The sequence below is a fragment of the Nonomuraea sp. NPDC049714 genome (assembly GCF_044465295.1).
GTDB lineage: Bacteria > Actinomycetota > Actinomycetes > Streptosporangiales > Streptosporangiaceae > Nonomuraea.
This window is the reverse complement of record NZ_JBITLM010000011.1, coordinates 281,997-339,667: the sequence shown is the minus strand read 5'-3', so window position 1 is coordinate 339,667 and position 57,671 is coordinate 281,997. Positions and strand designations below refer to the sequence as shown.

48 protein-coding genes (2 of these 48 cut by a window edge) are annotated in these 57,671 nt (G+C 70.1%); 26 read left to right on the top strand and 22 right to left on the bottom strand.

Going from position 1 to position 57,671, the window contains the following annotated elements:
- Positions 1-27 carry the 3' end of a cytochrome P450 gene (locus ACIBQX_RS36645; RefSeq protein ID WP_397012809.1) on the top strand. Its footprint begins 1,203 nt before the window's first position, so only the last 27 of its 1,230 coding nucleotides appear in the window; its start codon lies beyond the left edge, outside the window; the stop codon is at positions 25-27.
- Positions 28-58: 31 nt separating this feature from the next.
- Here ACIBQX_RS36645 and ACIBQX_RS36640 read toward each other — a convergent pair whose 3' ends face one another.
- Positions 59-1,315 carry a M24 family metallopeptidase gene (locus ACIBQX_RS36640; protein ID WP_397012807.1) on the bottom strand — a complete coding sequence of 419 codons (1,257 nt, stop codon included), beginning with the start codon at positions 1,313-1,315 and terminating at the stop codon, positions 59-61.
- Position 1,316: 1 nt separating this feature from the next.
- The gene (locus tag ACIBQX_RS36635) at positions 1,317-2,327 is read right to left on the bottom strand and encodes an SDR family NAD(P)-dependent oxidoreductase (protein ID WP_397012805.1); all 1,011 of its coding nucleotides are present in this window, start codon (positions 2,325-2,327) and stop codon (positions 1,317-1,319) included.
- Positions 2,328-2,605: 278 nt separating this feature from the next.
- On the opposite strand from ACIBQX_RS36635, the gene ACIBQX_RS36630 reads away from it, so the two are divergent.
- The 3 genes from ACIBQX_RS36630 (at position 2,606) to ACIBQX_RS36620 (ending at position 7,131) form a co-directional block, all read left to right on the top strand.
- Positions 2,606-4,627, top strand: coding sequence for a SpoIIE family protein phosphatase (locus ACIBQX_RS36630; protein ID WP_397012803.1), 2,022 nt, complete (start codon positions 2,606-2,608; stop codon positions 4,625-4,627).
- A gap of 213 nt (positions 4,628-4,840) precedes the next feature.
- Positions 4,841-6,304, top strand: coding sequence for an MFS transporter (locus ACIBQX_RS36625; protein ID WP_397012801.1), 1,464 nt, complete (start codon positions 4,841-4,843; stop codon positions 6,302-6,304).
- Positions 6,301-7,131: a carbohydrate deacetylase gene (locus ACIBQX_RS36620; RefSeq protein ID WP_397012799.1), complete on the top strand. Its 831-nt coding sequence runs from the start codon at positions 6,301-6,303 to the stop codon at positions 7,129-7,131. Before ACIBQX_RS36625 ends, ACIBQX_RS36620 begins: the two co-directional genes overlap by 4 nt.
- 13 nt (positions 7,132-7,144) lie before the next feature.
- Here the strand turns inward: ACIBQX_RS36620 and ACIBQX_RS36615 are convergent, their stop codons facing one another.
- The 7 genes from ACIBQX_RS36615 to ACIBQX_RS36585 form a co-directional block, all read right to left on the bottom strand.
- Positions 7,145-8,608, bottom strand: coding sequence for an MDR family MFS transporter (locus tag ACIBQX_RS36615; RefSeq protein WP_397012797.1), 1,464 nt, complete (start codon positions 8,606-8,608; stop codon positions 7,145-7,147).
- 238 nt (positions 8,609-8,846) lie between these two features.
- A complete protein-coding gene (locus ACIBQX_RS36610; protein ID WP_397012795.1) occupies positions 8,847-9,869 on the bottom strand; it encodes an NAD-dependent epimerase/dehydratase family protein in 1,023 nt (340 codons plus the stop codon).
- 106 nt (positions 9,870-9,975) lie between these two features.
- Complete coding sequence (locus tag ACIBQX_RS36605; RefSeq protein ID WP_397012793.1) at positions 9,976-10,308, bottom strand: DUF3140 domain-containing protein; 333 nt, start codon at positions 10,306-10,308, stop codon at positions 9,976-9,978.
- Positions 10,305-10,550: a DUF2945 domain-containing protein gene (locus ACIBQX_RS36600; protein ID WP_397012791.1), complete on the bottom strand. Its 246-nt coding sequence runs from the start codon at positions 10,548-10,550 to the stop codon at positions 10,305-10,307. The genes ACIBQX_RS36605 and ACIBQX_RS36600 overlap by 4 nt, the downstream gene beginning before the upstream one ends.
- 140 nt (positions 10,551-10,690) lie before the next feature.
- Complete coding sequence (locus ACIBQX_RS36595) at positions 10,691-12,781, bottom strand: hypothetical protein (protein WP_397012789.1); 2,091 nt, start codon at positions 12,779-12,781, stop codon at positions 10,691-10,693.
- Positions 12,778-12,990 carry a hypothetical protein gene (locus tag ACIBQX_RS36590; RefSeq protein WP_397012787.1) on the bottom strand — a complete coding sequence of 71 codons (213 nt, stop codon included), beginning with the start codon at positions 12,988-12,990 and terminating at the stop codon, positions 12,778-12,780. Before ACIBQX_RS36590 ends, ACIBQX_RS36595 begins: the two co-directional genes overlap by 4 nt.
- A 256-nt stretch (positions 12,991-13,246) precedes the next feature.
- A complete protein-coding gene (locus ACIBQX_RS36585; protein ID WP_397012785.1) occupies positions 13,247-16,591 on the bottom strand; it encodes a family 16 glycoside hydrolase in 3,345 nt (1,114 codons plus the stop codon).
- 176 nt (positions 16,592-16,767) lie between these two features.
- Between ACIBQX_RS36585 and ACIBQX_RS36580 the strand changes: the two genes are divergently transcribed.
- Complete coding sequence (locus tag ACIBQX_RS36580; RefSeq protein ID WP_397012783.1) at positions 16,768-16,917, top strand: hypothetical protein; 150 nt, start codon at positions 16,768-16,770, stop codon at positions 16,915-16,917.
- A gap of 233 nt (positions 16,918-17,150) precedes the next feature.
- Here the strand turns inward: ACIBQX_RS36580 and ACIBQX_RS36575 are convergent, their stop codons facing one another.
- Positions 17,151-17,771: a hypothetical protein gene (locus ACIBQX_RS36575; protein ID WP_397012781.1), complete on the bottom strand. Its 621-nt coding sequence runs from the start codon at positions 17,769-17,771 to the stop codon at positions 17,151-17,153.
- Between the two features lie 690 nt (positions 17,772-18,461).
- Here ACIBQX_RS36575 and ACIBQX_RS36570 point away from each other — a divergent pair.
- Together ACIBQX_RS36570 and ACIBQX_RS36565 are read left to right on the top strand one after the other, a co-directional pair.
- Positions 18,462-19,403: a carbohydrate ABC transporter permease gene (locus tag ACIBQX_RS36570; RefSeq protein ID WP_397012779.1), complete on the top strand. Its 942-nt coding sequence runs from the start codon at positions 18,462-18,464 to the stop codon at positions 19,401-19,403.
- 11 nt (positions 19,404-19,414) lie between these two features.
- Positions 19,415-20,296: a carbohydrate ABC transporter permease gene (locus ACIBQX_RS36565; RefSeq protein WP_397012777.1), complete on the top strand. Its 882-nt coding sequence runs from the start codon at positions 19,415-19,417 to the stop codon at positions 20,294-20,296.
- A 56-nt stretch (positions 20,297-20,352) separates the two neighbouring features.
- Here ACIBQX_RS36565 and ACIBQX_RS36560 read toward each other — a convergent pair whose 3' ends face one another.
- Positions 20,353-22,311 (bottom strand): carbohydrate-binding protein, encoded by a 1,959-nt coding sequence (locus ACIBQX_RS36560; protein WP_397012775.1) that lies wholly within the window; start codon positions 22,309-22,311, stop codon positions 20,353-20,355.
- A 58-nt stretch (positions 22,312-22,369) separates the two neighbouring features.
- Complete coding sequence (locus ACIBQX_RS36555; RefSeq protein WP_397012773.1) at positions 22,370-23,761, bottom strand: DUF4832 domain-containing protein; 1,392 nt, start codon at positions 23,759-23,761, stop codon at positions 22,370-22,372.
- A gap of 146 nt (positions 23,762-23,907) precedes the next feature.
- Here ACIBQX_RS36555 and ACIBQX_RS36550 point away from each other — a divergent pair, with 146 nt between their 5' ends.
- From ACIBQX_RS36550 to ACIBQX_RS36540, 3 genes are all read left to right on the top strand, one after another.
- On the top strand, positions 23,908-25,266 hold the full coding sequence (locus tag ACIBQX_RS36550; protein WP_397012771.1) for an ABC transporter substrate-binding protein: 1,359 nt from the start codon (positions 23,908-23,910) through the stop codon (positions 25,264-25,266).
- 79 nt (positions 25,267-25,345) lie between these two features.
- Positions 25,346-26,839 carry a glycoside hydrolase family 36 protein gene (locus ACIBQX_RS36545; RefSeq protein ID WP_397012769.1) on the top strand — a complete coding sequence of 498 codons (1,494 nt, stop codon included), beginning with the start codon at positions 25,346-25,348 and terminating at the stop codon, positions 26,837-26,839.
- Positions 26,840-26,883: 44 nt separating this feature from the next.
- Complete coding sequence (locus ACIBQX_RS36540) at positions 26,884-28,044, top strand: ROK family protein (RefSeq protein WP_397012767.1); 1,161 nt, start codon at positions 26,884-26,886, stop codon at positions 28,042-28,044.
- Positions 28,045-28,048: 4 nt separating this feature from the next.
- On the opposite strand, the gene ACIBQX_RS36535 is transcribed toward ACIBQX_RS36540, so the two are convergent.
- The 4 genes from ACIBQX_RS36535 to ACIBQX_RS36520 all read right to left on the bottom strand — a co-directional run bounded on the left by ACIBQX_RS36535 (position 28,049) and on the right by ACIBQX_RS36520 (position 30,558).
- A complete protein-coding gene (locus ACIBQX_RS36535) occupies positions 28,049-28,435 on the bottom strand; it encodes a VOC family protein (RefSeq protein WP_397012765.1) in 387 nt (128 codons plus the stop codon).
- A complete protein-coding gene (locus tag ACIBQX_RS36530) occupies positions 28,401-28,724 on the bottom strand; it encodes an ArsR/SmtB family transcription factor (RefSeq protein ID WP_397012763.1) in 324 nt (107 codons plus the stop codon). Before ACIBQX_RS36530 ends, ACIBQX_RS36535 begins: the two co-directional genes overlap by 35 nt.
- Positions 28,725-28,789: 65 nt before the next feature.
- Complete coding sequence (locus ACIBQX_RS36525; protein WP_397012761.1) at positions 28,790-29,440, bottom strand: response regulator; 651 nt, start codon at positions 29,438-29,440, stop codon at positions 28,790-28,792.
- Positions 29,437-30,558 carry a sensor histidine kinase gene (locus tag ACIBQX_RS36520; protein WP_397012759.1) on the bottom strand — a complete coding sequence of 374 codons (1,122 nt, stop codon included), beginning with the start codon at positions 30,556-30,558 and terminating at the stop codon, positions 29,437-29,439. The genes ACIBQX_RS36525 and ACIBQX_RS36520 overlap by 4 nt, the downstream gene beginning before the upstream one ends.
- Before the next feature lie 111 nt (positions 30,559-30,669).
- Here ACIBQX_RS36520 and ACIBQX_RS36515 point away from each other — a divergent pair, with 111 nt between their 5' ends.
- From ACIBQX_RS36515 to ACIBQX_RS36495, 5 genes are all read left to right on the top strand, one after another.
- Positions 30,670-31,614: an ABC transporter ATP-binding protein gene (locus ACIBQX_RS36515; protein ID WP_397012757.1), complete on the top strand. Its 945-nt coding sequence runs from the start codon at positions 30,670-30,672 to the stop codon at positions 31,612-31,614.
- The gene (locus ACIBQX_RS36510) at positions 31,611-32,375 is read left to right on the top strand and encodes an ABC transporter permease (RefSeq protein WP_397012755.1); all 765 of its coding nucleotides are present in this window, start codon (positions 31,611-31,613) and stop codon (positions 32,373-32,375) included. Before ACIBQX_RS36515 ends, ACIBQX_RS36510 begins: the two co-directional genes overlap by 4 nt.
- Before the next feature lie 73 nt (positions 32,376-32,448).
- The gene (locus tag ACIBQX_RS36505) at positions 32,449-32,574 is read left to right on the top strand and encodes a hypothetical protein (RefSeq protein WP_397012753.1); all 126 of its coding nucleotides are present in this window, start codon (positions 32,449-32,451) and stop codon (positions 32,572-32,574) included.
- Positions 32,565-32,765 (top strand): hypothetical protein, encoded by a 201-nt coding sequence (locus ACIBQX_RS36500; protein WP_397012751.1) that lies wholly within the window; start codon positions 32,565-32,567, stop codon positions 32,763-32,765. Before ACIBQX_RS36505 ends, ACIBQX_RS36500 begins: the two co-directional genes overlap by 10 nt.
- Positions 32,766-32,830: 65 nt before the next feature.
- On the top strand, positions 32,831-34,936 hold the full coding sequence (locus tag ACIBQX_RS36495; RefSeq protein WP_397012892.1) for a hypothetical protein: 2,106 nt from the start codon (positions 32,831-32,833) through the stop codon (positions 34,934-34,936).
- 226 nt (positions 34,937-35,162) lie between these two features.
- Here the strand turns inward: ACIBQX_RS36495 and ACIBQX_RS36490 are convergent, their stop codons facing one another.
- A complete protein-coding gene (locus ACIBQX_RS36490) occupies positions 35,163-36,836 on the bottom strand; it encodes an FAD-binding dehydrogenase (protein WP_397012750.1) in 1,674 nt (557 codons plus the stop codon).
- A gap of 45 nt (positions 36,837-36,881) precedes the next feature.
- A complete protein-coding gene (locus tag ACIBQX_RS36485; protein WP_397012748.1) occupies positions 36,882-37,616 on the bottom strand; it encodes a GntR family transcriptional regulator in 735 nt (244 codons plus the stop codon).
- A gap of 100 nt (positions 37,617-37,716) precedes the next feature.
- Here ACIBQX_RS36485 and ACIBQX_RS36480 point away from each other — a divergent pair, with 100 nt between their 5' ends.
- The 8 genes from ACIBQX_RS36480 to ACIBQX_RS36445 all read left to right on the top strand — a co-directional run bounded on the left by ACIBQX_RS36480 (position 37,717) and on the right by ACIBQX_RS36445 (position 46,659).
- Positions 37,717-39,009, top strand: coding sequence for an MFS transporter (locus tag ACIBQX_RS36480; protein ID WP_397012746.1), 1,293 nt, complete (start codon positions 37,717-37,719; stop codon positions 39,007-39,009).
- 61 nt (positions 39,010-39,070) lie between these two features.
- Entirely contained in the window at positions 39,071-40,477 is a 1,407-nt protein-coding gene (locus ACIBQX_RS36475) for an acyclic terpene utilization AtuA family protein (protein ID WP_397012744.1), read from the top strand.
- Positions 40,470-40,793: a DUF4387 domain-containing protein gene (locus tag ACIBQX_RS36470; RefSeq protein WP_397012742.1), complete on the top strand. Its 324-nt coding sequence runs from the start codon at positions 40,470-40,472 to the stop codon at positions 40,791-40,793. The genes ACIBQX_RS36475 and ACIBQX_RS36470 overlap by 8 nt, the downstream gene beginning before the upstream one ends.
- A 393-nt stretch (positions 40,794-41,186) precedes the next feature.
- A complete protein-coding gene (locus ACIBQX_RS36465; RefSeq protein WP_397012741.1) occupies positions 41,187-42,170 on the top strand; it encodes an SDR family NAD(P)-dependent oxidoreductase in 984 nt (327 codons plus the stop codon).
- Positions 42,171-42,352: 182 nt separating this feature from the next.
- Positions 42,353-42,730 (top strand): MerR family transcriptional regulator, encoded by a 378-nt coding sequence (locus ACIBQX_RS36460; RefSeq protein WP_397012890.1) that lies wholly within the window; start codon positions 42,353-42,355, stop codon positions 42,728-42,730.
- A 54-nt stretch (positions 42,731-42,784) separates the two neighbouring features.
- Positions 42,785-43,528 (top strand): class I SAM-dependent DNA methyltransferase, encoded by a 744-nt coding sequence (locus tag ACIBQX_RS36455; protein ID WP_397012739.1) that lies wholly within the window; start codon positions 42,785-42,787, stop codon positions 43,526-43,528.
- Positions 43,529-43,691: 163 nt separating this feature from the next.
- Positions 43,692-45,572, top strand: a complete 1,881-nt coding sequence (locus ACIBQX_RS36450) for a serine/threonine protein kinase (protein WP_397012737.1) — start codon at positions 43,692-43,694, stop codon at positions 45,570-45,572.
- A 181-nt stretch (positions 45,573-45,753) separates the two neighbouring features.
- Positions 45,754-46,659: an alpha/beta fold hydrolase gene (locus tag ACIBQX_RS36445; RefSeq protein WP_397012735.1), complete on the top strand. Its 906-nt coding sequence runs from the start codon at positions 45,754-45,756 to the stop codon at positions 46,657-46,659.
- Positions 46,660-46,675: 16 nt separating this feature from the next.
- On the opposite strand, the gene ACIBQX_RS36440 is transcribed toward ACIBQX_RS36445, so the two are convergent.
- Positions 46,676-47,254: a TetR/AcrR family transcriptional regulator gene (locus tag ACIBQX_RS36440; protein WP_397012733.1), complete on the bottom strand. Its 579-nt coding sequence runs from the start codon at positions 47,252-47,254 to the stop codon at positions 46,676-46,678.
- Positions 47,255-47,382: 128 nt separating this feature from the next.
- Between ACIBQX_RS36440 and ACIBQX_RS36435 the strand changes: the two genes are divergently transcribed.
- A complete protein-coding gene (locus ACIBQX_RS36435) occupies positions 47,383-48,411 on the top strand; it encodes an aldo/keto reductase (protein WP_397012731.1) in 1,029 nt (342 codons plus the stop codon).
- Between the two features lie 26 nt (positions 48,412-48,437).
- Here ACIBQX_RS36435 and ACIBQX_RS36430 read toward each other — a convergent pair whose 3' ends face one another.
- Genes ACIBQX_RS36430 through ACIBQX_RS36420 form a run of 3 tightly spaced genes read right to left on the bottom strand, consistent with a single transcriptional unit; the run spans position 48,438 to position 56,187 of the window.
- Positions 48,438-49,034 carry a TIGR00730 family Rossman fold protein gene (locus tag ACIBQX_RS36430; protein WP_397012729.1) on the bottom strand — a complete coding sequence of 199 codons (597 nt, stop codon included), beginning with the start codon at positions 49,032-49,034 and terminating at the stop codon, positions 48,438-48,440.
- Positions 49,031-52,219, bottom strand: coding sequence for an amino acid adenylation domain-containing protein (locus tag ACIBQX_RS36425; RefSeq protein WP_397012727.1), 3,189 nt, complete (start codon positions 52,217-52,219; stop codon positions 49,031-49,033). Before ACIBQX_RS36425 ends, ACIBQX_RS36430 begins: the two co-directional genes overlap by 4 nt.
- On the bottom strand, positions 52,216-56,187 hold the full coding sequence (locus ACIBQX_RS36420) for an amino acid adenylation domain-containing protein (protein WP_397012725.1): 3,972 nt from the start codon (positions 56,185-56,187) through the stop codon (positions 52,216-52,218). Before ACIBQX_RS36420 ends, ACIBQX_RS36425 begins: the two co-directional genes overlap by 4 nt.
- A gap of 208 nt (positions 56,188-56,395) precedes the next feature.
- Here ACIBQX_RS36420 and ACIBQX_RS36415 point away from each other — a divergent pair, with 208 nt between their 5' ends.
- Together ACIBQX_RS36415 and ACIBQX_RS36410 are read left to right on the top strand one after the other, a co-directional pair.
- Complete coding sequence (locus tag ACIBQX_RS36415) at positions 56,396-57,655, top strand: MFS transporter (RefSeq protein WP_397012723.1); 1,260 nt, start codon at positions 56,396-56,398, stop codon at positions 57,653-57,655.
- A protein-coding gene (locus tag ACIBQX_RS36410) for a tryptophan halogenase family protein (RefSeq protein WP_397012721.1) crosses the window boundary here: on the top strand, positions 57,652-57,671 show its beginning. The gene runs 1,531 nt beyond the window's last position; only the first 20 of its 1,551 coding nucleotides appear in the window; its start codon is at positions 57,652-57,654; its stop codon lies beyond the right edge, outside the window. The genes ACIBQX_RS36415 and ACIBQX_RS36410 overlap by 4 nt, the downstream gene beginning before the upstream one ends.

Genomic DNA, 57,671 nt, shown 5'->3' with positions numbered 1-57,671 from the left:
CCCGTGCGCCTGCGCGCCGTCGAGTAGGGCGGTCCCGCGACCCCGGGCCCTCGGCGGATCACCTCGGGCCGGCCGCCCGCAGGATCCGCGCCGTGTACGGGTTCAGCTCGATCGGCTCGTCCTCGCCGACGATCACCGTGCCGCCGAGGTAGGCCAGGTGGCGGCCGAAGACGTAGTTGGGCTCGAAGGCGAAGGTCATGCCGGGTTCGAGTGCCAAGTCGCCGTTGACGGTGGGGTGGTCGGCCTCAGGAGGGTACGCCTCGGCGCCGGCGACCCGGCGACGGGCGTCGGCGGGGAAGCCGCTGAGCGTGATCGCCGGATTGAGCCCGTGCACCGCCGGGCCGAACGCCCAGCCGTCGGCCGCGTCCAGCGGCTCGCGCATGGCCTCGACGACGTCGCCGAACGTCCGGCCGGGACGCAGCGCGCGCAGTCCCGCGTCGTAGGCGGCGCGGGCGACCTCGGCGGCGCGCAGCAGGTTCGCGTGCGGCTCACCGATGGTGATGGTGACCTGGTGCTGGGTGTGGCGTCCGCCGAAGGCGCAGAACACCTCGGCGGAGATGATGTCACCGTCCCGCAGGACGCGGGGGGCCTGCGGGCGGTAGCCCCACTGCGGCAGGCCCGAGGCGAGCGGATCGGGGCCCGACCAGAAGTGCATGGCCGCGGGAGTCGTTCCGCGCGCGTATCCCGCGGCCATGCCGGCCGCGTACACCTCGCTCTCGGAGACCCCGGCGGCGGCGGTGTCGACCATGGCCCGCGCCATGGCGTCGCCGATGCCGGCCGAGTGACGTACGACGGCGATCTCCTCGGGGCCCAGCACCATCATGAGCCGGGACAGAGCCATGGCCACCGGCCTGAACTCGGCGCCGGGGAACTCCCGCAGGATGGTGTCCCACAGCCGGTACGGCACGATGCCCTCGGGGTGCCACGGCGGAGAGGCCTCCAGGCCGAGGACGCCGATGATCCCCTTGGTCAGGCCCAGCTGGTCGAGCGTGCCGGCGACCGCGCGGGAGTCGCGCCGCGATCGGATGTTCCGCGGCGGGATCCAGGTGACGTCGCCCCTGCGCGTGGACTCGAGGTGGTCCATCGCGAACATCTCCATGGGGAACAGCGCGATCGGTTCGCCGTCCCGGGGGAAGACGACCGTCGTCCCGGCCCGGCCGTTGGTGAACCACAGGTCGTAGGCGAACGGCGCCGGGCCCGCGTCCTCGTGCTCACCGAAGACGAGCAGCGCGTCGAGGCCCTCGCGCTCCATGAACGCGCGCGCCAGGTCCCATCGGCGATCACGCTCGGCCATCGAGAAAGCCGGTACGGCCATGTCACTCTCCCGCAAGTTCGGATGCCGCGGACCCGGACAGGGCGGTCAGCTTCACGCTGTCGTCCCACAGCTCCTCGGCGCGGGCGGTGTCGTAGGACTCGTCCGACGAGGGGATGGCCTCGCGCTGGTGGAAGTACTTGCCCGTGATGCCGGCCGGCTCGGGAGAGGTCGCGAGCCAGGCGAGCGCGCCGCCCGACTCCTCGATGGTGTAGATCTTGTCCGTCAGGAACCGGCGCAGCAACGGCCGCACGCGGGGCAGCACGTACGTGGCGGCGAATCGGACCGGGGCGGAGTGGTTGCGCTGCAGGCTGGTCCCCAGCACGAGACCGGGGTCGTAGGCGTTGGCGGTGACGCCGTCGGGCAGGCGGCGGGCCAGGGCGTAGGTGAAGTAGACGTTGGCCAGCTTCGACGTGGCATAGCGGCGCTGACCGAAGGCGAAGGGCCCGTCGGAGGCGGCGCTGGGCCCGAGGTCGCCACGGGCCAGAGCGGGCACGCCGGTCCACGCGGGAGCGGGCAGCCCGGCCGTCTCCGCCGGGTCGTGGGTGCCGCTGGCCACCACGACCACCCGGGCGGGCGCCTTCAGGGCCGGCAGCAGCTCGTTGACGAGCAGGAAGTGGCCGAGGTGGTTGATGCCGAACGTGGACTCGAAGCCGTCGGCGGTCCTGGTCACGGTGGTCCCGGCCTGCACTCCCGCGTTGCACACCAAGGCGTACAGCGGGGGAAGCCCGCCCGAGGTCAGCCGGTCGGTGAGCTCGGCCGCGAAGGTGCGGACCGAGGCGAGGGACGCGAGGTCCAGTGACATCGCCTCGACCGTATGGGCCGCACCCGCCGCGCGGGCCAGCCGGTCGACCGCCGCCCGCGAACGGCTCGCGTCCCGCGAGGCGATGACGACGTGCCACGGCCCGTCGCGCGAACCGAGGACCGCGGCGGCGCAGCCGAGACCGATGCCGCTGTTTCCCCCCGTGATGACGACCGTCCGGGCCGGGCCCCGGCCCGTGGATGAAGATGACATGCGTGGCTCCTGTTTTCGCTGTTGCCGACCGGCGGAATCAGGAGCAACTGTGCGCGCCGCCGCCCGCCTGAACCAGATCCAGCTCATCCCCGGACGATCCGTCCCTGGGTCCGTACCTCGATCCGATGCCCTGGCCGAAGTCGTGCCCACCTCGGCGACGACCCGGCCGCCGGTGTCGGCGCGCAGGCGGGCGAGAGTCGGCACGGTCAGGAATCGTCCCAGGTCAGCGGTGCTTATCCTGACCGGAAGAGCTCGCTCAACGCAGGATGGATGTCGTCATGACCACACCTGAGAGCATGCCGATCAGCGCCCCCACGGCGGTCCTGGTGATCGACACCCGGGGCGACGTGATCGGCTGGACACCGGGCGCGGAGGAGCTTCTCGGCTACAGCGCGGCCGAGGTCCTCAACCGCTCCGGCGCGCTGCTCATCATGCCGGAGCGCGCGGCGGCCTGGGACGCGGGGTACGGCGGCCAGGAGACCTGGTCGGGATTCGCCGAGTTCCGCCATCGCGACGGCACCAGGATCCTCGGGCACGTCGAGGGCACCCGGCTGGTCACGCCGGGGGAGGAGCCGGCCTGGCTGGTGGCGGTGACACCGGCCACCGCGGGCGCCTCGGGACGGGCGTGCTCCTGGGTGGAGCCGCTCATCAGGCGTACCCCGGTGGCCATGGCCATCTGGGACCACGACCTGCGCTGCGTATGGCTGAACACGGCGGCGGAGCGCCTGCGGACGGTCTTCCCCTGGTACCGGCTCGGCCGATCCCTGGCCGAGCCCCTGCCGGGCACGCACACCGAGGCCATGCAGGAGACGGCGCGCCAGGTGCTCGCCAGCGGTGTCCCGCACCTCGACCGCGAGACTCGCTGGACCTCACCCGACCGGCGCGAGGACCGTACGTTGTCGACCTCGCTGTTCCGGCTCGAAGGCGTGGACGGACGGTCGCTCGGCGTCTGCACGCTGACCATGGACATCAGCCACAGCCGGTCGCGCGACCGGCTCGCCCTGCTCCGCGACGCCAGCGTCCGCATCGGCAGCACACTCGACGTCAGGAAGACGGCGCAGGAGCTGGCCGACCTGGCCGTGCCCGTCCTCGCCGACTACGTCACCGTCGACCTCGCCGAATCGGTCTTCCCGCACGCCGAACCCCTGCAGCGGCTGGCCGCCACGGAGATGAGCATCCCCGTGTTCCGCCGTGCGGGCGTGGCCTCGATCCACGACGGGAGCCCCGAATCCCTCTGGCCGCTGGGGCAGGCGGTGTTCGTGCCCCCGTCGTCGCCCTTCACCGAAGTCCTCTCCTCGGGCCGCGCCCACTTCGAGCCGGTGCTGAACACCTCTTCCGGCACCTGGCTCGACCAGGACCCGGACCGGGCCGCGGTCATTCACGACACCGGCATGCACACGCTGATCATCGTCCCGCTGCAGGCCCGCGGCGACATCCTGGGCGTGGCCGTGTTCGTCCGCACCGACAACCCGGAGCCGTTCACGAGGGACGACCTGATCCTCGCGGAGGAGCTCGGCGTCCGCGCGGCGCTGAGCCTGGACAACGCGCGCCAGTACACCCGTGAGCGCACCGCCACGCTCGCGCTGCAGCGCAACCTGCTGCCGAGCAACCTGACAGGCGGCGACGCCGTCGACCTGGTCTCGCACTATCTGCCCTCCGATGCGCACGACGGCGTCGGCGGTGACTGGTTCGATGCGATCCCGCTGCGTGACGGCCGGGTCGCGCTCGTCGTCGGGGACGTGACCGGGCACGGGATCAACGCCGCGGCGACCATGGGGCGGCTGCGCACCGCCGTGCGCACCCTCGCGTACCTCGGGCTGCCGCCGGACGAGCTGCTCGTCCACCTTGACGATCTCGTGGTACGGCTGGCGGAGGAGGACGCCGGCCCCGACGGTTTCCCGGACGCCGCGGGAGCCACCTGTCTGTACGCGGTCTACGACCCGGCCACCCGGTGCTGCACCATGGCCGCCGCCGGGCACCCGCCCCCCGCGACCGTCACCCCTTCCGGCGCGGTCACCTTCCACCGGCCGCCCAGCGGCACCCCGATCGGCCTGGGGCTCGGCTCCTACCGATCCCTCGACCTCGAACTCGCCGAAGGCAGCCTGATCGCCCTCTACACCGACGGCCTGATCGAGACCCGCGAGGCCGACATCGAAGCCGGCATCGACCGTCTCGGCGGCGTCCTGGCCCGCGCCGCCGCGCTCCCGCTGGACAAAATCTGCAGGACGGTCATCCGGGGCATGGTGGGCGACACCGGCGCCGAGGACGACGTCGCGCTGCTGGTGGCCCGTACCCGTTGATCAGATGATGATCGCCTCCGGCCCGGCCGTGGGTCGTGCCGGCCTCCGATCTGGCCCCATCGGCCGGCACTGACACGTTCTTGACCATTGACATCATGTGACATTTGTCGGCATCTTCTTAGGCGCGCCGAGGCTCCGCGTCACCCGCTGTTCCCTTTCGCGTGCGAAGGTGACGCCGCGTACAGCGTCCGCATCGGCAAGGAAGGTGATCGCGTGTCCCAGCCGGATACGGCCTCCACCCAGGGGCGCACTCCCGCGTGGCGCTACGCCATCGGGATGCTGGGCACGTCCATCCCGATCAACATGATCAAGGGATCGATGATCCTCTTCTACGTGGACATCCTCGGACTGGACGTCCGCGCGTACGGCGTGGTCATGGTGATCTACGCGGTCATCGACGCGATCGACAACCCGCTGCTCGGCCACCTCTCCGACCGCACCCGAACCCGGTTCGGCCGGCGCCGCCCGTGGCTGCTGGTCGGCGCGCCGATGCTCGTGGCCTGCATGGTCGCCTTCTTCTCCGCGCCGGCCTCGCTGGAGGGCATCGGCCTTCTGCTCTGGTTCGCCGTGTTCGCGATCCTGTGCGAGGCCTTCGACTCGATGCTCAACGCGAACTACGGCGCGCTGCTCCCCGAGCTCTACCCGAGGGAGCGCGACCGCGCCGTCGCCAACGGGCTGCGCCAGGGCTTCCAGCTCGTGGCGCTGGTGATCTCGCTCGCGGTCACCCCGTTGCTCACGACGAGCGTGTTCGGCACCGAGGATTCCACTCAGGGCTTCCAGATCACGGCGATCATCTATGGCGCGATCGCGCTCGTGGTGATCGTGTTCATGGCGCTCGGCGCGCGCGAGCGCCCCCGCTACTCCACGCGGGAGCGGCCGTTGCTGCTGCGGAGCGTGTGGTCGATCGTGCGCAACCCGATGTTCTGGACGGTCGGGCTCACCGGCGCCTGTTACGGGATCGCCATGGCGCTCGTGCTCTCGGGCATCCAGCTGTACGTCCGCTACTCGCTCGAGCTGCCCGTCGGGAACGCGCTCTACCTTCAGGGCATCGTCATCCTGGTCACGGCGGGCGGCCTCGTGGTGTGGACGCGCGTCGTCGCCCGCCGCGGCGCCCTGTGGGCCTGGCGGCTCGCCTTCACGGTCCTCGCGGCCGGCTTCGCCGCCTTGTTCTTCGCCACCGACCTGGTCACCGCGATCGCCGCGGGGGTGCTCGTCGGGGCCGGCTGGTCGGGCATGCTCGCGACGAACGATCTCATCGTCGCACGGGTGCTGGACGCCGACGCGGCCCGCAACGGGGAGCACCGCGAAGGGCTCTTCCTGTCCGCGTTCGGCTTCTTCGGGCGGCTCAACGGGATCGTGACCGGACTCGCGCTCACCTCGCTGGGCGTGTTCTTCGGCTACAACTCGGGCGACGACCCCGGCACCGACCCCGGGCTCGCGTTCCGGGTGTACCTGTGCGTGTACCCGTTGGTGCTGACGGCGATCGGCGCGATCGCCGCGCGACTCGTCACGGTCCCGCTCGAACCGCCGCCCGAAGCCGCCGAGCCGGTCGAGCCGCCACCCCCGGGCCCCGCCGACGAGCCGGTCGAGCCGCCGCCTCCGGGCCCGGTGGACGAGCCGGTCGAGCCGCAGCCCGCGGGCCCGGTGGACGAGCCGGCCGGGGAGCGCCCCCGATGACCCGCCGCGTCGTGATCACCGCCGACGATCTCGGCCGCGAAGCCGGGACGACCGAGGTCATCGTCGCCCTGCTCGCCGAGGGACATGTCACCGCGACCACGCTCATCTGCGTCTCGCCCGCAGCTGAGCGAGCCGCGAGCCGGGTCCGCGAGCTCGGCGTGGTGCCGCGCCTGCACGTGACGCTCACGAGCGAACGCGGGCTGCCACGCTGGCGGGCCCTCGACGGCGCGGCGAGCCTCGTCGATCCGGACGGCACACTCAGCGACGATCCGTTCGCTCTCGGCGCCCGCGGCGAGGCCCACGATGTCGTACGGGAGGCCGACGCGCAGCTGCACTGGATGCGCGAACGGAATCTCGTGCCCGTGGCGGCCGACTCCCACGCCGGCACCCTCTACGGCCTGCACGGCAGGTCCTGGCTCGCCGAGGCGCTTGACTGGTGCGCGCGCCACGGCTTCGCCTTCCGGCTGCCCCGTGACCCGGAGCCGTACGTCGGCGCACCGCTCCCGCCGGGGCTCGCGGCGGCGCACGAGCGCGCCGTGGCCCTCGCCGACGCACTGGGCGTGTCCATCCCGCAGACGATCGCCACGAACCGGCGCACGGCGTCCGAACTCGGTGCCTATGAGCGGCTCCGGGACGACTACCTCCGCCGGCTCGCCGCCCTCCCCGAGGGCACGAGCGAGCTGTTCCTGCACCCGTCCAGTGAGGACGCGGTCACGGGACCGGACGGTGTGGTGCGGACCTGGGAGGCGCGGCTGCTGCGTGACCCGGTGTGGCTCGACGCCCTGGAGAGCGAGGGCGTCGAGGTCGTCGGAGGCTGGTGGCCCTGACCCGTCAGCCCGTTCAGTGACCGATGCCCTTGAACTCGCCGGCGTTGGCCGCCCGGGCCGGGAGGAGCAGGGCCGTGATGACCACGGCCACGGACAGCACCGCGCCGATGATGAACGCCAGCCGCATGCCGTCGAGGGTGGCGAGCGTGTCGGCGACTCCAGCAGAGGTCAGGGCGTCGGCCCGCGCGCTCATGACGGTCACCACGAGCGCGGTGCCGAAGGCCGCGGCGACCTGCTGCAGCGTGCTCAGGATCGAGCTGCCGTGGGAGTAGAGGTGCGGGGGGACCGCGCCGAGCCCGAGGGTGAACACCGGCGTGAAGGTCGCCGCCAGACTCACCATCAGCAGCGCGTGCAGACCGAGGATCTGCCAGTAGGGCATGGTCATCGAGACCTGGGTGAAGCCGGTGAGCGCGAGCATGATCCCGATCGCGCCGGGGATGACCAGCACCCGGCCGCCGTACTTGTCGAACAGGCGGCCGACGGTCGGGCCCAGCAGCCCCATCGCGAGACCACCCGGCATCACGAGGAGCCCGGTCTCCAGGGCGCTGAGCCCGCGGACGCTCTGCAGGTACAGCGGCAGCAGGATCATCGAGCCGAGCATCGCCATGAAGGCCAGCGACATCAGGATCAGCGCGACCGTGTAGGTGCGCTGGCGCAGGGTGCGCAGGTCCAGCAGCGGCACACCGCGCTTCTGCAACGACAGCTGGCGGACGACGAAGACGGCGATGGTGACCAGCCCGGCCGTCACGATCGCGACGGCGACGCGGACGTCACCGCCCTCGAACCGGCTGAGCCCGTAGACCAGGCCGCCGAAGCCGGCGGCGGCCGACAGCACGCTGAACCAGTCGATGCTGCTGGCCTGGGGCTCGCCGATGTCCTCCAGCCGCTTCAGACCGCCCCACGTGATCAGCGCGGCGATGGGGAGCACCACGACGAACAGCATCCGCCAGGACCCGAACTGGAGGATCACTCCCGAGACCGCCGGGCCCATCGCGGGCGCGACCGACATGGCCAGGGTGACATTGCCCATCACCCGGCCCCGGTCCTCCTCGGGCACCACCCGCATCAGCGTGGTCATCAGCAGCGGCATCATCACGGCCGTCCCGGCCGCCTGGATGATGCGGGCGCCCAGCAGCACCTCGAACGACGGCGCGACGATCGCCAGCGCCGTGCCGAGCAGGAACAGGCCCATCGCGGTGGCGTACGCGCGGCGGGTGGTCACCCGCTGCAGGAACCACCCGGTGGCCGGGATGACCGCGGCCATGGTCAGCATGAAGGCGGTCGAGAGCCACTGCGCGGTCTGCTCGCTGATGTGCAGTGCGCTCATCAGCCCCGGGATCGCGTTGATCATGATCGTCTCGTTGAGGATGACCACGAATGCGGCGAGCACGAGCAGCCGGATCACGGCCGGAGTGCGGCCCTTGGCAGCGGGCGTGGCCGCGGGCTTGGCGGGTGAGTCGAGCTGAGGGCTGGACACGGTACCTCGATCGGGGTTGGTGGGCGGAGCGTGATCACGGCTGGGGTGCCGGCCTTCGGTCGCACAAGGCGTTGTGGTCATGGACAGACTGACCTGTCCCACTGACAAAACTCATCGACCGCGCCCCACATTGCGGCAAGTGACGCGAAATGTCACCAGATTTTCATCGGCGGCCGGGCCGGGAAGTCGCTCCGTGACCTGGGCACGCGTCCACGCGTCGCTGCTCGCGCCGGGCGCGTCAGATGCCGGGAGTCCCTGGTGGGAGGAGGCTGCCGGCGGTGTCGAGGAGGGTCTCCTCGACGGGCCGGGTGCGCCAGCCGAGGACCTTGTCGGCCTTCGAGGCGTCGATCAGCTCCCGCCGGCCCAGACTGGCCCGGAGTTGCGCCATGAGCGGATTGCCGCGGGCGGTCAGGCGTACGAGGAAGTCGGGCAGCCGGCGGGTCGGGACCTTGGCCGCTCGGTCGCCGAGGCGGTCGCGCAGCAGCGCGGCGATCTCGTGCATCCAGCGGAACTCGCCGGCGGCCAGGAACCGCTCGCCGGCCGCCTCCGGAGCCGTCATGGCCCGGATGTGCAGATCGACCAGGTCGCGCACGTCCACGATGGACCAGCCGATGTTCGGCAGGCCGGGCATCCTGCCGGCGAGCAGCCGCCGGACCATCTCGACCGACGATCCGCCGCCGTCCTGGCCGAGAGTCGGCCCCTGGATCATCGAGGGCAGGATCGTCACCAGTTCCAGCGTGGTCCCGGTGGTCGCCACGAAGTCCCACGCGTCGCGTTCCGCCAGTGTCTTGGAGCGGGCGTACCGGTGGGCCGGTTCGTCGGGCGGGTTCGCCCAGACGGTCTCGTCGGCCACCATGCCGTCGCGGTCGGGCAGCGCGGTCGCCGCCGAGGAGGTGAGCACCACCCGCCGTACTCCGGCCCTGTGGGCCGCGTCGAGCACGCGGCGGGTGCCTTCGCGCGCGGTGCGTACGAGATCCTGGGAGCGGTCGGTCACCAGGGGGGAGGCGACGTGCAGCACGTGGCCGACGCTCTCCATGGCGGCATCCCACCCGTGGTCCGCGGTGAGGTCGGCCTGGACGAAGGACAGCCTCGTGGGATCGACGCGTTCGGCTACGGCGTCGCGGACCCGGCGGGCGCGGGCAAGGTCACGGACGGTGGTCCGGACATGGTGGCCGCGCTCCAGCAGGCCGGTTGAAACCCATGAGGCGAGGTATCCGGTGCCCCCGGTGACCAGCACGAACGAGTCATCATTCGGAACCACCCTGGCTGTCCGTTCCCTATTCGTTGAGAAACTAATTGACTTTTTTCAGCATAACATCGAAGGGTGATCACCGCTGCGCTGCCGCGCCTTCCGAACGCCGGCAGGCTCATTTAAGGGGATCGTGACCCCAGTTCATCAGCGAATAACGCCATTTCGTCTCCCGGACGTCACCGGCGGGGCGCTGCGCCAGGTGCCGGTGTACGTAGCCGATCACCTTGCGCATGTGCGCGTAGTCCTCCTCGGTGAGGGACGACTTCTTCGCCTGGAGCAGCCCGACGATCCTGCGGCCTGACTCGTGCCCGGTGGATTCGCCGCCGTCGCTCTTCTGGCCCGCCGCCTTGGACTCATCGGTGGCCAGCCAGCGCTCCAGCTCCTTGGCGGTCATGTTCACCGCCTCGCCGAACTCGGCCGCGACCGCCCGCTCCTCCTCCTCGGTCATCCCGAGCCCTTGCCCTTCCCCTTGTCCTTGCGCAGGGCCGACGGCCTGTGCACGGCCTTCTTGCCGCTCTTGTCGCTGCGCACCACGTACTGGGGTTCGTCGGGCGAGGCGGCCACGGTACGGCCGGCTTCCTCCTGCCTCCTGGTGATCTTCTTCTCGACCTTGCCGTGAGCGGTCGATCCATGGCTTCGCCAGGTGACCTCGTCGCCCACCGAAGGCTCTTCCTTCCGCTTCTTCGTCATGCGCCGTGCACTACCCTGACCTGCGTTCACACGCCCCAGCGCGGCCCCGGAAACCCCCATGTTCCCCTATGCGTACAGCTATGCACGCACCCTCGGCGCCCCTGTCGGATCCGATGTCCACACGCGTGCGCTGTCAAAGGTCAGGGCAGGTTGAGCGGAGTGGTCACGACCAGGTCCCAGTCGTTGTGGTCCGCGACGTCCATCCAGGCGATCGTCGGGCGGCCGTGGCCGTCCAGTGCCATCGCCAGGCCGTCACCGCCGCCCCGCCGGATCGTCGTGACCGGGGTGCCCGAGCAGCGGGTTCCCGTGCAGGTGGCGAGGACGATCCGGTCGCGGTCGAGGTCCTGGTAGGCCACCAGTGCCCGGCCGGACCGGTCCAGCACCATCACCGGCCCCGCGTTGCGACCCGGCTCCGACAGCGTGGCGGTGTCGGCCTCCGGGCACTCGCGGGTGTGGCAGTCGAGCAGCTTGATCACGCCGTCGGTCACGTCCCGGTAGGCGATCAGCGGCCGGCCGTCGGCCCGGAGCACCATGGCGGCGCCCGCTCCACGAGCACGGTCGCCGAAGCCTTCGCGTACGGGCCGCCCCACGCGTGCGCGGGCACAGGCGGGGTCGGCGCAGGCGATCACGGAGATCGAGCCGGTGTCACGGTCGAACCGCAGCGCCACCAGGCGGTCGTCGGGATCCACGCTCGCGATGAGGCCGGGTTCGTCGTTCGCGTATCTGTCGCCGGGAAGCCTGGCGACCTCCTTCGTACGCGGGCGGGCGCAGCCCGGATCGTCGCAGATGGTGATCGTGAGCACTTCCGTGTCGATGTCGCTCTCGTCCGAGGGGAGCTCGTGAAGGCGGGCGACCAGCAGGCCGCCGCCGGGCCGCGCCGCCAAGGCGACCGCGCCTGGCTCTCCGAACGAGGTCACCTCCGTGACGGGCTTGCCGTCAGGGGCCCGCAGGCAGCCCTTCTCATCGCATGTCAGCAGGCCGAGCCGGATGGGCCACTTCTCTTCGTCCCGTACCAGCCCGTCCTCGTACACGCCCTCCTGCCCCCACGTCGACACGACGAGACGGCCGTCCGCCAGCCGGGTGCCGGTCGCGGTGAATCCGCCGGCGACGCCGACCGGCTCGGCCCAGCTGAGCCGTGTTCGCGCGCAGCCGCTGTCCAAGCAGGTCAGCAGCTTCGCCGCGGCGGAGTCGTCCATGAGCATGACCATGCGCCCGCCCGGCCCCGCGTACAGGGCCCGCAGGTCCGTGGTGTCGATACGTGGCTTCGGACGCCCGTCCTCCTTGAACGTCTCGGAGTCCCGGTCGCGTGACCAGCCCTCCGTGACCGCCGTCTCCGCGACCTCGATCCAGCCGGCCGGGTTGATCAGCACCGCGCCGCCGTACACCAGGCCGGGCAGGAGCAGTGCCGCGAGCACCGGCAGCGGCCTGGCCCGGCGTGGCGGGCTCGGCGGAAGCCGGTCGGCGATCTCCTCGAACTCGGCGATCGACCCCTTGACGACCAGGCGGCGCAGGAACATGCGGGTGATCACGGCCGCCTGGAACGGCACGGCGGCCAGTGCCAGCGCCATGCCGGCCGCGACCGGCGCGATGGGCAGCCCGGACACCGCCCAGCTCACCGCCCGGGGGACCAGCGCCGGGTAGATCACGACGCCGAAGGCCAGCGTGAACGGGATCACCCGGGCGCCGCCGCCGGTCAGCCGGTACGCGCGAGCGAGCGCGCCCATCGCGGACCGTCCTTCCAGGACCACGCCCGGCACGGCCAGCAGGCACGGCATCGCGCACAGGGCCGCCGCCGGCACGGCGAATGCCATGACCTCCGCGTCAAGCCACACCAGACCGCCGAACCACGCCACCAGGGCCGCCGCGAACGCCAGCACGCCGACCAGGACGAGCAGCGTCAGCGCGGGCCAGCGCCGGAGCGCGGCCCGCATCGCGCCGGAGGTGGAGACGGGCCGGCCCACCAGCAGCCCGGTGACGAGCACCACCGTCGCGGACACCGCCACCGTCTGCCCGGCCACCGAGACGACCAGCACCGCCGCCGACCACACCAGCAGGGGTGTTCCGGGAGCGCCGACGAGCTCCACGTCGCCGTTCACCACCGCCGCCGACCCGTCCACGAGTACGGCCAGCGCCGACGCGGCGAGCAGGCCGATCGGCAGGAACACCAGCAGGGCGGGCGCCAGCAGCCGGATCAGGTTCCGCGCCGCGAATGCGTAGGCCGGCCGGATCACGCCGTCCGCCGCACCTCGTCCCGAACGTCCGCGTACCGATGGTCCGCGTTGCGACCATCCGAGTGGTGAGCGTTCACGATGCCGCCCTCAGTGCTCTCACCGGGCAACCGGCTCAGCGGGCCGAGCAGGATCAGCAGCTGTAGCCAGAGGCGGGCTCGCGCCAGCCTGACCGGTCCCGGCTCGGCGGGCTGGTGGTCAGGCCCGGACATGGAGGCCTCCAGCGCGCCAGGGGTATGACATGAGCCTAGAAGTGGTCCCGTGCCGTGAATAAGCGGCAGACCCGTCCGGCATGAGATCGAACCTCTGATGACACGCGCCGGTATCCCGTGGGCGAACGCCGGGACGTCGATGCCGGTCGGTTCCGCGTCCTCCGGTCGACGGGAGTCCTGCCGGACGCGGGTGCGGAGATGCGCATGGCCCGGCAGGCCGCCCAGGTGGGACGGGTCTGCCGGGCCACGGATGACGTCAGGAGACGGGTTCGATCCACACGTTACGGAAGCGCGGGTTCTCGCCGGGATCGCCGTGGTCCTGGAGGCGGATCCCGCCCGACGCCGCGCTCTCCGGGATGTGGTCGCCGGTGCCGCCGTCGATGGCCACGTCGTCGTGCACCACCGCGCCGTTCCAGACGACCGTCACCCGCGCGTCGTCGACCTTCGCTCCCGCGCTGGTGTAGCGGGCGGCGCGGAAGGTGATGTCGTAGGTCTGCCACGTTCCGGGTGCGGTGGCCATGTTGCGGTCGGGCGCGCGCTTGGAGTAGATCGAGCCCGCCTCGTTGGCGGCCGGTGTGGTGTCACCGGACGACTCGAGGACCTGCACCTCGTAGCGTTCCTGGAGGAAGATGCCGCTGTTGCCGCGCTGCTGCCCGGTCACGTCCGGCGGGTAGTCCGGCTCGTACCACTCGGCGTGCAGCTTGAAGTCGCCGAACGTCCGCCGGGTACGGATGTCGCCGCCGTAGGACTCCATGGAGCCGTTCTCGATCGGCCAGGTCGCCGTCCCGCCGCCTCGTTTCTCCCAGGCCGCCAGGTCGGAGCCGTCGAACAGCGTGATCCGCTCGGCCTTCGACGCGGTGATGTGGTCGAGGCTGAGCTGTCCCGCGTCGCCGGAGTCGTACCTGTAGGCGATCTTGTTCGTGCCACGCCTCAGGTCGAGCGGCTCGGTCTGGACGGCCCAGGCGTCCCAGCCGCCGGTCGGGGCCAGCCGCACCCGCCTGACCTTGGTCCCGTTGACGTACACGCTCACCGACGTGCCGGTCTCCGCCGCGTAGCGAAGGCCGACGTTGTGCGTGCCGGACTCATGCGTTCGTACGGAGAACGTCGTGCTCGCGCCGGCGGTCGTGTAGCCGCCGACGAAGCCCTTGCCGGTGTAGCCCTGGTGGTCCGTGCTCACCTTCGCGCCACCGCGCAGCGAGGCCTGCTCCGCCTCCAGCACCGGTCGTTCGGCCACGGTGATGGAGTCCAGGTTGACGTTGCCCACGTCGCCGCTGTCGTACTTGTAGGCGATGGTGTTGGCGCCCGCCCGCAACGTGAGCGGTTCGACCCGGGTGGCCCACAGGTCCCACGTCTCCGTGGTGGGCAGCGGGACCTGCCTGACCTTGGTCCCGTTGACGTACACGCTCAGCGACTTGGCGCCGGGCGCGGGGTGGGGGCCGTTGGAGTAGCGCAGGCCCACGTGGTAGGTGCCGGCCTCAGCCGCCCGTACGGCGAACTGCGTGGCCGCTCCCTCGGTCCAGTAGCCGTCGACGAAGCCGCTTCCCGAGTAGCTCAGGTGGTCGGTGTTCAGCTTCGTGCCGCCGCTGAGCGAGGCGCTCTCCGCCTCGTAGGTGACGTCCGTCGCCGGGGCGCCGACCATCGAGTTGAGCGTGTACCAGGCTTCGGTGCTCCACAGCGGCTGCCCCGACGCCGAGCTGAACGGGCGCGGTGACCGCAGGTGCACCACCCGGCCTGGCTTCAGGCCCGCGATCGTGAGCTTGACCTTCTTCCCGCCGTCGGTCAGCTTCGCGGAGGTGACGGTCAGCGGCTCCTCGTCCACCTTGGGGCCGCCGTAGGTGGAGGCCGCGACGTACCGCCACTGGGTGGCCTGGTACTTGGCCGCCAGCGACGTGGCGGTCTCCGCCGACAGCGGCTGGGTGTACTCCAGCTCGAAGCCGCCCTCCGTCGCGCGCATCTTCCGGATGTCGAACGCCTTGCCGTCGCCCGGGGTCAGCTTCTGCAGGCCGTAGGTGAGCTTGCCCGGCTGTCCCCAGTTCCCGCCGGCGCCCAGACCGCCGGTGTAGACGGCGCCGTCGGGGCCGAGGCTGATCCGGTTGACCCCTGCTTCGAGTCCCTGGGTGTAGCGGAAGACCGCGCCCTGGTACTCGCCGTTGACCTTCTCCAGGTAGGCGCGCTGGAGTCCGCCGTAGGTGACGTCGCCGAACAGCATCTGGCCCGCGAACGCGCCCCGCTTCATGACCAGCGGGGTGCTGGGGGAGTTGGCGATCTCGTTGTGCGGCAGCCACAGCACGGGCGGGCTCACCGGGTTGCCGTCGAAGCGGCCGTCAGGATTGGTGTAGTGGTTGAAGAACCGGTCCTTCTTGACGTGCACCAGTTTCGAGGCGGGCAGCCAGCCGCCCTGGTTGTCCGTGACGAACAGGTCACCCCCCGGGCCCCAGCCGATCCCGTTGGGCGTGCGCAGACCGCCGGCGAGGTACTCGACCTTGCCGGTCGCCTTGCTGACCTTGATGGTCGTGCCCCTGTCCGGCGCCGGCTGCGGGTCGGTGGAGTCGCCGCCGTAGTTGATGGCGACGGAGAGGTTGAGGTAGAAGTGGCCGCCACGGTAGAGCAGCCCGAACGCGAACTCGTGGAAGTTGCCGCCGAACGGCCAGGTCGCCACGGTCCTGAGGTCGTCGGCCACCTCGTCGCCGTCGGTGTCGTTCAGCTCCACCAGCCGGGACTTCTCCGAGACGTAGAGCTTGCCGTCCACGTACTTGATGCCCTGGGGCTCCTGCAGCCCTTCGGCGATCTTCTTCGTGGTGACCCGCGCGGCCGAGGTCGCGCCGGTCACATTGTCGAGCAGGTAGACCTCGCCGAGCTTCTTCTCCGAGCCGCCCCACGTGGTGATCGCCAACCGGCCGTCAGGCAGCCAGTCCATCGCGGTCACCTGCGGCTCGAAACCGGCCGGGCGCAGGTCGGTGAGGGTGAGGTCAGGGTGTACGGCCGCCAGCGGCAGCCCGTCGCCGGGGGAGTCACCGCCGCTCTCGCAGTCCTTGCGCCCGGGGGCGGTGACTCTCACCACGTCCGCGTCCGTGCTCAGCACCGAGTTCGGCACGAGGGTGAAGTCGGCCGATCCCGGTGGCTTCCATTCCAGCTTGAGCTGCTGGCCGTACAGGTGCTCGAAGTGGTCGACGCGCAGCGCGTGGTAGCCGGTGCTCAGGGTGATCATGCCGTCGAGGGCGATCGGCCCGTGCCGGCCGTCGTTGGTGATCACGACCGAGTCGTCGATGCTCAGCCGGGAGCCGTCGTCGCTGGTGAGCCGGAACTCGTACGTGCCCGCGGTGGCGATGTCGATGTTGCCGACGGCTTCGGTGACGAACATGTCGGCCAGGCCGAAATCGGCGTCGGAGGTCCAGTCGATCGTGGGCATCAGCTTGTCCACGTTGGGGGTCTGACCAGGCTTGAGCGTGCAGAGCTTGGACAGTTCGACCTGGACGTCGTAGGTGCGCAGGGTGATGCCCGGTTCCTGCGGCGGCACCGCCGCCGCGTGCGCCTGAGCGGGGGCGACCAAGCAGGAGAGTGCGGTGAGCAGGGAAACGGATAACAGGGGCAATTTCCGCATGATCTAACTCATCTCGGCGGGGGATGGGGGTGCGGCATCGATGGCTCGGCTGTGATCCATCGGCGGATGCCGGGTGTCATTCGCTGCTGTCGAGGGGGGTAATGCTGTTCTGCGCCGTAATATATGGCGAGATCTTCGACTTGCCCATAGCCTTTCGCCGAAAATCGGAGGAAGTCATGACTTGTCAGGACGGAAGGGTGCGGCACCTGGAGGCGATCGAGCGCGACGGCAGGCCGGTCCGCGTGCTGGGCGTCCTTGCCCACCCGACCGCGCCCTGGGTCGGCCTGGATCCTCGTGATGGGTCCGAAGGCGGGCGTGCGATCTGATCCGGGACGCTTCGGATGACGTCGGCCTCCACACCGTGGCGTCATGGAGGAACGCGGGTGCGGTCCACGATCGTCAATCTGAACGCACGGCTGACGGGATCTGCTTCGGCGGGATTTTGCGCCGAGGCTCACCGGCCGCTTGAACTGACCGGACGTGGGTTTCGGCAGGCGCAAATCCTCTGAGGCCGACCGTCCGCGGACTCGCAACCGGGCGGGGCGTTCACGTCACCGGTTCAAACTTTGCGCCCCACGATGGCACATGCGGCAGTCGCGATGGGAATGATGATGCACACGGCCACTTGCGTAACTTTCAGGAACAACGGGAGCCCATCCCATCGGATGGCCATGCCCAGCGCGAAAATGAAGCAGATGATGGTGACGAAATAACCTTCGTCCAGTTCGCCGAGGAGCAGGGCGCACCCCGCGACGGCTGCCAACACGGTGATAATGATCATTCCGCTTGCCAGCCAGGCGCTGATGGTCGACCAGCTGTCGGACCACCAACTCCAGACAGGCCAGCGCTCCATCCAGGGCATGAGTAGCCAGACCACGCCGAGAAGGATGCCCAGGGGAGTGAGCAGGCGAAGCGCCTTCCACGCCCTGAGTGCGACCGTTCTCGGACCGAAGGCCACCACGAAGACGATCGAGATCGAGAGTGCGACGAACCATCCAGGTGCGTCCGCCCTTATCTGAAGAAGGCCCGCCCAGAGGTCGCTCAGCCACGCGGTGATGCTTACCGATGTATTCCCTGGAGCCGTTTCTCCCCTGAGAAACCAGACTTCGCTGACATCGAAGCTCACTATCCCCATCAGGTCGGCGATGAGGCCCAGGCAGGTGATCGCGAATGCGCCCACAGCGAGACGCCGCATGCCACCCGCGCCCGGACGTTTTCCTTGGGGAGGTGCTCCTTTCTGGTCACTCCGCCGCGCTCCATCGCCGTCCCCTGGCGGGGGGCCGTACTCGATCATGAGCTACCCCGTTGCGATCAAGTCAACAATGGTGTACCGGCGCCCGATCGTAACCGAACCATGTGTGTCTCGCTGCGCAAGTGGGAGTCAATATCAATCTTCGCAGAAGGCAACATCACCAAGGGAGACACATCCCGCAAGATTACTCGGTTATCAAATCGGAATTTCTATTTGAAAACCATTGAAAAGGCCATATCGCTTTTGTCGCATCCGGCCGAGCACGGCAGGGCGGACCACGAGGATCAGCCGTCCGCCGACAGCGCTCGTCCGGATGCTCGTCCGGATGCTCGCCCGGGTGCTCGTCCGGGTGCTCACCAGGGTGCTCGTCCTGGTGCTCATGACGGTCCCTGGTCAGGAGCCGGGCCTCGTCCGTCCGGCCGCGCAGGCCGGCGGGGCCGCGCGCAGGACCAGCCGACGGCGGTGCGGGAGCGGCGCCTCCCGCTGTCGACCATGCGACCGCCGTACCCTCTCATCGGTACATATGATTAGCTCTTGACAAACTAACGCTAGCCCACATCATTATTACCGATGGCCGGCCGTGGAACGCCGGTGAGTGGCCGGCGACAAGGAGCACGTATGCACGCGGTTGGGACACTTGACCCCGGGACCGACCGGCGTTCGCGGCCTCGCGGCGGCGGCCCGCGTAAACGGGGCGACGATCGCCTGGTCGGCTGGTTGTTCCTGCTGCCGGTGATCGTCGGCTTCGTCGTCTTCTACGCCTACCCGACGGTCCAGGGCGTGTGGTATTCGTTCACGGACTACAGCCTGCTCAACGACCCGTCGTACGTGGGCGGCGACAACTACCGGCAGCTGGTCGACGACGACCAGTTCTGGAACGCGCTGAAGGTCACGGGCTACTACGTGGTCGTGAACATCGTCGCGCAGACCGTGATCGCGCTGGGGCTGGCGGCGGTGATGCACCGGCTGACCCGGTCGGTCGTGCTGCGCGCGACGCTGCTCGTGCCGTGGCTGGTGCCGAACGTGACGATCGGCCTGTTGTGGGCGTGGCTGCTGGATCCCGACCTCGGCTTCGTCAACCACCTCCTCGGCCTGACCGGGCTCGACATCACCCTGTCGTTCAACTCCCCGACCTGGGCGATGCCCCTGGTGGCCCTGGTCAACAGCTGGGCCTACACCGGCTACACCGCGCTGCTGCTCTACGCCGGGATGCTGCAGATCCCGCAGCACCTGTACGAGGGCGCGGCGATCGACGGCGCGGGCGAGGTGCGGATGTTCCGCTCGATCACGCTGCCGCTGCTGCGGCCGATCCTGGCGCTGGTGCTGGTGGTGTCGTTGATCGGCTCGTTCCAGATCTTCGACACGGTCGCGGTGGTGTACGGCGGCAAGGCGCCCATCCCGGAGACCCGGGTCATCTACTACTACATCTACCAGCAGGCCTTCACCTACTTCCACATGGGATACGCCGCCGCGGTGGCGATGGTCCTCGTGGTCATCCTCGGCGTGCTGACGGCCGTGCAGATGCGGATGCTGCGCGCGTCGCGCTCGGACCTGGGCTAAGGAGTCTTCGGATGTTCCCCGGATTGAAGATCGGCAGAGGCGCCACCTGGCTCGCCCTCATCGCCGCGGTCGTGCTCACCGTCTTCCCCTTCTACTGGATGGTCCGTACGGCGCTCACGCCGGCGGCCGATCTTTACCGCGACTCGACCGCGCTGTGGCCGCAGAACCCCACGCTGATCAACTTCTCGCGGGTGCTGGGCCTGGTCGGTCCCGAGGAGGCCAGAGCCGCCGGCGGGTCGGGGGCGCAGATCAACTTCCTGCGGTACACGATGAACTCGCTGATCTACAGCGGGCTGATCGCCGTCGTGCAGACCTTCTGCTGCGCCATGGCGGGCTACGCCTTCGCCCGGCTGCGTTTCCCGGGCCGGGACCTGATGTTCGGCGTCATCGTCGCCGCGCTGATGGTGCCGCCGATCTTCACGCTCCTGCCGAATTTCGTCCTGGTCAAGGAGCTCGGGGTGCTGAACACCATCCCGGGCATGGTCCTGCCCAGCCTGCTGATGACCCCGTTCGCGGTGTTCTTCCTGCGCCAGTTCTTCCTGTCCATCCCCAGGGACGTGGAGGAGGCCGCGACGCTCGAAGGCATCAGCCGGTGGGGGATGTTCTGGCGGATCGTGCTTCCGATGAGCCGGGGCCCGCTGGTCACCATCGGGCTGACCACCATCGTGTGGAGCTGGAAGGACTATCTGTGGCCGTTGCTGGTGGGCAAGGGGGAGGCCACCCGCGTCCTCACCGTCGGCCTGGGCGTGTTCCTCCAGCAGTCCCCGAACCGGGCGCCGGACTGGACCGGGCTCATGGCGGGATCGGTCCTGTCCATCCTCCCGGTGCTCCTCCTGCTCATCTTCCTCGGCAAGCGGCTGGTGCAGTCGATGAACTTCTCCGGCATGAAGTGACCGGATGACGCGGGAACCCCCGGACCGGTGACCGGTCCGGGGGTCATTCACGGGTTTCAGCCTCCCGTGATGGTGATCTTGTCGATGTCGGGGGCCCAGTCGCCCGGGTTGGCGATGGTGATGGTGTTGTTCCCGGCCGCGAGGGTGACGGGCAGGGTGCGGACGCCCACGGTGTTCCAGTCGGCGGTGGCCGGGAAGCTGGCGGTGGTCGCCGTCCCGTTGTTCACCCTGATCGTCGCCGTACGGGGCAGGGCGGAGAGGTAGGAGATCGCCAGGGTACGGGTTCCGGCGGTGCTGGCCGCGACCTGGTTGAAGGTGAGGGCCGCGCCGTTGCCGATGTAGCCGACCTTGGAGCCGCCCGAGCACCCCGAGCAGGACGCGGTCACGGCGCCACCGGTCAGGGTGTTGGCCGGACTCTCCGCCTCCACGCTCGGCGTGGTCGGTCCGCCCGTGCCGACGGTCATGGCGCCGAGGCCGAGCCACCCGTCGGCGTTCTGGGCGGCGTTGGCGAACCGCAGCTTCTTGGCGTTGCCGCTGACGGCCTCCAGCGGGTTCTTCACCCGCATGACGAGCTGGTACCCGCCGTTGGAGACACCGGACAGGTCGACGGTGGTCGCGAAGTACTGGGGGTAGCCGTGGTCGCGGTAGGTGGGATCGGAGCCCACGCCCCAGTCGGGGAAGGCCCTGATCTTACGGGGCATCACCGTGCGCAGGTCCCAGGTGGTGTCCCAGGACTTGACCACGCCGCCGGCGCTGTCCTTCAGGCCCAGCGTCACCGTCCACGGGTAGTAGAACGGGGCCACGCCGTCGTGGCTGATCTGGACGCCGACCTTCGCGGTGCCGGTCACGGCGTTCTGGTAGTAGGCGTTGGTGACGCTGAGGTTGTAGCCCATCAGCCGGACGGCGGCCGCGACCTTGGGATCGGCCGGGCTGTACCCCGCGCTCTGCTCGTTGATCTTCCAGGTGGCGTGCTCCAGCTCGATGCAGGCTTTCATGTCGTCCACCTGGCCCGACCCGCCTGGCCAGTAGGAGAAGGCCTGGGACTGGATCTCGGGACGGACCTCGCCGCCGATCGAGTCGGTGATCCACTTGTTCTCCACGCCCTGGTCGAGCGTCCGCTGGAGCTGGGAGTAACTGGCGCCGCCGAGCGATTGGGGCAGGGTCACCCCGGCGAGCGGGCTGCCCTCGCGGTAGCAGAACGAGTCGTCGTGGTAGCCGATGCGGAGGTTCTTGGTCCCGGATCCGCCGGAACCCGGATACCGGACTTCGAGCTTGGTCGTGTCGAAGGCGTTGTCGTACGCCTGCAAGATCTGCGCGCCGTGGGCGTCGGTCGGCATGTAGTTGGGGTGGCCGTCACCGCTGGTGTCGGTGTCGTACGGCCAGGTGTGCCATTCGCCCCAGAGACCGACGAGGCCGGTGTGGATGAAGCCGATGCGCGGGTCGCCGTCGTAGCGGGCGCCGAACGCGGCGATGAAGTCGCTCAGGGCGGTGAGCAGGTAGGCGTTGTCGTAGTCAGGACTGGTGGTGCCCCAGTAGGAGTTGGTCCGGTAGTCGACGTGCCCGTCGAAGCAGCGCGGGATGGCGTTGGCCGGATGGCTGCCGCTGCCGCCGGGATATTCCATGTAGAACCGCATCGCGACCTGGTTGCCGTAGGACGCGCTCTCGTTGAGGGCGTCGTCGACCAGGGACCAGTCGTAGGAGCCGCAGGTGGCGGCGTTCGTCATGACCTCGGAGAGCCCGAAGTAGGTCCAGGTCAGGGAGTGGGGGTAGCCCTGGTTCTGGTCGGCGCCCGGGCTGTAGAAGCGGGCGAAGCCCTTCAGCGGGTTGTCCACCGGGCCGTCGGCCGGGGCGAGCGGGTGGACGGTCAGGGACGGGTCGGGGACCGCGGGAGCCGGGGGTCTGGGCGGCGGTCCCTGCGGGGCCGCCGCCGCGGGCGCCGCTGACGACAGCGTCAGCAGTGCCCCGACGGCGAGGGCGAGGGCGGCACGGCAGGACCGCGCCAGGAGGGGATGCATGAGGTGGTGACCTCCGTTGAGGGGTGGATGGGGGGTCCCCCGAGGGTCGGGTCCGGGTTCAGGAGATCCGGGTCCGGCCGAGTGTGAGCCAGCCGGGAACGGTGGTGTCCTGGCCGGCGTTGGCGAAGCGCAGCGGCATGCCGCCGCGCAACGGGTTGGCGGCCCGCAGGACGAGCGTGTACTCGCCCTTCCGCAGGCCCGCGGTTCGCAGGGTGGAGGTGAGCTCGGCCGGGGCGCCGGGCATGATGCCGGTCAGCTGCCACGACGTCGTCCAGTTCCTGGCGATCCGGCCGTCGCGGCCGACGGCGGCCACCTGGAGGGGCCAGTCGTAGGAGAACGGGGCGACGCCGTCGTTCTGGATCCGGAGGGCGAGATCGAGGCCGTGGCGGCGGTGGCCGGTCCGCACCGCGGTGGCCCGCAGCCGGTAGCCCAGCGACTTCGCGCCGGCCAGGGCCTGGTCGTAGGCCGCGCCCGTGTAGCCGGGGGTGAAGGCGTAATGGTTGAGCAGCCAGGAGGCGTGAGTCTGGGCGACGCTCGTGGCGAAGTCCTTGTCGCCGTCGCCGGGGCAGTCCATCGGCGTGTTGAACAGGCAGCCCTGCAGCTCGGGCCGCAGCTCGCCGGCGACCGTGTCGGTCTTCCACTTGTCGGTCGTGCCGGCCTGCTCCATCAGGTCCATGAAGTGCCAGCCGGGCCCCGGCAGGGTGGAGTAGGCGAAGGAGTCGTCGTGGTAGCCCAGGTCGTGCGCCTTGTTGTCGGCGCTGGGGTAGCGGACCATGAGCCTGGTCTCGTCGAAGGCCGCGTCGAAGGCGTTCAGGACCCTGAGCTGCCCGGCCTGGGAGGCGAACCAGTTCTCCGTGCCGGGATCCCCGTTGTGCGGCCAGGTGTGCCACTCGCCCCAGAAACCGAGCAGGCCGAGCTGGACGAACCCCACCCGGGCGTCGCCGTCGTAGCGGTGGCCGAGCGCGGCGATGAACCGGTCGAGCGCGGCGGCCAGGTTCGGGTCGTCGTAGTCGGGCGACACGCTCTGCCCGTTGTTGCCGAAATCGTCGTACGGGCGGGTCAGCAGGCCCTGGTCGAGCAGGAACTGCGGAATGCCGCTGGGTTTGCCCGGATAGTCGAGATAGAAGCGGAACGCCGCCTGGTGGCCTCGGGCGGCGATCGCGTTCAGCTGCTCTTCCAGCTGCCGCCAGTCGAACCGGTGGGGACCGGTCATCACCGCGTTCAGCGGCAGGTAGAACCACTCCATCGAGTGCGGGAACGTCGTATAGGCGCCCGCGTAGGGGATGAAGCCCTTCAGCGGATTGGCGTCCGGAGCCTCCGCCGCCGCCAGGTTCCGCCAGCCGGGCTCGGTGGCCGCGGTCGAGCTCGCAGCGGGTAACGCCGTCGAGACCGCGGTCAGGACGGCGAGGACCGCCATCCGCGCGGCCCGGTTGATCGGAGAGTGACCCATCGAAGCCTCCACATGACGTCCGCCAAGGCCTTTATGAGCCAACCTTGACAAATTTTCGATGAGCCACATCATTATTCGAGAGAGCGAACAAGGCAAGAGGGAACTTTTCCAGCCCTCAGCCCCACCCCCCAGGAAGAGGCACCTCGATGATCAACAGGAAGCGGGCCGGCGCGGCGCTGCTGTGCGGGCTGCTGGCGGGCACCGTGCTCACCGCGTGCGGCGGCTCCGAGACCGGCGAGCCGGCGAACGGCCCGGTCACGCTCGACTACTGGCTGTGGGACGACAACCAGCAGGCGTCCTACCAGGCCTGCGCCGATGCCTTCCACGCCGCGAACCCGAACATCACCGTCAAGATCACTCAGACGGCCTGGGCGCAGTACTGGCAGAACCTGACCACGCAGCTGGCCGCCGGCGAGGCCCCCGACGTGTGGACCAACCAGGTGTCGTACTACCCGCAGTTCGTGTCCAGCCAGCAGATCCTCGACATCCAGCCCTACGTCGACGCCGACAAGGTTGACCTGAGCCAGTACCAGGACCAGCTGACGGACCTCTGGACCAAGGACGGCCACCGGTACGGGCTGCCCAAGGACTGGGACACCGAGGCGATCGTCTACAACAGCGAGATGCTCGACAAGGCCGGCGTCAAGCCCGCCGACCTGGCCGACCTCACCTGGAACCCCGCCGACGGCGGCAGTTTCGAGCAGGTCATCGCCAAGCTCACCGTCGACGACAAGGGCCGCAACGGCCTGGACCCGGCCTTCGACAAGGACAACGTCAAGGTGTACGGCTACCAGCCGGAGTGGAACGACGGCTCCCAGGGCCAGAACGGGTGGGGCGAACTGGCCGCCGCCAACGGCTTCACCTACCTGGACAAGAACCCGTGGGGCACCCGGTACAAGTACGACGACCCCAAACTGATCGAGACCATCGGCTGGTACAAGGCGCTGACGGACAAGGGATACGCGCCCCGGTTCGACAAGCAGTCGACGCTCGGCATCGACGCGGTGATGAACTCCGGCAAGGCCGCGCTGACGATCGCGGGCTCCTGGACCATCAACACCTACCTGGGCGCCGACGCCAAGCAGAAGTTCGCGCTCGCGCCCCTGCCCGTCGGCCCGGTCGGAGTCCGCAAGAGCGCCATCAACGGCCTGTCGGACGCGATCTGGGCGGGCACCGAGAACAAGGACGCCGCGTGGAAGTGGGTGAAGTACCTCGGCTCGGCCGACTGTCAGGACGTGGTCGCCGGCAACGCCGTGGTGTTCCCCGCGATCAAGACCTCGACCGAGAAGGCGCTGGCCGCCCACCAGGCCAAGGGCCGTGACGTGCAGGTGTACGTCGACTACACCAAGACTCCCGGCGGCACGTTCCTCCTGCCGATCACCGACCACGGCACCGAGATCAGCCAGATCGTGCAGGACGCCCTGCAGTCGGTCATCCTCGGCCAGTCCGCCCCCGCTGAGGCGCTGACGAAGGCCAATCAGCAGGTCAACGGCCTGTTCGGCTGACCGTTCCATCATCTGCCCCGTTCGGCGGGAGCCACGCTGAGCATCCCGCCGGACGGTCACCGCTGCTAGAAGGAGAACCATGCCCCTGCTCGTCGACCTGGCCGGCCGCGACTTCGCGGTCGAACTCACCGGTTCCGAGCCCCCCGAGCCCGTCGAAGGCGGTCTGGTGCTGCCGCCAGGCCGGGTCGCGATCCTGCACGGCCTCGGCGACGCCCTGTTCTACCGCCACGGCCAGAACTCCTGGAGCCCGTGCGGATGGCGCCGCCTCAGCGAGCCCCCGTTGCGGATCGCCAAGCCCGAACGGCGGCTGACCGCCGACGACACCGTCTGGGACGACCCGGCCCGGCACCACTCCTCCGCCGTGGCCGCGCTGCAGGGCGCCGACGGCCAGGTGCTGCTGCTGGGCTCTCTCGGCCTGGGCACCCCCCGGCTGGCCGCCGACCACGACACCCTCGCCGGCTGGTGCGAGGACGATGGGGCTCCCTGGTTCCTCGCCTACGGACCCGAGCAGGAGGTCTTCGCGCACTACACCGCGCGGCTGGCCGAGCGGCTGGGCAGCAGCGACCGGCGCGCCGGCAACGTGTGGTGCACCTGGTACGCCTACTACGAGGGCATCACCGAGCAGGTGCTGAACAAGGACATCGCCGCCCTGGCCGGTCTGCGGTTCGACGTCGTCCAGATCGACGACGGCTGGCAGCGGGCGGTCGGGGACTGGCTGCCCAACGACAAGTTCCCCTCCGGCATGCGGGCCCTGACCGAACGGATCACCGACGCCGGGATGGGCGCCGGCCTGTGGCTCGCCCCGTTCATCGTGCTGCCCACCTCGGCGACGGCACGCGAGCATCCCGAGTTCCTGTTGCGCGACGCCGACGGGGAGCCGGTCGTCGCCGGACACAACTGGGGCACCGGATACTGGGCGCTGGACCTCACCCACCCCGGTGTCCAGGAACATCTCACCCGGCTGATCCACCGCGTGGTCCACGAGTGGGGCTTCACCTATCTCAAGCTGGACTTCGTCAACGCCGGGGCCGTCCGGGGCGTCCGGCACTCCGGGGCGCCGCGCGAGCAGGCCTACCGGGACGCGCTCGCCCTGATCCGGCGCGTCGCGGGTCCGGAGGTCTACCTGCTCGGCAGCGGCGGCCTGCTGCTGCCCTCGCTCGGCCTCGTCGACGGGATGCGCAGCGGCCCCGACGTCGCCCCGCTGTGGACCAACTACGCCACCGACGACCCCTCGGACGCGATGGCCTACAACGCCGTGGTGAACACGCTGCACCGGCTGTGGCAGTCGCCTCTCCTCCAGGTCGACCCCGACGTGGTCTACTTCCGCAGCCGGCTCAACCTGCTCACCGACACCCAGATGGGCTGGCTGCACGACCTGGCCGCGATCTGCGGATTCAAGGCCGTCTCCGACCCGCCGTCCTGGCTGAGCCCGGACGAGCTGGAGCGGATGGCCGCATACCTCGCCGAACAGCCCGAGATCACCAGGGAGGGTCGCTACAGTTTCGCCATCGATGGCCGTACCGTCGACTTCACCGCCGCGCTGCACCTGGGGCAGCAGTACCCGATCTCGTGACGGGCGGCTAGAATTTCGCTTCAACGCAGCATAATTGGGGGGTCATGGTGGCCGAGGTGGCCGGAGCCGATGTCAGCAGGCTCCGCGAGCTCAACTCGCTCAGCATCGTCCGGGCGATGCGGGGGCAGCCACCGGCGACCGTCACCGAGCTCGCCGCCCGCACCGGCCTGTCCCGGCCCGGCACCGACGTCGTGGTCCGCGGGCTGGTCACCGACGGGTGGGTGAAGGTCGTCGAGCCCGACGGCAGCAGCGTGGGCCGCCCGGCCCGCCGTTACCGCTTCAACGCCGGCGCCGGACACGTGCTCGGCGTCGACGTCGGCGGCCACAAGATACTCGTTCTCCTCGCTGACCTCGAAGGACAGGTCCTGCGCAGCCACCGGCTGCCGGTCGACCCGGACGCGGACCCGGCCGCGCGGCTCGACGCCGTCGACACCGCCATCTCCCAGTGCCTGACGGCCGCCGGGATGCGGCCCGACCAGATCTGGGCGGTGACGGTCGGGGTGACCGGCCCCGTCGACGCGACCGGCCGTACCACGCTGTTCACCCCGCTGCCGGGCTGGGCGAGCGTTTCCCCCGCCGAGCACCTGGCGAACCGGTTCACCTGCCCGATCCTGGTCGAGAACGACTGCAAACTCGCCGCCGTCGCCGAGCGCTGGCAGGGCGCCGCGCAGGACGCCGACGACATCGTCTACCTGCTGGCGGGCATGCGCACCGGTGCCGGCCTCATCCTCGACGGCACCCTGCGGCGCGGCTACGGCGGAGCGGCAGGCGAGATCGGCGCGCTCAAGGCGGTCCGCTGGCTCTCCGCCCCCTCCCACATCGAGAACTGCCCCGGCGTGCCCGCGGACATCCATCCGAACGACAAGGCCGCCTGGGTCTTCGAGCGTGCCCGCGAAGGCGACCGCGACGCCAGAACCGCGCTGCGCCGCTACGTCAAGGACCTGGCCATCGGGGCCGCGGCCCTCGTGCTGACCCTGGACCCGCAGGTCGTCATCCTCGGCGGCGGCTACTCCCGCTCCGCCGACCTCCTCATCGATCCCCTGGAGCAGGAGCTACGCCGCCTCTGCCTGCGTGTCCCCGAAATCAGGGCCTCCGACCTGGGCGCGGACAGCGTAGCCCTCGGCGCGCTGCGCGTCGCCCTGGACCAGGTCGACGCGCGACTGTTCACCGACGGGATGCCCGCACCCCTCACCGCCCACGCCTGAGGCCCTACTTGCTGTGCGCGATCTGGATCAGGTTGCCGCAGGTGTCGTCCAGGACCGCCGTGGTGACCGGGCCCATCTCCAGCGGCTCCTGGGTGAAGCGGACGCCGAGCCCGCGCAGCCGCTCGAACTCCGCTGCCACGTCCTCCACGGCGAAGGAGGCGGCCGGGATGCCGTCCTCGACCAGCGCCTCCTTGTACGGCTTCACGGCGGGATGGCCGTCGGGCTCCAGCAGCAGCTCGGTCCCGTCGAGGTCCTCCGGCGAGACCACGGTGAGCCAGCGGTCCTCGCCCAGCGGGACCTCGGTCTTCTTCACGAAGCCGAGCACGTCGGTGTAGAAGCGCAGGGCCTTGTCCTGGTCATCGACGAAGACGCTGGTCAGGTGGATTCTCATGAGGTTTCTCCGATTTTGTCGGGTTGAGCCACCGGGTGACGATGAGCTCAAGGGGTTCGGTGTTCAGGTCGTGGAACTTGTAGCGGCCCTGGCGCCGCGATCGGACCAGACCCGCGGATTCGAGTACGGCCAGATGCTGACTGATCGCCTGGCGGGAAAGGCCCAGACCGTGCTTGGACGCCAGCCGCGCGCAAATCTCGAAGAGGGTCTGGCCGTCCCGTTCCACCAGCTCATCGATGATGTGCCGGCGGGTGGGGTCGGCCAGGGCCTTGAAGACATCATCCGCCATGACCCCCACAATAGGCAAGTCGTCACTTGCCTATCAAGACCCGCGCCCCACGGCCCGGGGTCAGGTCAGTCGAGGATGTCGGCGTGCAGGGCGCGCAACACGGCGTTCGTCCGGTCCCGTGCCCCGAGCTTGAGCAGCACGGCCGACACGTGGTTCTTGACCGTGCCCTCGGCCAGGAACAGCGCCCGCGCGATCTCGCGGTTGCTGTACCCCTCCGCGACCAGCCGGAGCACCTCCAGCTCGCGCTCGGTGAGCCGCTGGATCGCGGGCAGGCCGGACTCGTCCGGCGACGGGCGGCGGCGTACCGCGCGTAACAGCCGGTCGGTGATCGACGGCGAGATCAACGTCCCCCCGCCCGCCAGCACGCGGATGGCCCTGGTCAGCCGCTCCAGCGTCACGTCCTTGAGCAGATAGCCGCCCGCCCCCGCCCGCATCGCGTCCAGGACGAGATCGTCGTTGTCGAACGTGGTCAGCACGAGCACCGGCGGCACGTCGCCCGCCCACTCGCGCAACGCGGTGAGCGTCCAGATCCCGTCGTGGCGCGGCATGCGCAGATCGAGCAGGACGACGTCGGGGGCGTGCTCCTCGATCGCCGCCAGCGCGGACATGCCGTCGTCGGCCTCTCCCACCACCTGGATGTCCTCGGTCAGGTCGAGCAGGCTGCGGATGCCCTGCCGCACCAGGGTCTGGTCGTCGACCACGATCACGCGGATCATCGGGCCGGCACAGTAGCAGGCACAGTGGCGGTCACCCGGAACCCGTCGCTGCTGTCGAGCCGCACGTCGCCGCCGATCGCGTCGACGCGCTCGCGCAGGCCGCGCAGGCCGTTGCCGAGCCGTAGCTGCGGGCTGCCGCGCCCGTCGTCGACCGAGGTGAGCCGAACGGCCCGGTCCGGCGTGCTCTCGATCCGGATGCTCAGGGAGGTCGCGCCGGCGTGCCGGACGGTGTTGGTGATGATCTCCTGGACGACCCGGATGAGGGTCAGGGTCACCTCCTCGGAAGGGCGTACGTCGTCGTCGATCCGCACGCCGATGTCCAGTCCGGGGATGTCGCGTACCACGGCGTTCAGAGATTCGCGCAGGTCGGGGGCGTCGGCGCGGAGCTGACCCACGGTCGCGCGCACGTCGCGCAGCAGGTTGCGCGCCACCCCGTCGGCGCGCTCGATGTGCGTGCGCGCGGCGGGGCCGTCGTGGTGCCGGGCCACCTCCAGCTCCAGGGTGAGCGCCGTGAGCTGGTGCCCCATGAGATCGTGCAGTTCGCGGGCGATGCGCAGGCGTTCGTGGGCGCGCGCGGTGTCGGCCAGGACGACGCTCGCGGCCCGCAGCTCCAGATGCGCCTCGGCCAGCTCGCGGCGCAGCCGCTGCTCCCGGATGATCGCCAGCGAGCTGAGCAGCGTCGCCGCCTGGATCAGCAGATACAGCAGCGTGTGCAGGCCGACCTCGGCGTTGGAGGCGCCGGCGAGGCTCGCGGTCGCGGCGATGACGGCGGTGTTGAGCGCGATCACCAGCGGCCCCGCCCACCTCGGCGCGACGTAGGCGCCCATGGCCGCGGTGAAGACCAGCAGGATCGGCAGCCACCCGGCGCTGGACGCGGTCAGGACGGTCAGCCAGCCCAGCACGACCGACGCGCCGTAGCAGGCCCAGGCCACCCTGGGGCGGCGATCCTCCCAGGCCGCGGCGGCCAGCAACGTGGTCAGCAGGGCCGCGAACAGCACCCCCCACACCGGCAGGGGCACGCGCGTCTCGGCCGCGCCGAGCAAGGTCGGTGTGCCCACCGCGACACACACCAGCAATACCGCCAGGCCCGCCCACGTGTCCGGCTCAATTCGCCGCATACCGCCACTGTAGTGGCGTTTCCCGGCACGCCCGGGTGCCGAAAGTCATGGGTGCCGATGCTGACCATCGGCACAGGCGTCCGGGGCTCGGCCCTTTCTAGGGTCGACGGCATGCCTGCGACACCACCGTCCGCCGCCGTCGAAGCGGAACGACTGCACAAGCGCTACCGCTCCAAGGTCGCCGTCGAGGAGGTCAGCCTGTCGGTCGCCACCGGGGAGATCTTCGGCATCCTGGGACGCAACGGCGCCGGCAAGACGACCACCGTCGAGCTGATCGCCGGGCTCAGACGGCCCGACCGCGGCACCGTTCGTGTGCTCGGCCTGGACGTCCGGCGCGACCGGGCCCGGCTGCGCCAGGTCCTCGGCGTCCAGCTGCAGGACGCCACCCTGCACGCCGCGCTCACCGTCACCGAGCTGGTCCGCCTGTACGCGACCTTCTACCGTGACCCGTCGCCGGCCGGCGAGCTGATCGAGTCGGTCGGCCTGACGGCCTCCGCCCGCACCCGCTTCGAGAGCCTGTCCGGCGGCCAGCAGCAGCGGCTGTCGATCGCGCTCGCCCTCGTCGGGCGGCCCCGGGTGGTGATCCTCGACGAGCTCACCACCGGACTCGACCCCGAGGCGCGCCGCCAGATGTGGTCCACCGTCGAGCGACTGCGCGAGTCCGGCGTGACCGTCCTGCTCGTCAGCCACGCCATGGAGGAGGTCGAGCGGCTGTGCGACCGGGTCGCGCTGCTCGACGCGGGGCGGGTCGTCGCCCTGGACTCGCCGGCGGGGCTCATCAGGCGGGCCGGGTTCGCCCAGCGGATCACCTTCCACGCGGTCTCGCCCGTGCCCGACGGGCTGCTGGAAGGGCTCGCCGGCGTGGAGCGGGTACGCGCCGACGGCGGCCGGGTCGTCGTCGAAGGGCGCGGCGACCTGCTCCAGACCGTCAGCGTCGCCCTCGTCCGCGCCGGCGTCGTGGCCACCGAGACCCGCAGCGAGCAGGCCGGCCTGGACGACGCCTTTGTCGCCCTGACCGGCCACCGGCTCGACACCGAGGAGGAGACCGTCCGATGACCGACGTCGCCGTGCACCGCCCCGGCCCCCGGGCCTTCGCCGAGCTGCTGATCTGCGAGCTCAAGATGGTGGCCCGCGACACCGCCGGGCTGATCGTGCCTATCGGCCTGCCCATGCTCATCCTGGTGATGAACGCCTCGGCCGCCGGCCGGGAGACCGTCGCGCACGGCCGCACCGCGCTCGACGTCTTCGTGCTGCCCCTGGTCTTCACGATGGTCGCGGCCACGACCGGGATCGTCAACATGCCGAGTTTCCTGGCCTACTACCGCCGCAGCGGCATCCTGCGCCGCCTCGGCGTGACGCCGGCCTCGCCCACGATGGTCCTGGTCGCCCAGGCCGTGGTCGGGGTGCTGCAGATCGCCGTGGGCATCGCGGCCGCGTGGATCCTGGCCATGCTCGCGTTCGACGCCAACCCGCCCGTGCGCGTCGGCGCGGCGATAGGCGTGCTGGCGCTGACGGTGGCCGCCATGTACGCTGTCGGGCTGATCGTCGCGGCGCTGTCGCCCACGCCGAACTCCGCCGTGGCCATCGGCCTGACCGTCTTCTTCCTCCTGGGAGCCACCGGCGGCATGTTCGGCGGCCGTGACAGCCTGCCGGAGGCGATCGCCGTGATCGGGCAGTGGCTGCCGTTCGGCGGCGGGACCCAGGCCCTGTCGGCCGCCTGGATGGGCGCGCCCGTCGAGGCCGCCCACCTGATCGGCCTCGGGTTCTGCGTGGTCTTCGGCACGGTCGTCGCGGCGGTGTTCTTCCGCTGGGACTGATTCCCAGGTGGTCCGATCCGAGGTGTCCGATCGGGGCGCCGGCTCCGACGTCCCGGGTACATCCGGTCCTCAGATGGGAGCACAGGTCATGGGCAAGGTGATCGGGAGCGCGACGGTCTCGCTGGACGGCTTCATCGCCGACGAGTCGGACCGGGTGGGTCCGCTCTTCGACTGGTACGACAACGGGACGTGCCCTTGAACGGCGGCCTGCTGGGCCAGGCCCTGACCGCCGGCCTGGCGGACGAACTCCAGGCGGACCTGGTCCCGGTGGTGTTCGGCAAGGGCGTACGGTTCTTCGGCTCGTACGACGGCCCACCGGCGCTCCTCGGCGACCCGGAAATCGTCCAAGGCGACCGGGTCACCCATCTGCGCTTCGACGTCCGTCGCTAGCGGCGTATCGGCCGGACTTCCCGATCATGGGGGTGTTTCGCCGGTATCGTGCGCTCGTGAACGATATGGAATCCCTTGTCATCGCCCGGCGGCTCCGCGTTCCCGTCGGTGCGGCCCCTGCCGGTCCCACGCCCGGCTGGGGGGAGACCGCCGCCCGCCAGCTCGACGCGGCGCTGCTCAGCGTCGGCTTCGCCTGCTCGCCGGCGCTGCTCGAACGGCTGTCCGGGCTGCGCGGCGAGACCGTGGTCGACCTTGGCGTTCGCGTCCTGGCCGCCGTTCGCGAGCTCGTGGGCGACCACGTTCAGCACAACGCGTACTTCATCGACTTTCCCGAGAACGTTCCCGACACCCTGGAGTTCTGGGCCGGCCTGCTGGGGGAGGTCCTGCTCGACCCGGTCGCCGCCGCGCGCGTCCAGCCGGCGACGCTGAACCTGCTGACGCTGCCGGGTTACGGTCGCTACCAGCACGGCTACGCCGACCTGCTGGCCGCGCACGCCGAGCTGCTCCCGCTGGCGGGCGACCGGGTGACCGTGCTGGACCTGGGCGGGAGCCTGGAGGAGGAGGCGCGCGAGCTCTACTTCTCGCTGGCGGGTTCGGAGTCGCCGCTCGCCGAGGAGGACCTCGTGGTGCTGCGCGCCCTGGCCGGGTTCTGCGCCGACGAGCCGGAGCGCGTCCCGGTGCGTGAGAACCGCGCCATCGTCAACGAGGTGCGCCTGGCGGCGGGACGGCCGCTGCTCGTGGACACGGTGACCGACGTGCTGCGGCTCGCCTGCGGGGTCTCCGGCGGCGACGTCACGCTGTCGGCGCCGACCAGGTTCCGCTCGTTCCGCCGCGCCGAGCGCCGCGTCCTGCTCCAGGCGCTGGACGCCGTCGCCATCCCGGCCAAGCTCGGTGACGTGCCCCGCCACCGGGAGCAGTGGAAGCGGCTCGGCGAGCGACTGCACCCCCACGAGTACCCGCGCCTTCCTCGGGCCGCGCACGTCTTCGAGGTGGCCAGAGGGGTGCGCCGGGCCGCGAGCCTCGACGGGCGCGTCGAGGCCGCCCTGTCGGCGGGCCGCACCGGCGACGCGGTCGCGCTCCTGGAGAAGACGCCGGGCGCGCTGCTGCGCCGCCTCGACCACCTGCTGCGCACGGGCCACTCCGCGTCGGCCGTGCTCGACGCCGCGGAGAAGGCCGCGACGGGCGCCTCCGGCCGCGTTCTGCTGTCGCTACGCGAGCACCTGCAGAACCGCCTCGCCCCGGTCTCCGGCCGCGTCTTCGTCAACCGGCACGGCAGAGCGTGGGCGGCCCCCGACGCCCGCGCGCCGCTCGGCGAGCAGGTCCTGGCGCGGGCGGTCGCCATGCTGGACGAGGAGATCACCCGCCGCCTGCCCGACCCGGGCGAGCTGGTCATCGATCCCGACGTGCTGGACGTCGCCCTGCCCCTGTCGGGCAAGGCCGTCGTCCCCGGCCTGGGCATGCTGCCGCGCGGATCGCTGTCGCCGGTCGACGGCGAGCTGCTGCGGTTCTTCGTGCACTGGCGGCAGGCCGGGCAGCGCACCGACTACGATCTGTCCGCGCTCATGCTCGACGCCGACTTCGGCAGCCCCGAGCACATCTCGTGGACGAACTACGGCAACGACTTCGCCGAGTACTCCGGCGACCTCACCAGCGCGAAAGACGGCGCGTCGGAGTTCATCAACGTCCGGCTGGCCGACGCGACCAGGCCGATCATCATCCCGCAGGTCTTCATCTTCACCGGCGAGGGCTTCGACGAGGCCGCCGAGGCGTTCTTCGGCTACATGACCAGGGACGCCGAGCAGGAGGGCAGGCCGTTCGAACCCCGCACGGTGCGGATGAAGTCCGACCTGCGCGGCGCGGGCCGCGTCGCGCTGCCCTTCGTCGTCCTGCGCGACGACGACGGCCGCTGGTGGGTGAAGTGGCTGCACCTCTACCTGAAGGGGTACCCGCACTTCAACCAGGTGGAAGGCCACCGAGTCACCGCCTCCCTGCTGGTGCGCTCGATCGTGGAGCGCGACCACCTGCGGGTCCGCCATCTGGCCGACCTGCTGCGGGCGAAGAACTCGACGGCCGGGCACACCACGTACATCGGGCTGCAGGCGCCGGCCGACCTGCCGGAGGGAACGCGCGTGTACACGCCGGCGACGCTGCACGAGCTGATCCCCGCCTGATAAGGTCACGATCGTGAGGCCATGGGAGGGCTTCCTTCTCACGCATACGCGTTATCTCCAGCCTTCCCGCTCTCCTCGCATCCTGGTCGTGAGGCCATTCGCGCGCTTCCTTCTCACCTGGTTCAGTCCAGGTAGGTACCCCCTAGGGGGACCACTGGTACAGCTAGCTCGCGAGCCTTCCTCACGACCGGTTCGCCACGGGCCCCGCCCCTGGGCCTGGTCGTCCTTACGCAACCGCCTGGGCGGCGGCGCGGCCGGCCTGGCGGCCGGAGAACAGGCAGCCGCCGAGGAAGGTGCCTTCCAGGGAGTTGTAGCCGTGGACGCCACCGCCGCCGAACCCGGCCGCCTCGCCGACCGCGTACAGGCCGCTGATGGGGGTGCCGTCCAGGCCGAGGGCGCGCGCATCGAGGTCGGTCTGGATGCCGCCGAGGCTCTTGCGGGTCAGGACGTGCAGCTTGACCCCGATCAGCGGACCGGCCTGCGGGTCCAGGATGTGGTGCGGGGTGGCGGTGCGGCTGAGCCGGTCGCCGAGGAAGCGCCGTGAGTTGTGGATGCCCTGCACCTGAGCGTCCTTGCTGTAGGGGTTGTCGATCTGCATGTCACGGGCCTCGATCTGGCGGCGCAGCTCGCCGGCGTCGAGCAGCGGCTTGTCGGTCAGGTCGTTCATCTTCGCCACCAGCTCGTCCAGCGTGCCGGCGACGACGAAGTCCGCGCCGTTCCGCTTGAAAGCCTCCACGGGAGCGGGCGCCCCCTTGCCGAAGATCCGACTCCGCAGCACCGCCTGCCGGTTCCCGCTGGTGATGTCCGGGTTCTGCTCCGAGCCCGACAGGGCGAACTCCTTCTCGATGATCTTCTGGTTGAGGATGAACCACGAGTGGTCGTATCCGGCGATGTCGGGGGTGGTGCGCAGATACTTGAGGGTGCCGAGGGTGTCGTAGCCGGGCAGGCACGAGTCCGGCAGGCGGCGGCCCAGCGCGTCGAACCACATCGACGACGGCCCCGGGAGGATCCGGATCCCGTGCTCGGGCCAGATGGAGTTCCAGTTCTGCACGCCTTCGGTGTAGTGCCACATCCGATCCCGGTTGACCATGCGGGCTCCCGCCTCGGTGCTGATGGCCAGCATCCGCCCGTCCACGTACGCCGGCACGCCCGTGATCATGTTCTGCGGGGCGGTGCCCAGCCGCTGGGGCCAGTAGTGGCGTACCAGGTCGTGGTCGCCGCCGATCCCGCCGCTGGCGATGATGACCGCCTGCGCCGTCAACTCGAATGAGCCCGTCGTCTCACGGCTGGAGGCCACCCCCCGCAGCGAGGGGTCGTCCTTCAGGACACTGCCCCGCACCCCGGTGACGGCGCCGTCCTGGACGACGAGTTCGTCGACCTGGTGACGGTGGTAGAACGTGAGCAGTCCCGCGTCGGCCGCTCGCTCGGCGCTGCGCACGAACGGGCCCACCACGCCCGTTCCCGTGCCCCAGGCCACGTGAAACCGGGGCACGGAGTTGCCGTGACCGTCGGCCCGCAGGCCACCGCGCTCCGCCCAGCCCACGATCGGCGTCAGCTTGATGCCCTGGGCGGCAATCCACGACCGCTTCTCACCCGCGGCGAACTCGACGTACGCACGGGCCCAGCGCACCGCCCAGGCGTCCTCGTCGTCCAGGCGGTCGAACCGGGCGCTCGCCTGCCAGTCGCTCCATGCCAGCTCGAAGGAGTCCCTCACCCTCAGCCGGCGCTGCTCGGGCGAGTTCACCAGGAACAGCCCGCCGAACGACCAGTAGGCCTGCCCTCCCAGGTTGGCGGCGTTCTCCTGATCGACCAGGGCCACCTTACGGCCCTGGCCGGTCAGCTCCTGGGCCGCGACCAGCCCGGACAGTCCCGCACCCACGATGATGACGTCCGCGTCCATAGTGGTACTCCCTTGTTCGAGCGCGTGTTGATGGTGAAGCGACGGTCATCCGCTCTTCCTGCGGGGGCGTGCGCCCAGTGCCGCCAGGCCGCCCTGGACGTCCTCGATGACCAACCGTTCGGCGGTCGCCGAGTCGCCCTGCCGCAGGGCGCGGACCAGGGCGCGGTGACCGGCGTAGCGGTCCAGCCCGAAGTGGTCGTCGGCGGCGATCTTCTCCAGGCGCAGGGCCCGGCGCTCGGGCTGGGAGAAGACCTGGGACTGCTCCAGGAGCCGGATCAGCATCGGGTTGGCCGCACAGGCGTTCACCGCGTCGTTGAACTCCTGCATCCGGTCGAGCAGCGCGGTGATGTGCCGGTCGACGTTCTCGCCGTTGCGGTGCCGGGTGATGATGACGATCAGCAGGTCGTCGGCGTCGTCGAGGATCGCGTCGAGAACGTCCAGCTGCTCCGGCGTGGCGTTGCGCGCCGCGAAGCGGGCCACCAGGCCCCGCAGACCTATCTCCACCTCGGCGAGATCGTCGATGGCGCGCTCGGCGATGTCGGCCACGACGACCGTCCGGGGGCCCGTGCGCTGGATGAGCCCGTCATGTTCGAGCCGGAGCAGCGCCTCGCGCACCGGGGTCGGGCTCACCATCAGCTGCTCGGCCAGGCCCCGCTCGGTCACCTTCTCGCCGGGGCGCAGCCTGCCGGTCCCGATCGCCTCCCGGAGGGTCTGGTAGGCGAGATCGGCCCGGGTCTCGCCGCGCGCAGGGGGCCGGTCCGTCGTCGACTTGACCATCATGGCCTCACGATAACAGCAGCAATGGCGTACCCAGATGATATGCGTTGACTTTTTTGCTATGGCAACTAGTGTGACTCCTGCCACAGCCGAGGAGGACGTCATGGCCAGCGCAACGCGAGCTGAAAGCCGTACGGCCGACACCAGAAGGATCACGTTCTACGTGGCCCTGGCGGTGTTCGCCCAGGAGTCGACCTGGAACTTCTACGACAGCCGGGTGCCCGAGCTCCTGCGGGACCACGTCGCGAGCGCCGCCGTGATCGGCCTGATCATGGGCATGGACAACCTGCTGGGCCTCTTCATCCAGCCCTACATGGGCAACCGGTCGGACAACACCCGGACCGCGTGGGGCCGCCGGATCCCGTATCTGGCGGTCATGATGCCGGTGGGCGCGGCACTGTTCCTGCTCATCCCGCACATGACGTCACTGGGCTGGCTGATCCTGGCGATCTTCCTCTACGCGCTGGTGATGAACAGCTCCAAGCCCATCAGCGAGTCGCTCATGCCCGACTTCATCGAGCCCGAGCGCCGCAGCCGGGCGAACGCCGTGGTGAAGATCGCGTCAGCGCTGACCGTCATCGTGGCCGCCCTGGTCAGCCTGCTGCTGGTCGACGACCACCCGAAGCTGGCCTTCGCCGTTCCGTCCGGGATCATGCTGGTGGCGGTGGCGGTGCTCGTCTGGCGGGTACGGGACAACCGTTCGCCGGCCTACCAGGCCGCTCTCGCGGAGGACGAGGCGTCGGCGGCCACCGGATCCCGTGACACGAACGTCAAGGTCAAGTTCAGGACCGTCATCAGCGACCTGGTTTTCGATTCCGACCGGAGCCGGCTTCTGGTCATCTTCGCCGTCTTCGTCTTCGGCGGAGCATGGTTCTCCTCACGTTCTCTGATGACGCCGTACGGCGTGGAGGTCCTCGGCCTGTCCGACGGCGAGGCGGGCGGACTGACGCTGCCGAGCGGGATCGTCTTCATCCTCGCCGCCTTCCCCGCGGCGCTGCTCGCCGAGCGTTTCGGGCGGCTGCGGGTGATGGCTTCCGGGATATCGATCCTCGCCGTGGGCATGATCCTCGGAACCGTCTTCCAGAGCGCGACGATGACCGTCGTGGCGTTGTGCCTGGCGGCGGCCGGCGCCACCGGGTTCATGATCAACGCACTCGTCGTGCTGTGGAACCTGGCTCCGTCGAGCCGCGTCCTGGGCACGTACACCGGCCTGTACACGGTCGGATGGGCCAGCGGGGGATTCGCCGGGCCGGCCCTCGTCGGTCTGGCGGTCGACCTCACGGGATGGCATCTGATGCTCCTGCACACCGCCGTCCTGGCCGTCATCGCCGTCGCGCTGGTCATCCGGGTGGACCGGCTCCGGCGCGCGAGCGACAACAGGGAGAGCGCCGAGTGACCACCCCGCCAAGGCCCGCCGGGCCGGCATGACCAGCGATCACTGACGAGATGAGGACGACATGATGAGGACACCCGCGACCGAGGATCGCGTGCCGAAGGACACGATCAGGGTCCTGGCCCCCAGCGGAATGCTCGGGGCGGGGTTCCCCAAGGAGACGATCGATCGGGGGATCGAGCTCGGCGCCGACGTGATCGCTCTCGACGGTGGCTCCACCGACTCCGGGCCGTACTACCTGGGCTCGGGGACGGCGAAGACGACGGCCGCGGCCGTCGCCCGTGACCTGCGGATCCTGCTGCGGGCCGCGGCCGGCGCCGGCATTCCGCTGGTCGTCGGCTCGTGCGGCACGAGCGGCACCGACTCCGGCGTCGACTGGGTCGCCGGCATCGTGGACGGAATCCTGCGGGAGGAGGGCCTGGACCTGAAGGTCGCCCGCGTCTACAGCGAGCAGACGGCGGCCGCTCTGAAGGAGAAACTCAACGAGGGACGGGTGCACCCGCTGCCCCCGATGGGCGACCTGGACGCCGCCACGCTGGACGGCTGCAGCCACATCGTCGGCATGATGGGCCACGAACCCATCGTGCTGGCCCTGGAGGCCGGGGCCGACGTGGTGCTCGCCGGCCGCGCCACCGACACCGCCGTCGCCGCCGCGTACCCGTTGATGAAGGGCATGCCGGCGGGCCCCACCTGGCACGCGTCCAAGATCATCGAGTGTGGCGGGCAGTGCACCACCAACCCGCGCACCGGCGGCGTCCTCGCCAGCATCGACCAGGAGGGCTTCACCGTCGAGCCACTGGACCCGGCCGCCGCGTGCACCACGACGTCGGTGGCGGCGCACATGCTCTACGAGACGGTCAACCCGTTCGAGATGCGCGAGCCGGCGGGCACGCTGGTGGTCTCCGACGCGGTCTACACCGCGCTGGACGAGCGCCGGGTGCGGGTCGAGGGATCCCGCTTCGAACTCGCCGACCAGTACACGATCAAGCTCGAAGGAGCCCGCGTCACGGGCTACGAGACCATGTCCTTCACCGCCATCCGGGATCCGCACATCCTCGCCCGGATTGAGGAGTGGGCCGCGCTGATGCACGAGGTCCTCGCCGGGCGGGTGCGGCAGACCCTGCACCTCGATCCCGCCGAATACGCCATGGACCTCCGTCTCTACGGCTACAACGCCGTCCTGGGGGCCATCGACCCGGCGTCCGGGCCGCCCCGGGAGGTCGGGGTGATGCTGCTGGTCAACGCCCCGGACCAGGCCACGGCCACCGCGATCGCCAAGATCGCGAATCCGCTGATGCTCCATCTCCCGACTCCCGACATGGACTACCTGCCCAGCCTGGCCTTCGCCACCTCGCCGGCCGAGAGCGAGCGCGGCCCCGCCTACCAGTTCGTGCTCAACCACGTCGTGGACGTCGACGAGCCCACCGACATGTTCCGCATCGAGATCGCCGAAGGTGACACCCGTGACTGACGACCGCAGGCCCACGCTGGGCGAACTGGCCCTGGAGGTCCGTTCGAAGAACGCCGGCCCGTTCTGGGTCACGATGGAGCTCTTCATGCGCGACGCCGAAGGCTACGCGACCGTCGCCGACGAGGGCTTCATCAACGAGGAAGTCATCGCGAGACTGTACGACCTCGACCCGGCGGACATCCAGATCTTCCGTATCCCCGCCCTCAACGTCGTGAAGATCTCGTTCCCCCGCCCGGTGGCGCAGGGCAGCCTGCGCGACCGGGACATCCACGCGGGCCAGCACCACGTCCCCTTGGCGGCGCTCGTGCCCGCTTGACAGTTCCCCAACCCGGAGCCGCCGTGACCGACGAACCGCGTGACAGCAGGCCCTACGCCGCGGGCCTGGCCGCCCGGCTGCGTCTGGCCGACGGTGGACGTGCGTTCGTCAAGGCGGCGAGTTCGGCCGTGACACCCGGTGCGGCCCGGTTTCACCGCCGGGAGATCGCGATCTCCCGGCGGCTCCCTGCTGCGGCTGGTGGCGAATGCCGGGCCGGGCGCCGATCGGCACCTGCTCGCCATGGCCACCGCGTTGGGCGGGGCATCGCCGCGACGGCGGCTTGCATGACCGGAACGTCCTTCCGTATAGTACCGGAACGACGCTCCGCTTTATTCGGCGTACGGCCGTGAAGGAGCGTTCACACCGACATCCACCAGTTGAAGGACGCCTCTCATGGCTCACAGGCAACACCCCATCGGCACCGGATTCACCGCCGCGTCGACGGTCGACGACGTCCTCGCGGGCCTCGACCTGTCCGGCAGGAACGTCGTCGTCACCGGCGGCCACTCCGGGCTCGGCCTGGTGGCCACCCGTGCGCTGGCCGAGGCCGGCGCCTCGGTCACCGTCGGCTCGCGCGACCCGGACCGTGCCGCGGCCGCGGTGGCCGGGATCGAAGGCGTCGAGGTCGGCCGGCTCGACCTGCTCGACCCGGCCTCGATCGACGCCTTCGCCGCCCGTTACGCCGGCTCCGGCCGTCCGCTGCACATCCTGCTCAACAACGCGGCCTTCTCGGGCTCCGCCGAGATCGTGCGGGATGCGCGCGGCTACGAGGCGCAGTTCGCGACCAACCATCTCGGCCACTTCCAGCTGACCCTGGGCCTGCTGCCCGCGCTGCGTGCCGCCCACGGCGCCCGGGTGGTCAACACGACGTCCGGTGCCCAGCGGATGTCCGGCATCCTGTGGGACGACCCGCACTTCACCACCGGCGGCTACGACCCCGGCCTCGCCTACGCCCAGTCCAAGACCGCCAACGTGCTGTTCGCGGTCGAGCTGGACCGCCGCTGGGCCGCCGACGGGATCCGTGGTTACGCCGCGCACCCGGGCGTCGTGGCCGCCACCGCCTTCAACAGCGCGGTCGGCCAGGACGCGCAGCGGGCGATGGGACTGGTCGACGAGTCCGGCCGGCCGATCATCGACCCCGAGCGTGGGAAGAAGACCCTGCGGCAGGGAGCCGCCACGATCGTGTTCGGGGCCACCAGTCCCTTGCTCGCCGAGATCGGCGGGGTCTACCTGAACAACAACGACGTCTCCCGGCTGAACGACGAGCAGCCGCCCGTCACCGCGCGGGAGATCTCGGCCGACGTCGTGTCCCACTCCATCGACCCGCGGTCCGCCGAGCGGCTCTGGGAACTGAGCGAGCGGATGCTCAAGGCGTGACCCGGCGCTCCGGCGTCAGGCCCGTGTACTGGTACGCGGAGCACGTCAGGTGGCCCGCGTCACCGCCCCAAGGCTCCTTCGCGTTCCACGGCGCCCGCTCTCGGGCACTGCGGTTACGCTAGAACCTCACATGGATGTCAGAGGCAACGGCCTATGGCAGGGGTCACAGCTGGGAGGACGACGTGCGCATCGGGGAATTGGCGTCACGGACGGGAGTCAGCGTCCGGTCCCTTCGCTACTACGAGGAGCAGGGGCTGCTCATCAGCTCCCGCAGTGCCAGCGGGCAGCGCCACTACACGGGTCGCGAGATCGAGCGGGTCAGGCTCATCCAGCGGCTGTATGCCGCCGGCCTGTCCAGCCGCACGATCATCGAACTGCTGCCGTGCACCGATTCCCCCAGCGAGGAGAACTCCGACGCCGCGCTGGCGCGGATGGCCCAGGAACGCGACCGGCTGTCCGAGCACATCGCCGACCTCATCCGCACCCGGGACACCCTCGATGAGCTCATGGCCGTGAACCGGGCACACCGCGCGACCCTCCGGACGGCATTGGCCTCCTGACTCACGCGAAAAAATGAGTGGTGGCCACCGGGGGCCGGTGCTCACAGTGGGACTGTGCCAGAGGACCATTTCGGTGAGCATGTGGCGGAGACCTATGAGGCCAAGTGGCCGGAGCTGTTCGATCCGGCGGTCGTCGATCCGGCGGTGAGCTTCCTTGCCGACCTGGCCGGGTCGGGCGCCGCGCTTGAGTTCGGCGTCGGCACCGGCCGGATCGCGCTGCCGCTGAGCGGGCGGGGGGTCCGCGTGCGGGGGATCGACCTGTCACCCGCCATGGTGGCGCGGCTCCGGGCGAAGCCGGGCGCGGAGAACGTCGCCGTGGTCACCGGCGACTTCGCGACGACCCGGGTGGAGGGGACCTTCGCGCTCGTCTACCTGGTGCGTAACACGATCACGAACCTCACGACGCAGGACGAGCAGGTCGAGTGCTTCCGCAACGCGGCGGCGCATCTGGAGCCCGGCGGCTGCTTCGTCATCGAGAACTACGTCCCGGAGTTGCGGCGCCTGCCGCCTGGCCAGACCGTTCACGCGTTCACCGTGACTCCGGCGCACCTGGGTTTCGAGGAGTACGACGTCGCCGCGCAGATCGCGTATTCCCATCATTACTGGGTGACGGGCGGGCAGCTTGAGACCCGCTCCACGCCGCACCGTTACGTGTGGCCGTCCGAGCTGGACCTGATGGCGCGGATCGCCGGGATGAGCCTGCGCGAGCGCTGGGCGGACTGGGCTCGGGAGCCCTTCACCGGCGACAGCAGGAGCCATGTCTCGGTCTGGCGGAAGCCGGCTCGCCTTACCCCGTAGTCCTCCCCGTCCGCGCTGGTCGACACAGTCACACCGCGACCTGGTCATGAGCCCCGCAAAATGTCCGCGATGCCGGGGATATGCGCAAGTCGCCCCGTCTTGACTCGTCACTCTGGAATACTCTTGCGCGATCATGTCAACGAGCCCGGAGTGGGACGACCTCTTGCGTATCCCCCCTCGCCCCAACCCCCAGCGGACCTTCGATCCGCCCTCAGGCGTCGCTGCCCCGAGGCAGGGCGATCCGGCGGAGGTGGGACCGTACCGGATCACCGGACGGCTCGGGGCCGGCGGCATGGGGATCGTCTACGCGGGCGTCGACGCCGCCGGCCGGCGGGCCGCGGTCAAGCTGATCCACGACATGCATGCCGCGAACACCGAGTTCAGGGTACGGTTCCGGCGCGAGGTGGCGATGCTGCGCCGGGTCCAGGGCACCTGCTGCGTACGGATGCTCGCGGCCGACGCCGACGCCCGGCAGCCGTGGCTGGCGACGGAGTACATCGCCGGGCGCACGCTGGACGAGCACGTACGCGTCGAGGGGCCGCTCGGCGGCGACGGGTTGTTCGGGCTCGCCGCCGGGCTCGCGGAGGCGCTGGTCGCCGTCCATAGGGCGGGCGTGGTGCACCGGGATCTCAAGCCCTCCAACGTGATGATCTCTCCGGCGGGCCCGCGCCTGGTCGACTTCGGCATCGCCCGCGCGCTCGACGGCACGTCCCTCACGGCGACCGGCCACGTGATCGGCTCTCCGGGATGGGTGAGCCCTGAGGACTACGCCGGCACCCCGGCAGGACCGGCCGCCGACGTCTACGGCTGGGCGCTCGTCGTCGTGTACGCGGCGATGGGGGAGCAGCCGTACGGCGCCAGCCGCCCGGAGGTGCTCGCCCACCGGGTCATGACCGCGACGGTCGACACCGCCAAGGTGCCCGAGGGCCTGCGCCCGACGGTCGACAGGGCCCTGGCGAAGGCGCCCGGGGCACGTCCGGCCATGGCCGAGGTGCTGGCGGTGGTCGCCGACGCCTGGCGCGATCACCATGGCGAGACGGGGCGCCGGACGAGGGATCCCGCGACCGACGTCACGGCCCGGCTAAAGCGCGTCTGGGTCTTACCCGGGAACGCCGCCGGCCCGGGAGATACCGCACCTCCCGGGAGCGACGCCGCCAGACAGAGAGATACCGCGCCACCCGGGGGAGGTGTCGCCGACTGGCCGTCGGAGCCCGTCCGGGCGCGGAAGAGCCGCTTACGGCGAGCCTCGCCCGTCGTCGCCGTGGTGGCGGCCGTCGGGTGCGCGGGCGCGATCCTGCTCAACGTCCAGCCGGACTCACCCAGCGGGCGGCGTACGGAATCGTCGGCTTCCGCCACGGCCGGCGCCCCGTCGTCGCCACCGGCGTCCCCCGTGGCGAGCGTCCCGGACACCCCTGCGGACCTGGCCGCCGCCCTCGACCTGGCGATCAGTGCCACCCCCGCCGCCACCTTCTCCTTCGCCGGGGCCTTCACGCAGAGCAGCGTCTCCGCGAAGGCGAGTGGCCGCCTCCTGGGCCGCGATTCCTCGGCCGAGGACGACTTCCAGATGCGGATCACCCCCTCCGACACACCTGCCGCCAGCTACGTTGTCGCAGGCGGGGATCTGTACGTGGACAAGCCGGGCGCGTCCGCCATGGCCCTGGCGGATCAGAAGGCCGGGAGCGCGCGTTGGTACGCGTTCATGGTCGCCGGCCTGGCCGGGCCGTCCGTCGTCCACCAGGTGGTCATGCACTCCGCCGACATGCGCCGGACGGGCCGGACCTATCGCGGCGGCCTGCGCACGGCCGAGACGAGCGGCCGGTTGCGGATGTTGCTGAACTCCTGGCGGGGTGGGAACGCGGACGGGCAGGACGACAACTCGTACATCGATTACGAGCTCACCGTCGACGAGGACAACCGTCCGGAGAAATTCGTCCTGACCTGGAAGGTTCCGGTGAGCGGCAGCGGCATGTACGAGTCGGTGTTCACCACGACCTACCGCGGGTGGAAGGAGGCGGGGGAGATCTCCAAGCCCGCGGCGGGTTAGCCTCGCGAACCGCGCTCATCTCCTGTGCTCGTCCCCTGTGCTCGTCCCCCGTGCGAGCTACCGGCGAGTGTCCACCTCGCGGGGACGTATCCGGGACCGTCGATTCCCTAGCGTTGACAACGCGGTCAACGGCCCGCTTCGGCCGCTGTCCCATCGTATGAACCAATCACCGGAGGACATCATGATCCGCAAGCTCAAGACATCCGTCATGGCCGCGCTGTGCTGCACCGTGATCGGTGGGGGACTCGCCGGCTGTGACGGCGACGCGATGGAGAACTGGGACCCGTTCGCCGCCGCGACGCAGAAGGCCGATGCCGACCTGATCTCCGGGACCAAGAAGATCGACGTCGCCGGCCAGTCGGTGAACGTGTCCTGTTCGGGCGACCCGGCGCAGGGCGCTCCGGTCATCATCCTGATGCACGGAGCGGGGGATGGGCTGGACAAGATGGCCGCCGTCCAGAAGACGCTGAGCGAGAAGAACCGGGTCTGTTCGTACGACCGGCTCGGCTCGGGCGCGAGTGGCAAGCCGGAAGGCGCGCAGAGCCTGGACAGCACCGGGAAGGTCCTGACCGGGGTGCTCGACCGCGTCGCCGGTGACGGCCCGGTCGTGCTGGCCGGGCACTCGCTGGGCGGGCTGATCGCCGCCAGGTACGCCCCCGACCATCAGGACAGGGTCAAGGGAGTGGTCCTGATGGACGCCACGTCACCCACGATGCTCGGCGACATCAAGAAGGCGATCCCCGAGTCCGCCAAGGGCCCGGCGGCCGAGATGCGCGCGCAGAACCTCGCGGTGTTCGAGGGACAGAACCCGGAGATGCTCGTCATCACCGACGGGGAGGTCCGTTCCGCCGGGAACATCCCGGTGGAGGTGATCCAGCACGGGCAGCAGTACCTCGCGGCCATCCCCGAGTACGGGCCGAGCCTGGAGAAGGCGTGGGCCGCGGGCCAGCGCAAGTGGCTCGCGCTGTCCAGCGACAGCAAGCTCAGCACGGCCGCGAAGAGCGGGCACCACATCTACGTCGACCAGCCCGAAATCGCCGTCAAGGCCATCCAGCGCGTCACCTCGCAGGCGGCGAACGCTCGGTGACCTGTCGGGCCGCCGGCTACTCGAAAGGCCGGGCGGGGCGCAAGCCGTCGAACATGACGGTCAGCATGCGTTCGCGGGACTCCGGCGCGCCCTCGGAGGTCACCGCGATGCCGTACGCCATCCGCAGAATGTCGCGCGTCTCGACGTCCTGCCGGACGGCTCCGGCATCCTGTGCCGCACGCACGAGCTCGTCCGTGGCGTCGTTGAACCGCTCCTTGTCCTGCGAGAAGGCCTCGGGAGCCCTGGCCAGCGCGTCTTTCAGCGTCGTCGCGACACCTCGCTGCTCCTGCGCGGGAAGGAAATGCTCGCGCACCCAGCACTCCAGCGCCTCACCCGGGGCATGCCGCTCGGCGAACTCGGCGGCACGGTCGGTCAGGTCGGCGATGTCGGTCCGGTAGACGGCCTCGATGAGCACCTCGCGGGTGGGGAAGTGCCGGTACAGCGTGCCGGGCCCGACGCCGGCGCGCCGCGCGATGACGTCCAGCGGCGCCTCCGGGCCCAGCTCGGCGAACGCCTCGCGCGCGGTGGCGACGATGTGCTCGTAGTTGCGGCGCGCGTCGGCCCGCATCGGCCGCGGCTGTGACGGTGCGCCCACGGGGTCCTCCCAAACGTAACCGGACGGTCTCTCCACATCGCGTTGCCAAAGCGGAGACTTTCTCCATATAGTAGCCGACGCAAGCGGAGACATTCTCCGATTCCTGTCGCACACCGTGGAGATCTCCCATGCGTTACCGTACCCTCGGCCGCACAGGCATCCAGGTCAGCCCCTACGCACTCGGCGCCATGAACTTCGGCGCCATGTTCGACACCGGCCAGGACGCATCGATCCGCATCATCCACAAGGCACTCGACGCCGGTGTCAACCTGATCGACACCGCCGACGTGTACTCCCGCGGCGAGTCCGAGGAGATCGTCGGCAAGGCCATCCAGGACCGTCGCGACGCCGTCGTGCTCGCCACGAAGTTCGCCAACCCCATGGGCGAGGACCCCGGCCGGCGAGGCGCCTCCCGCCGCTGGATCATGACCGCTGTCGAGGACTCGCTGCGCCGGCTGCGGACCGACCACATCGACCTGTACCAGTACCATCGCCCCGACACCGAGACCGACCTGGAGGAAACGCTCTCCGCCCTCTCCGATCTGGTACGCAGCGGCAAGGTCCGCGTGATCGGCACCTCGAAGCAGCCGGCCATCGACATCGTCGAGGCGCAGTGGATCTCCGAGCGCCGTGGGCTCGAACGCTTCCGCTGCGAGCAGCCGCCCTACTCCATCCTGGACCGCGGCGCCGAACGCGACGTCCTGCCCGCCGTCCAGCGCTACGGCATGGGCGCCATCGTCTGGAGCCCGTTGGCGCAGGGCCTGCTCACCGGCCGCGTACGCAAGGGGCGGCAGTCGGCCCTGACCCGGAGCGGCCCCTACTTCGCGCATCTCAGCGATGAGCGCCGTATCGACGCCGTGGAGCAGCTCATCCCGATCGCGGAGGAAGCCGGGATCTCGCTGACCCACATGGCGATGGCGTTCGCGATCGCGCACCGTGGGGTGACCGCCGCGATCCTCGGCCCGCGCACGATGGAACAGCTCGACGACCTTCTCGCCGGTGCCGAGGTGGTGCTGAGCGACGACGTCCTCGACCGGATCGACATGATCGTCCCGCCGGGCACCGACGTCGGCCGGCTCCAGATGGTCTACGACCCGCCCGCCCTCACCGAGCCCCACCTGCGCCGACGCCCGACCGGCGAACGGATCGCCGCATAGATCGCCCCGCGAGCGGGACCGGCTGCTCACCCGTTGAGGGACGCGGCGCCGGCCGGCAATTCGGTGACGGACGCCGACAGGCGCAGGCATTCCAGAACGCTGTCCACCGTGGTGACCTCAGTGACCAGCGCGCGATCGGCCGAGGAGATGAAACCGCACTCCAGCGCCTGGTCCAGCCAGGTGAGCAGGGGGTCGAAGTATCCGCCGACGTTGGCCAGGGTGACTGATTTGGTGTGCAGGTCGAGCTGAGCCCAGGTGAGGACCTCCATCAGCTCCTCTATGGTCCCCATGCCTCCGGGCAGGGCGACGAAGCCGTCGGCCAGCGCGTACATCAACCTCTTGCGGTCGTGCATGGAGTCCACCACGTGCAGCTGGCTAGCGAAGCCGGCGACCTGCTCGCGTTCCAGCAGGTGGTGGGGAATGATGCCGGTCACGTGGGCGCCCAAGGAGGCGGCGCCTTCGGCGACGGCGCCCATGATGCCGGTCCGGCCACCTCCGTAGACCAGGTCGATGCTGTTCTGCCCGAGGCTCATACCGAGCTGCGTGGCGAACTCCATGTACTGGGGAGAGTTGCCGGGCCGCGATCCGCAGAATACGCATACCCGGAAGTTACGAGGGATCATGGTGCCTCCAAGAAGGTGACCTGCGTCTGTCGTGGTCGAAGCCGGGGCTTGGCCGCGGGCGCGGTGCGAAGGCACGCGGCCAGCGCCGCGACGGCGGGGGTTTCGAAGATCTGGTGGATGCCGACCTCGACACCCAGGTCGCGCCGGATGCCGTTGGCCAAGCGGATGGCCGACAGCGAGTCTCCGCCGAGGTCGAAGAAGTCGTCATCCAGGCCGACCTCGTCGGCGCCGAGAATCTCGGCGAACAGAGCGCACATGGCTCGCTGATCGTCGGTGATCGGTGAGCCGCCTCGGCGCTCCGAGCCGAAGTCGGGCAGCGGAAGCGCGTCCCGGTCGAGTTTCCCGTTGGTCGTCAGCGGCAGGTCCGCCACCAGGACGACGGCGGCCGGCGCCAGGTAGTGGGGCAGGGCTCGGCCGGCCCGGCTGCGGAGGGAGGAGGCATCGGCACCGTGCCGGTCCCGCGGAACCACATAGGCCACCAAGCGCCTGTCCCCAGGACGGTGCTCATGGACCACGACGGCGACCTGCGTGACCTCGGGCAGACCCAAGAACGCTGCTTCGACCTCGGCCGGCTCGACCCGGTGGCCGCGAATCTTCACCTGGTGGTCGGCGCGGCCGGCGAACTCCAGGTCACCGTCCGGGCGGTTCCACCCCAGGTCACCGGTCCGGTACATCCGGCTGCCAGGTGGGCCGAGCGGATCGGCGACGAACCGTTCGGCGGTCTGGCCCGGCTGGCCGCGATAGCCGCGGGCGAGGCCGGCGCCCGCGATGTAGATCTCACCCACCACCCCCGCGGGCAGGGGCCGCAGGGCGGCGTCCAGCACGTAGACACGGGTGTTGTCCATCGCCGTGCCGATCGGGACCGTCGCGCCGAGGTGGCCGGCGTCGCTGAAGGTCCGGCGGGTGGCGAACACGGCGGTCTCGGTCGGGCCGTAGACGTTGACGACGGACAATCCCGGCACCTCGCGCAGCGCGCGGTCGAAGGTGGAGACCCGCGCGGCCTCCCCGCCACTCCATACCTCGTGCAATCCGGCCAGGCAGCCGGGGTCGTCCTCGACCATGGCCGTGAACAGCTTCGCCGTCAGGAACATCGCGGTGACGCCATGCCGCCGGATCAACCGGGCGGCCTCGGCCGGGTCGAACCGGCCCGGCGACGTGAGGACGATCGTGCCGCCGCGAGCCAGAGGCACCCAGGTCTCGTAGGCGGTGGCATCGAAGGCGGGCGGCGAGTGTCCCAGCACCTTCTCCTGGCTGCCGTTGTGCCAGACGCGGTCGAGGACCAGGGCCACGAGGTTCTCGTGGGTGTTCACGATGGCCTTGGGCCGCCCGGTGGAACCGGAGGTATAGGTGACGTAGAGGCCGGTGTGCGGTCGCACCGGCGTGGTGAGCTCCTCGTCGGACAGGTTGGCGCTCAGCTGACCGGCCAACGCCTCAGCGGTCGGCGACGAGTCGAGGACCAGGAGCGGAGCCTCCAGGTCCGCCAGGCGGGGAGCCAGCGTCTCGTGCGTGATGACGCACAACGGCTCGGAGTCGGCCACCATCCGTGCGGTGCGCGGATCGATCTCGTCGGCGTTGAGCGGCAGATAGCAGGCCCCGGCTTTGATGACCGCCAGCATCGCGACCACCATGTCGGCGGAGCGTTCGAGGATCAGGGCCACGATCCGCTCGGGTCCGGCGCCGCGAGCCGTCAGCAGGCGAGCCAGCCGGTTGGCGCGTTCGTTCAGCTCCTGGTACGTCAGCGTCCCGGTTTCGGTGACGACCGCGGGCTGTGCCGGTGTGCCGGCCGCCTGCGCCTCGACGAGCCGCGTCAGCGAGCCGGCGGGCAGGGGCGCGTCGGCGTGGGCCCAGTCCTGTCGCAGCCGGTCGAGCTCGGCCCCGGACAGCAGCCGAGCCGTCCCGACGCACCGCCCCCCGGAGTCGGGGAGATCGGTGAGCGAGGACGCCATCTGGTCACCGATGGAGTCCACGACCGAGCGGTCCAGGAGATCCGGTGCGTAGGCCAGGCGCATGCGTAGCTCCGGGCCGGGCGCCGCCTGGATGGCAAGGGGATAGTGGGTGCCGTCGTCGGCGGACAACACCTCCACGACCAGCTCACCGGCGACCGCTGCGGCTTCGCCGAAACCGTCGGGATAGCTCTGGAACGAATACGCCGTGTCGAACAGCGGCCCCATGCCCAACTGCTGTTGGATCCGGCTGAGTCGGAGGTGATGATGGGAGAGCAGCCGGGACTGCGCGGCCCACAACGCCCGCAGCGTCTCGTTCCAGGTCTGCTGTGGACGGCAGCGTACGCGGACCGGGATCGTGTTGACGAACAACCCGATCATCCGGTCGACGTTCGGAATCTCCGCCGGGCGGCCGGAGACCGTCGCGCCGAACACCGCGTCGTCGCGGTTCGTCCGGCCGGCGAGCGTTACGCCGCAGACGCCTTGTAAGACGGTGTTGAGCGTCAGCCCGCTCGCGCGTGCGTAACCGATGAGGCGGCCGGTCGCTTCCGCCGGCAAGGTCAGGTCGAGCGACTCCCGCCTGCCGCCGGTCCCGTCATGCGCCGGAGCGATCAAGGTGGGTTCCTCGATGCCGCGGAGCTCGTCCAGCCAGGCCCGCTCGGTCGCCTCATGGTCCTGCCGGTCGAGCCAGCTGAGGTAGTCGCGGTACGGGAGCACCTCGCCGGAGCGGACCCGGCCGCGTCGCTCGTCGTGGTAGAGCTCGAACAACTCCTGCAACAGCAGCGGAGCCGACCACCCGTCGATCAAGATGTGGTGCACGGTCAGCACGAGGCGGTGGACCCCCGAGCCGAGCTTGATCAAGGCGAACCGCAGGAGCGGCGCGGCGGTCATGGTGAACGGAAGTTCCCGCTCCTCGTCCGTGAGCTTGGCGAGGCTCCGTTCGGCGGAGGCCGGGTCGTCGGAGAGATCCACGAAACGCCAGGGGACCTCCACCTCCCGCACGACAAGCTGAGCCAGTTCGCCGCCGCGGCGTTGCACGAACGCCGCCCGGAGGTTCCCGTGGCGCCGGACCAGTTCGTGGGCGGCCTGCCGGAGAGCGTCGACATCCAGCGGGCCGCGCAGCCCCAGCACCCACTGGCCGACGTAGACGTCCGCCCTGGAGCGATCGTAGTTGGCGTGGAACCACAGCCCCTCCTGCAACGGGGTGAGCGGCAGAACCTCTTCGATCAGCGAGGCCTTCATCGGCGTACGCCTCCTTCGAGCACCTCGTCGAGATCCGAGCCGACCCGGTCGATCAGCTGACCGGCCAGCAGGTCATCGGTAGTGCCGGCGTAGTGGTGAACGGTGATGTCACCGTCGATGTACGGCCGCCAGGTTTCCACGATCGGGATCGGACGGCCGGCGTCGTCGGCATCGGCGGCGAAGAGATGCACGGGCCCGCGGAGGGCCTTCTCCGGCGGACGGTAGTCCCACTCGATCCGCGGATTGTTCAGACCGATGTCGACCAGGCGGCGGACCTGCCCTGGGGTGAAGCCCTGTTCCCGGAGCGACTTGCTGCCGTCCAGTGCCGAGGACACCGCGTCCGGGGTGAGGTCGACACCGTCCTTGACGACGTCATGGTCCTCCAGCAACGCTGCGAGCACCTCGGCGGCGGGCGGGCATTCGGTGTACGCCTGCCAGCCCAGCGGATGTGGTCCGACCAGAGCCAGCAGGCCGACCTCCGCGCCGTCCCGCTGCAACTGCCGAGCCATTTCGAAGGCCACCACGGCGCCGAAGCACCAGCCGAGCAGGTGGTACGGCCCTTCCGGCCGGATCCGGCGGAGCTGCGCCACGTAATCCTCGGCCATGGCCTCGATGCTGGCCGGCAGCGGGGCGGGCTCGTCGAGGCCACGCGCCTGGATTCCGTACACCGGACGGTCCGCCGAGAGGTGCCGGGCCAGGTTGAGGTAGCCCCAACTGGCGCCGCTGGCCGGGTGGACGCAGAACAGGGGCGTCGCCGAGCCGTGGGGGCTGATGGGAATCAGGACCTCGGCCGGTCCGCCCCGGCCCTCTTTGATCTTGCCGGCGAGCGCGGCCGGCGTCGGGGCGCCGAAGAGGTCGGTCAGTCTCACCTCGACCTGGAGAGCGTTGCGAATGCCGGCCGCGACGCGCGCCAGCAGGATCGAATTCCCACCGAGGTCGAAGAAGTTGGCATCGGGACCAGGCGTGGGGATGCTCAACGTCTCCGCGAACAACTCGCACAGATAGCGTTCCAGCTCGGTGCCGACCGCTCGTCCTCCGGGCGGGGACATCGCCGGCTTCGGCAGCGCGGCGCGGTCGATCTTGCCTGCCGGGGTCAGGGGGAGGCGGTCCAGCAGGACCCATGCCGCGGGGATCATGTAGTCGGGCAGGAACCGCGCGAGGTGGGCGTGCAGGTCGGCCGGGCTCGGGCGGGTGTCAGCGGCCGGGACGACATAGCCGACGAGCAGATGATCGGCGTCGGTGGCAGGGGGTATGGCCACCACTGCCTCACTGACGCCGGGATGGCGCAGGATCCCGGCCTCGATCTCGCCCAGCTCGATCCGGTAGCCGCGGAGCTTCACCTGATGATCGGCACGCCCCAGGAACTGGATGGTGCCGTCAGGCGTGAACCGCGCCAGATCTCCCGTGCGGTATACGCGCGTGCCCGGGGGGCCGTAGGGATCGGCGACGAAGCGGCCGGCGCTCAGTCCGGGCTGGTTCAGGTAACCGCGCGCGACACCCGTGCCGGCGATGTAGAGCTCGCCGACGACTCCGGGCGGTACCGGCCGGAGGAAACGGTCCAGGACATAGATGCGGGTGTTCGCGATGGGCTTGCCGATCGGCACCGGCGAGGATGCGTCGAAGTCCTCGGCGAGCTGGTGAACGGTGCAGCCCACGACGGTCTCCGTCGGGCCGTATTCGTTGATGAGTCGGGCTTGTGGTGCGATGTGTCGCCAGGCGGTGGCGGTTTCGGCGCGGAGTTCGTCGGCTCCGATGACGTAGGTGCGTACGGAGGTGAGTGTGGTGTTGGTGGGGAGTAGTTCGCGGAGCATGTCGAGGTGGCCGGGGGTGATTTTGAGGAGGCTGTAGTCGGTGGGTTGGCGCAGGAGGTGGGCGTGGTGTTGGTGGTGGGGGTCGGGTGGGAGGAGGGTGATGTTCTTGCCGGTGATGAGGGGGAGGAAGAAGTTGGGGATGGAGAGGTCGACGGCGATGGAGCCGAGCATGGGGGCGCCGTGGTGGGCGTCGGTGTGGTAGCCGTCGGTGGCCCAGTGGAGGTAGTTGATGAGGGCGCGGTGGGTGATGAGGACGCCTTTGGGTTGTCCGGTGGAGCCGCTGGTGTAGATGGTGTAGACGAGGTTGTCGGGGCTGTGGGTGGGTGGTGGGTTGGTGTTGGGGTGGGTGGTGTTGGGGGGTTGGTTGTCGAGGGTGTGGATGGTGCCGGGGTAGTCGGTGGGGAGGCGGTGGGTGAGGGTGGTGTGGGTGAGCAGGGTGGTGGCGGTGGTGTCGTGGAGGACGTGGGCGAGTCGGTCTGCTGGGTGGTGGGGGTCGAGGGGGACGTAGGCGGCGCCGGCTTTGAGGATGGCGAGGAGGGCGACGAACGTGTGGGGGCTGTGTTCGAGGCATACGGCTACGAAGGTTTCGGTGGTGACGCCTGTGGCGCGTAGGTGCCAGGCGAGTTGGTTGGCTTGTTTGTTGAGGGTGTCGTAGGTGATCTCGGTGCCGTCGGTGTCGACGATGGCTACCGCGTCGGGTCGCTGGGCCACTTGTTCCTCGAACAGCTCGGACAGGGTCGTGTCCGGGATCTCCAGCTCCGTGGCGTTCCAGGTGCCGACGATGCGTTCGTGCTCGTCGCTGGAGAGGATGGCGAAGCGGCTGATCGGCTGATCGGGATCGGCTGCGGCGGTTTCCAGGACGCGCAGATAGCGCTGGGCCAGAGCCTCGGCGGTGGACCGGTCGAAGACATCCTCGGCGTACTCCAGGCGGCCGACGACTCCGGCGGGGTTTCCCGCGGCGTCGCTCCTGGCGAACAGCATGAACGTCAGGTCGAACTTGGCGGCCCCACTCGGGACCGGTTCGGGCCGCGTCCGCAGGCCGGGCAGCACGAGCTCCTGCTCGTCGTCCTGATGAAGCTCGAACAGGACCTGGAACAGAGGATTGCGGCTGAGTGATCGCGTGGGCCGGAGAGCGTCCAGCAAGCGCTCGAACGGGAGCTCCTGGTGCGCGAACGCCGCGAGGTCCGCCGCTCGGACGCGATCCACCGATTCCGCGAACGTCGGGTTGGCCGAGAGGTCGGCGCGCAGGACGAGCGAGTTGATGAACAACCCCACCACGCCGTCGAGCGCTTCGTCGGACCGTCCGGCGACGGTGGTGCCGATCGCGACGTCGTCCCCTGAGCCCAGCGCCGACAGCAGGACGGCCAACGCGGTGTGCGTGACCATGAAGAGGCTGGCTCGCGACCGTCGGGCCAGCCCGGCGAGGGCTTCGTGCAGGTCGGGGGAGAGCTCGAAGTCGACCATGCCGCCGCGGTGGCTCGGCACGGGCGGCCGGGGCCGATCGGTGGGCAGTGTGAGCTCCTCGGGCATCCCGGCCAGCGCCGACCGCCAATACTCCAGCTGCCGGCTGATCGTGCTGCCGGGATCGTTCTCGTCGCCCAGGACCTCGTGTTGCCAGGCCACGTAGTCCCTGTAGTCCACGGTCGCTTCCGGCCAGTCGGGCGCCGTTCCCGTCAGCCGGGCGGCATAGGCGGTGGACAGGTCGCGCATCAGCGGCGCGATGGACAGGCCATCGGCGGCGATATGGTGCAGGGTCACCAGCAAGGCGTGTTCGTCGGGACGCAACCGGAACAGCGTCACCCGGATCGGCAGATCGCTGGGCAGGTCGAAGCCGGCTCGCGTCCGGTCAGCCAGCAGGGCGGGGAGTTCCTCCTCGCCGCACTCGACGACCTCCATGACCGGCCGGGCCGCGACGCCCTCGCGGAGCACCGGACGGGGGACGCCGTCGGGTGCGGGGAAAACCGTGCGCAGAGTCGAATGCCGGTCGACGACGTCGCCGATCGCCGCCCGCAGCGCTGCTCGGTCCAGGACCCCGTACAGGCGGACGGCGATCGGGATGTTGTAGGCGGCGCTGGATGCGCCCAGCTCGTTCATCAGCCACAGACGTGTCTGGGCCGGGGACATGAATGCGGCGGGTGTCTGCGTGGTAGGTGACACAGGAGTCAGTGTCGGAGGGCGGTGAGACGCCGCTCAATGAGGTGCGGGCAACCCGCACCCGAGCTGCCGCGATATCTGCCCACGGCAGTTCCGGTGGCAGAATGCCCGACACCTCTTGCCCATCTCCGCCGAAGGTCCGCAGGCTGATGCCCATGGTCTCAGTTCCGTGTGGTCCGGCGCCCTTCGACATGGCGCCCGAGCGTGACCTGTGTTAGCCGTTCTGCGCCGACGGGACTTCACCCTCCTGTGGTTCGGCGGGCTCATCTCGGAGATCGGCGACTGGCTGCTGCTGATCGGACTGCCGGTCTACGTCTTCATGCTGACGTCCTCCACGCTCGCCATGGCGACCGTGTTCATCCTGGAGCTGGTTCCGGCTGTCGTCTTCGGCTCACTGGCCGGGGTCTTGGTGGATCGGTGGAACCGGCAGGTCACGATGGTCGTGGTCGCGACGGCGCAGGGCGTACTCCTGCTGCCGCTGCTGGCCGTGCACCACAGCGACCAATTGTGGATCGTGTATCTCATCGCACCTGCTCAGGCGCTGCTGGCCCAGCTCTTCGAGCCGGCCAGGAGCGCCGCGCTGCCGACCCTGGTCCCTGCTGAGGATCTGGTGTCGGCCAACAGTCTCATGGGGCTCAGCGCCAACGTCGCTCGCTTGATCGGCAGCTCGCTCGGCGGCCTGGCCGTCGCCTCGGGCGGCCTGACGACGGTGGTGATCGGCGATGCGGTCACCTATCTGCTCGCGGCCCTGGTCATCGCCATCGCCCGCTTCCCCCGGAAGGGGGCTGGGCACGGGTCTGAAGCCGAGCGGCCGACGCTGCTACGCGCCTGGTACGAAGGCATGGCCTTCATCATCAGCCGCCGCGACGTCCGTAACCTCTTGCTGAGTACGGCGGCCGGTTCGATCGCCCAGGGGATGTTCCTGGTGCTGTTCGTCGTCTTCGTCGCCGAGGTCCTGCACGGTGGCGGCACTGAGATAGGGGTGCTGCGCGGTGTGCAAGCCATCGGCGGCGTCATCGGCGGCTTCGTCATCGCCTGGGTCGGTGCGCGGGCCGGTCACCGTAGCCTCATCGTCGGCGGCGCCCTCCTGGTCGGTCTGCTCTCCCTGACCATGTGGAACAGCTCCTACTTCACCCAGGCCATGACGTTGTACGTGCTGTTGTTCATCGCCGTGGGAATTCCGGGGATCGCCAATTCCACGGGCACGTTCGCCCTTCTCCAGCAGGCTCTTCCCGACGAATACCTGGGGCGCGTCATGGCCGCCTTCCTCACGGTGTTCGGCGGCTTCCAGGCTCTGGGCATGCTGATCGCCGGGCTGGCCGACGGGTTCGTCGACACCGTCGTCCTGCTGGACGTTCAGGCAGGCTTCTACATTCTCGCTGCGGTGATCGCCTATTTCGGCCTTTCCCGCAAGGTGCCAGGCGCAGCAGCCGGCCGGCTTCGTAACCACCCAACAGGGAGCATCAAATGATCAAGTCAGTGGTGAT

Coding starts and splice junctions, on each gene's coding strand:
- ACIBQX_RS36640 (WP_397012807.1), bottom strand. CDS start 1,315: ATGGCCGTACCGGCTTTCTCGATGGCCGAGCGTGATCGCCGATGGGAC.
- ACIBQX_RS36635 (WP_397012805.1), bottom strand. CDS start 2,327: ATGTCATCTTCATCCACGGGCCGGGGCCCGGCCCGGACGGTCGTCATC.
- ACIBQX_RS36630 (WP_397012803.1), top strand. CDS start 2,606: ATGACCACACCTGAGAGCATGCCGATCAGCGCCCCCACGGCGGTCCTG.
- ACIBQX_RS36620 (WP_397012799.1), top strand. CDS start 6,301: ATGACCCGCCGCGTCGTGATCACCGCCGACGATCTCGGCCGCGAAGCC.
- ACIBQX_RS36605 (WP_397012793.1), bottom strand. CDS start 10,308: ATGACCGAGGAGGAGGAGCGGGCGGTCGCGGCCGAGTTCGGCGAGGCG.
- ACIBQX_RS36600 (WP_397012791.1), bottom strand. CDS start 10,550: ATGACGAAGAAGCGGAAGGAAGAGCCTTCGGTGGGCGACGAGGTCACC.
- ACIBQX_RS36590 (WP_397012787.1), bottom strand. CDS start 12,990: ATGTCCGGGCCTGACCACCAGCCCGCCGAGCCGGGACCGGTCAGGCTG.
- ACIBQX_RS36585 (WP_397012785.1), bottom strand. CDS start 16,591: ATGCGGAAATTGCCCCTGTTATCCGTTTCCCTGCTCACCGCACTCTCC.
- ACIBQX_RS36580 (WP_397012783.1), top strand. CDS start 16,768: ATGACTTGTCAGGACGGAAGGGTGCGGCACCTGGAGGCGATCGAGCGC.
- ACIBQX_RS36570 (WP_397012779.1), top strand. CDS start 18,462: ATGCACGCGGTTGGGACACTTGACCCCGGGACCGACCGGCGTTCGCGG.
- ACIBQX_RS36565 (WP_397012777.1), top strand. CDS start 19,415: ATGTTCCCCGGATTGAAGATCGGCAGAGGCGCCACCTGGCTCGCCCTC.
- ACIBQX_RS36560 (WP_397012775.1), bottom strand. CDS start 22,311: ATGCATCCCCTCCTGGCGCGGTCCTGCCGTGCCGCCCTCGCCCTCGCC.
- ACIBQX_RS36555 (WP_397012773.1), bottom strand. CDS start 23,761: ATGGGTCACTCTCCGATCAACCGGGCCGCGCGGATGGCGGTCCTCGCC.
- ACIBQX_RS36550 (WP_397012771.1), top strand. CDS start 23,908: ATGATCAACAGGAAGCGGGCCGGCGCGGCGCTGCTGTGCGGGCTGCTG.
- ACIBQX_RS36545 (WP_397012769.1), top strand. CDS start 25,346: ATGCCCCTGCTCGTCGACCTGGCCGGCCGCGACTTCGCGGTCGAACTC.
- ACIBQX_RS36540 (WP_397012767.1), top strand. CDS start 26,884: ATGGTGGCCGAGGTGGCCGGAGCCGATGTCAGCAGGCTCCGCGAGCTC.
- ACIBQX_RS36535 (WP_397012765.1), bottom strand. CDS start 28,435: ATGAGAATCCACCTGACCAGCGTCTTCGTCGATGACCAGGACAAGGCC.
- ACIBQX_RS36530 (WP_397012763.1), bottom strand. CDS start 28,724: ATGGCGGATGATGTCTTCAAGGCCCTGGCCGACCCCACCCGCCGGCAC.
- ACIBQX_RS36525 (WP_397012761.1), bottom strand. CDS start 29,440: ATGATCCGCGTGATCGTGGTCGACGACCAGACCCTGGTGCGGCAGGGC.
- ACIBQX_RS36520 (WP_397012759.1), bottom strand. CDS start 30,558: ATGCGGCGAATTGAGCCGGACACGTGGGCGGGCCTGGCGGTATTGCTG.
- ACIBQX_RS36515 (WP_397012757.1), top strand. CDS start 30,670: ATGCCTGCGACACCACCGTCCGCCGCCGTCGAAGCGGAACGACTGCAC.
- ACIBQX_RS36510 (WP_397012755.1), top strand. CDS start 31,611: ATGACCGACGTCGCCGTGCACCGCCCCGGCCCCCGGGCCTTCGCCGAG.
- ACIBQX_RS36505 (WP_397012753.1), top strand. CDS start 32,449: ATGGGAGCACAGGTCATGGGCAAGGTGATCGGGAGCGCGACGGTCTCG.
- ACIBQX_RS36495 (WP_397012892.1), top strand. CDS start 32,831: ATGGAATCCCTTGTCATCGCCCGGCGGCTCCGCGTTCCCGTCGGTGCG.
- ACIBQX_RS36490 (WP_397012750.1), bottom strand. CDS start 36,836: ATGGACGCGGACGTCATCATCGTGGGTGCGGGACTGTCCGGGCTGGTC.
- ACIBQX_RS36485 (WP_397012748.1), bottom strand. CDS start 37,616: ATGATGGTCAAGTCGACGACGGACCGGCCCCCTGCGCGCGGCGAGACC.
- ACIBQX_RS36480 (WP_397012746.1), top strand. CDS start 37,717: ATGGCCAGCGCAACGCGAGCTGAAAGCCGTACGGCCGACACCAGAAGG.
- ACIBQX_RS36475 (WP_397012744.1), top strand. CDS start 39,071: ATGATGAGGACACCCGCGACCGAGGATCGCGTGCCGAAGGACACGATC.
- ACIBQX_RS36465 (WP_397012741.1), top strand. CDS start 41,187: ATGGCTCACAGGCAACACCCCATCGGCACCGGATTCACCGCCGCGTCG.
- ACIBQX_RS36445 (WP_397012735.1), top strand. CDS start 45,754: ATGATCCGCAAGCTCAAGACATCCGTCATGGCCGCGCTGTGCTGCACC.
- ACIBQX_RS36435 (WP_397012731.1), top strand. CDS start 47,383: ATGCGTTACCGTACCCTCGGCCGCACAGGCATCCAGGTCAGCCCCTAC.
- ACIBQX_RS36430 (WP_397012729.1), bottom strand. CDS start 49,034: ATGATCCCTCGTAACTTCCGGGTATGCGTATTCTGCGGATCGCGGCCC.
- ACIBQX_RS36425 (WP_397012727.1), bottom strand. CDS start 52,219: ATGAAGGCCTCGCTGATCGAAGAGGTTCTGCCGCTCACCCCGTTGCAG.